We start from the raw sequence: 57,671 nt of genomic DNA, 5'->3' as shown, positions 1-57,671 counted from the left end.
TGCAGGTCTAAGAGTATTATCAAGTGTTGATCGTTTCATTTCTTCTGATGAATTAACTACAAACGCTATAATTATTCAAGAAGGAGATTTAGCACAAGAATTGTTTTACCAACAAACTATTTTAGATATTACTGTAGATGGTGCTAACAGAAAATGGGTTTCTATCGCGGATGGAGGTGTTTTTTTGGTGTCTTCTGATGGTCAAGAAACAATTTATCGCTTTACTAAAAACAACTCTCCATTGCCAAGCGACAATGTGAATGATATTGAGGTAGACGGTGTTTCAGGAGAAGTGTTTTTTGTCACGGATAAAGGAATGGTGTCATTTTTAGGAACTTCAACAAAACCTAGTAATAGTTTAAGTGATGTTTTCGTTTATCCAAATCCAGTGCGACCAAATTTCGTGGGAACAGTTAAAATTAGTGGTTTGACAGACAAAGCTAATGTTAAAATCACTGATATAGAAGGAAACTTAGTATACGAAACCACATCTGCAGGAGGAACAATAGAATGGGATACCAAAGCATTCGGAAAACATAAAGTAGCATCAGGAGTATATATGATTTTTGTAGCTTCAGAAGATGCTACCGATTCTACTGTTAAAAAAGTGATGATTATCAGATAACTCAATGCTAGTCAAAACTAAAGCCATCGTAATTTCGGCATTAAAATATCAAGAAAAAAGCTTGATTGTTAAGTGTTTCACGCAATCCGATGGTTTGAAAAGTTACTTCGTGCCAAATGCATATTCCAATAAAAAAACCAATCAAAAAATTGCCTATTTTCAGCCCTTAACGATTATTGAAATTGAAGCGAATCACAAAAATAAAGGTACGCTCGAACACTTCAAAGAAATTAAATTAGCTCATAATTTTCATTCGATAAATACAGATATTGTTAAAAGTACCATAGTAATTTTTCTGTCCGAAATTCTGCATCATAGCATTCACGAAGAAGAGAAAAATGAAAATCTTTTTTCGTTTTTAGAAACCGCTTTACTTTGGTTAGACGCACATGAAGAAGCGGCAAATTTCCACCTAATTTTAATGATGGAAATGACCAAATTCCTAGGTTTTTATCCTGATATTTCCGAAATAGATTTCGACTTTTTCGATGTGAAAGAAGGTTTTTTTACCTCGTTTCAATCGGTAAATACGCTTTCAGCTCATGAAACACAATTGTTCAAACGATTGCTGGAGCTAAAATTTGATTCCAATCAAAAAATATTTGCTGGAATAGAACGTCAAATTTTACTAAAAATCCTCTTAGATTTCTACACTTTACATCTTGAAGGCTTCAAAAAACCTAAATCCTTGGAAGTTTTAAAGGAAGTATTTTCATAAAATAATAAAAAATCATCTTTCTTTCTAAATTTTCGATAAAAGTCTATTCTCTTTTATCTATTTTCTATTCTCTTTTATTAAAATTCATTACTTTCGCAAATTGATTTAAGAAAGCGACAAAATGAGTACAAAATTTACTGAATACAAAGGACTTGACTTGCCAACAGTAGCATCAGAAGTTCTTGATTTTTGGAAAAAAAACAACATCTTTGAACAATCGGTAACTTCTCGCGAAGGAGCTACACCTTACGTGTTTTTTGAAGGGCCGCCATCTGCAAATGGTTTGCCTGGTATTCACCACGTAATGGCGCGTACGATTAAAGATATTTTTTGTCGTTACAAAACTCAAAAAGGCTACCAAGTTAAGCGTAAAGCAGGTTGGGATACACACGGTTTGCCTGTAGAATTAGGTACCGAAAAAGAATTAGGCATCACTAAAGAAGACATCGGAAAAACAATTTCGGTAACAGAATACAACGAAGCGTGTAAAAGAACAGTTATGCGTTACACCGACGTATGGAACGACCTAACTGAAAAAATGGGATATTGGGTTGATATGGAAGACCCTTATGTGACGTACAAATCCAAATACATGGAAACGGTTTGGTGGTTACTAAAACAAATTTACAATAAAGATTTACTATACAAAGGTTACACAATCCAACCCTATTCTCCAAAAGCGGGAACAGGTTTGTCTTCGCACGAAGTGAACCAACCAGGTTCATATCGTGATGTTACGGATACAACGATTGTAGCGCAGTTTAAAGCAAAAGACGAAACGTTACCAAGTTTTTTACAAGGTTTTGGAACGGTTCATTTCTTGGCTTGGACAACAACGCCTTGGACGCTACCATCAAATACAGCGCTAACTGTTGGTCCAAAAATCGATTATGTTTTAGTAAAAACGTTCAATCAGTATACTTTTGAACCAATCAATGTTGTTTTAGCTAAACCTTTAGTTGGAAAACAATTCGGTGGAAAGTATTTTGTTGCGGAATCTGATGCAGATTTTGCCAATTATAAATCAGAAGATAAAAAGATTCCATATCAAATTTTAACCGAAGCAAAAGGCGCTGATTTAGTTGGAATTCGTTACGAACAATTATTACCATTAGCTTTACCATATCAAAATCCAGAAAATGCATTTAGAGTAATTTCTGGAGATTTCGTAACTACGGAAGATGGTACTGGAATTGTTCACACTGCACCTACATTCGGAGCAGATGATGCTAAAGTTGCCAAAGAAGCTACTCCAGAAGTACCACCAATGTTGGTTTTAGATGAAAATGGAAATCCTGTACCATTGGTTGATTTGCAAGGAAAATTTGTTGCTGGATTAGGTGATTTGTCAGGAAAATACGTTAAAAACGAATATTATAATGAAGGCGAAGCGCCTGAAAAATCAGTAGATGTTGAAATCGCTATTCGTTTAAAAGAAGAAAATAAAGCCTTCAAGGTTGAAAAATATGTACACAGTTATCCACATTGTTGGAGAACCGACAAACCAATTTTATATTATCCATTAGATTCTTGGTTTATCAAAGTAACCGAAATCAAAGATAGAATGTTCGACTTAAACGAAACCATCAACTGGAAACCAAAAGCTACAGGAGAAGGTCGTTTCGGAAATTGGTTGAAAAATGCGAATGACTGGAACTTATCACGTTCAAGATATTGGGGAATCCCTTTACCAATTTGGAGAAGTGAAGATAAAACCGAAGAAATCTGCGTTGGTTCAGTAGAGGAATTGTACAAAGAAATTGAAAAAGCGGTTGCAGCTTGTTTCATGACGGAAAATCCATACAATGGGTTCCAAATTGGAAATATGGACGAAACGAATTACGATTTAGTGGATTTACACAAAAATATCGTAGATAATATCGTTTTAGTTTCGGCTTCTGGAAAACCAATGAAACGCGAAACGGATTTAATTGACGTTTGGTTTGATTCAGGTGCGATGCCTTACGCACAATGGCATTATCCATTTGAAAATAAAGACTTAATCGATGAAAATAAAGCTTTCCCAGCAGATTTTATTGCGGAAGGTGTTGACCAAACTCGTGGTTGGTTCTATACGTTACACGCTATCGGAACCTTAGTTTTTGATAAAGTTGCTTATAAAAACGTAGTTTCAAACGGATTAGTTTTAGACAAAAACGGACAAAAAATGTCGAAGCGTTTAGGAAATGCTGTTGACCCTTTCACCACTTTGGCAGAATATGGTCCAGATGCTACACGTTGGTACATGATTTCCAATGCAAATCCTTGGGACAACTTAAAATTTGATATCGAAGGTGTGGCTGAGGTAAGAAGAAAATTCTTTGGCACACTTTATAATACGTACTCGTTCTTTGCTTTATATGCGAATATTGATGGTTTCAAATATAACGAAGTCGAAGTGCCACTAAACGAAAGACCAGAAATCGACCGTTGGATTTTATCGGAATTACATACGTTAATTCAATTGGTAGATGAAGCGTACGCGGATTACGAACCAACAAAAGCTGCTCGTGCTATTTCTGATTTTGTTCAAGAAAACTTGAGTAACTGGTACGTTCGTTTGTGCAGAAGAAGATTCTGGAAAGGCGATTATGCGCAAGATAAAATTGCAGCTTATCAAACACTTTATACATGTTTGGTGACGGTGGCGAAACTTTCTGCCCCAATTGCACCATTCTTTATGGACAAACTTTACAGAGATTTAACACAAGCTACAGGTTCTGAGTCGTTTGAAAGCGTACATTTGGCCGAGTTTCCAAAAATGGTTGAAAACTTTGTTGATAAATCACTAGAAAGTAAAATGATGAAAGCGCAAACGGTTTCTTCACTAGTTTTATCGCTTCGTAAGAAGGAGATGATTAAGGTGCGTCAACCGTTGCAAAAGGTAATGATTCCAGTACTTGACGACAATCAGCGTGCTGAAATTGAGGCAGTTTCTGACCTAATTAAAGCGGAAGTAAACGTGAAAGAAGTGGAGTTGTTAGACGATGCTTCGGGTGTTTTAGTGAAGCAAATTAAGCCTAATTTTAAAACATTGGGACCACGTTTCGGCAAGGATATGGGGCTGATTTCCAAAGAGATACAAAATTTTGGACAAGAACAAATTGCAAAATTAGAGCGTGATGGCGAATTAGTTATGGATATTGCGGGAAAAAGTATAACTTTATCACAAGATGATGTTGAAATTTCATCGCAAGATATCCCAGGTTGGTTAGTAGCCAATTCAAACGGAATTACAGTAGCATTAGACATTACGATTTCCGATGAATTAAGAAAAGAAGGGATTGCGAGAGAGTTAATCAACAGAATCCAAAATATCAGAAAAGATTCTGGTTTTGAAGTAACCGACAAGATTACCGTTAAAATGGAAAAAAATGCTCAAGTTGAGGAAGCCGTTTTAGCAAATGAATCGTATATTAAGTCAGAAACACTAACCGAATCATTAATTTTTGTAGAAAACCTTGAAAATGGTACGGAAATTGAGTTTGATGATATTAAAACTAGTATATTAATTTCAAAATAAAAGCGAACAGCTTTTAATCGACTTATTAACTATAAAAAACATTGAAATTATGGTAGAGGAGCAAATTAGATATTCAGACGCTGATTTGGCTGAATTCAAAGCGTTAATTCAAGCGAAATTAGAAAAAGCTAAAAATGATTTAGAGCTTATAAAAAGTGCCTATATGAATGACTTAAACAACGGAACTGACGATACATCACCAACGTTTAAAGCATTTGAAGAAGGTAGCGAAACTATGAGTAAAGAAGCCAATTCACAATTAGCTATTCGTCAAGAAAAATTCATTAGAGATTTAAAAAATGCCTTGATTCGTATCGAGAACAAAACCTATGGTATTTGTAAAGTTACAGGCAAATTAATAAGTAAAGAAAGATTAAAAATCGTTCCTCATGCAACTATGAGTATTGAAGCAAAAAACTTGCAACGTTAATCTTTTTACAAAATTACACTAACGCTCCGTTTGGAGCGTTTTTTATTTGATAAATTCCACTATTTTTGCAAAAAAATTGAACATGTCGTTAAAGAAAGCCTATTTATTAATCATTGCTATTTTATTAATCGATCAGATTTCAAAAATCTATATCAAAACGCATTTTTTTATTGGAGAATCCATAAAAGTAATGGGTTTAGATTGGTTTCAAATTCATTTTATAGAGAATGAAGGTATGGCTTGGGGAGCAGAAATTCCAGGCGAACATGGGAAATTAATCTTAACTTTATTCCGAATCGTAGCCGTAGGTGGAATTGCTTGGTGGTTATGGGATTCGGTAAAAAAGAAAGCTTCTAATTACTTAATTGTAGCAATTGCTTTGATTTTTACAGGTGCTTTAGGAAATATTATCGATTCTGTTTTTTACGGAGTCATTTTTAACGATAGTTATCATCAAGTAGCCACAGCTTTTTCGGACCAACCTTACGGTACTTGGTTTCACGGAGAAGTAGTAGATATGTTTTATTTTCCAATCTGGGAAGGAAATTTACCTTCTTGGTTGCCAATTTGGGGCGGCAAACACTTCACTTTCTTCAATGCCATTTTCAATGTAGCCGATGTGGCGATTTCAACGGGTGTTGGGATTTTGATTGTATTTAACAAAAGAGCTTTTGCTCATGCGGATAAGAAGGAAGTTTCGGCTGAAGAGTAATCTCAATATGAAAAACCCGATTTTTTATTGATATATATATATATAAAAGAAACATTTTTCGGCTTTTTTATTATTTCTTTTTTTGCCCAGGAGCATAAGGTTTTGCACTCTTAGATCCTGTAACTTTTTTCATTTGTCCCGGAGGTAAAGGTTTCGATTTTTTATGACCATGTCCGTGATGTACATGACAACTATCTAAACCAATTAAAACCAGTAATGAAAAAAGTCCTAAGACAAATTTCTTTAAAATGTGCTTTTTCATATCTTTTGAGGTAAAATTTAAGCTAATATAGTTCTAAAAATTAAAACTCAAAAATTTGTGAGTCAGTAACACAAAAATCCAATTTCACATCATTTTCTGAAACATCATCAATTTTTTCCTCTGGCGGAAAGAACGACAATCCAATTTTAATCGTTTCGGGTTTGCATTTGCTTAGAAAGTTATCGTAGAAACCTTTTCCGTAACCCACGCGATTTCCTTGCTTATCGTAAGCTAAAAGCGGTACAAAAACCACATCAATTTTAGCATCAGGTACTTCTAAACCATCAACTGGTTCTGGAACGTTGTAACTGTTCTTTTTGATTTTAGTATTATCCGTTAATAAAAAATGCGTCATTCCTAAAGTGGCAAACTCGCACTTCGAAATAACGATTTCTTTATCTTTTCCCGCTAAAATTTGCAGAATATATTCGGTATTGATTTCTTTTTGTTCTTCAATCGTTAAAAACAAATGATAATATAATTTGTCCCAAATATTCATTCGCAACAATTGGTTCGCAATCGCCAAACTTTTGTCTTCTATTTCTTCTTGAGAAAGCTGTTTTCTTGCTTCTTTACTCTTTTTTCTTGCTTCTTTCTTATCCATTAACAGACGCTTTCAATTCGTCTATAAATTTAGTCAAATGTTCTACTTCTACGTGATCCATTAACACAATTTTGTACCATTTATTGTTTTTGTTGTGTTGTTGGGGTACCAAATCATACTTTTCAGCAATTTCTTCTGGAATCGATTCCGAATGAATTGTTACAATATTCATAAACGGTTCACGGAAATATTTGATGTTTAATTTATCTAATTCGTGACATAAAAATTGCGTGCGCATTTGTAAAATACTCACTTTTTCAAACCAACCATAAGCGCCATAAGTAAATAAAATCATCCAAACCGCAACGGCATTCGCGCCAGAACGACTTCCGCAAAGCGTTAAATCCATTCCTTCTACGTATTCGGCTTCTTTGGTTAATACGTTTTCGATTAAGCCTTTTCGGCAAACAAAAATTCCAGTCCCGTATGGTGCTTGCAACATTTTATGAGCATCAATGGTAATCGAACTAATTTTTGGATTACTAAAATTGATATTCGATTTTTGATTGCTAAACGGATATACAAATCCACCATAAGCACCATCAATATGCAAACGATAAGTTACATTATGTTTTTCCAATGCCGAAGTATAAACATCTGGATTATCAACCGAACCAAACATGGTTGTTCCCATATTAGCAACGGAGATGAAGTATTTTTTACCTTTATTTTTCGCTTCTAAAATGATGTTATCTAAAGCAACTGCATCAATTTCACGGTTTTCAAACCCAACAGGAATTTTCAACCAATCGATTTGCAATAAATTAGAAGCTTTTGGAATGGAATAATGTGTGTCTTCCGAAGCTAAAATGGCGATTTCTTCTAATTTTGCATCGAATTTATGCATGAATTCATTTCTAAAAACCCAAATGGCTTGAATATTCGCTTCGGTTCCACCAGGAGCAATGTAACCGTCGAATTCGTTTTCTTTGGCTTTAAAAATATCAACAGCAATTACGTTTAAAACTTCGCGTTCAATTTCTTGTGTGCCATAAAACGCTTTTTCAGAAGTTCCAAAAGTATGACAACCAATGTTATTTGGATTGGCAACATAGGTTTGAAGCGTTGGGGCATCTTTCAAAAATGGCGCATCATCATAAAAAACGCGACTATCTAATTTAGATGCTGGATAACCTAAAGATGCATCTTTTGAGAAGTTAACATTATCGTGTAAAGCCTTTTCAATACGGGCTTTTCTTTCTTCGTGTGTTAGTTTTTTCCAGAAGTTCATACCTAAAAATTTTGGCGAATTTACAGGTACTAATCCAATAAAAACATGATAATTGTTAGCTTTCCGATTCTAAATGCGTTGAAACGTGAAAAATAGCATCACCTTGATATACAATCGGCGCATCGTTTACATTGATGACATAGCCATCATGAGGCGCTTTCATTTTGTGTTCGACTTTTCCGTATGGGTCGGAAATAGTAGCGATTAGTTCTCCTTTTTTTATAAAACTACCAATTTTCACCAAACCATGAAACATGCCTGAATATTTCGCCCTTACCCAATTCGATTTTTCAATATAAATAGGTTTTTTCGATTTAATATTGGCTTTTTTTCTAGGGTTTAGCATGTCTAAATGATCTAAAAAACGCTTAGTGCCTTCAATAGCATCTTTGGTAACTTCTTCATTGATATCCAATGATTTTCCGCCTTCAAAAAGTAACATTTTAACGCCTAATTTATCGCAAGAATTTCGAAACGAACCCGAAATATTCTTCGAATACAAGGTAAAAGGCGCATTGAAAACATCGGAAAGTTCTTTGAGTTCTGGATTTTCTGGTACTATTCTAATTTGAGGAGCATTAAATCGACTGGCACCACCTGCATGAAAATCAATCGCATAATCCACGTGTGGAATAATATCTTTTAAAATATAATACGCAAAACGACTAGCCAAAGAACCTGTTTTACTTCCAGGAAAAACCCGATTCAAATCGCGACCATCTGGAAATTCACGTGTTTTATTGATGAATCCAAAAATATTGATAATCGGAATGCATATTATTGTTCCGCGTTTTGGTTTGTTGATTTTTTGAACAATTAACTGGCGTACAATTTCAGTTCCGTTGATTTCATCGCCATGTAAACAAGCGGTAAATAAAACCGTTGGACCATCAAGTTTTGAACGTTCCACAATTATTGGAATTTTCAATTTATTCATGGTGTGCAACTTGGCAATTTCCATGTTAATGGTTTTGCTTTCGCCCGCTAAAATGGTTTCTTTAAGGATTACAAGTGGTTTTGAGGCTGTCATTTTTAAAATCTAAAGTGTTAAAAATACAAAAACAATTGTCATTTGAGAACACAGATTTAAGAAATTTGAGAAATTGAAAAAATCTTTGTGCTCTTGGTGGCTTCTTTGTGCCTTTGTGGTTAAAAACTTCAAGAATTCAAAAACAAATCTCTTATCTTTGTTCTATCATCTTTCAATAAAATGCAAACACCATTAGAACTTCAAATCCAAACCTTGCCCGATAATCCGGGTGTGTATCAGTATTATGATAAGGAAGGGAAAATTCTATATGTTGGGAAAGCGAAAAACTTAAAAAAACGCGTTCAGTCGTATTTTACTAAGAATCACGATAATTATAAAACATCGGTTTTAGTTAAGAAGATAGTTACGATAAAGCACATTGTTGTTCCAACGGAAACCGATGCGTTATTGTTGGAAAACAACTTAATAAAAAAGCTCCAACCTCGCTATAATGTTTTGCTTCGTGATGACAAAACCTATCCTTGGATTTGCATCAAAAACGAACGATTTCCTAGAATATTTTCCACTCGAAAAATGATAAAAGATGGTTCGGAATATTTTGGCCCTTATACGAGTTTTAAAACCGTTCACACCATTTTGGATTTGATTAAAGAATTGTATCCATTGCGAACTTGTAACTACGATTTGTCAAAAGCAAATATTGATTCAGGAAAATTCAAAGTATGTTTGGAATATCATATTGGCAATTGCAAAGGACCGTGTGAAAGCTATGAATCTTTGGAACATTATCAAAGTCAGATTGAAAAAATTCGTCAAATTTTAAAGGGAAATTTCAAAGAAAGTTTGAAAGATTTCAAAAAATTAATGACCGATTTAGCGATGGAAATGAAGTTTGAAGAAGCGCAAAAAATCAAAGAAAAAATCGAGATTTTAGAAAATTATCAATCGCGTTCAACGGTTTTAAATCCGAAAATCACCAATTTGGATGTGTTTTCGATTATTTCAGATGAAACCATGGCGTATGTGAATTTTTTACAAATTTCTCACGGAGCCATTGTGCGTTCGCATACGTTGGAATTAAAGAAAAAATTAGACGAAACTAATGAAGAATTATTAGAATTAGCGGTTGTAGAATTACGCGAACGTTTTCATTTGAATGCGCGAGAAATTGTAGTTCCTTTTCCAATTGATTTAGGCGAAAATATCAAAGTTACGGTGCCGCAATTGGGAGATAAAAAGCAAATTTTAGATTTATCAGAACGTAATGCTAAATATTATCGATTAGACCAATTAAAGCAAATCCAAATCGTTGATCCAGAACGCCACACCAATCGTATCATGGCACAAATGCAAAAAGATTTGCGTTTATCAGTTGAGCCACGACATATCGAGTGTTTTGATAATTCGAATATTCAAGGAACGAATCCGGTATCGGCTTGTGTGGTATTTAAAGATGGTAAACCGAGCAAGAAAGATTACCGTCATTTTAATATCAAAACGGTTGAAGGTCCAAATGATTTCGCTTCAATGGAAGAAGTTGTTTACCGAAGATACAAACGTATGTTAGATGAAAATCAATCCTTACCACAATTAATTATTATTGATGGTGGAAAAGGACAGTTGTCTTCGGCTTTAAAAAGTTTGGATGATTTAGGTTTACGAGGAAAAATAGCAATAATCGGAATTGCAAAACGCTTAGAAGAATTGTTTTATCCAGGCGATTCAGCTCCACTATATTTAGATAAAAAATCAGAAACACTAAAAGTTATACAACATTTGCGAAACGAAGCACACCGATTTGGAATTACCCATCATCGCGATAAAAGAAGTAAATCGGCTTTAACCAATAGCTTAGAAAGTATTCCAGGAATTGGCGAAAAAACGATGATTACATTAATGAAACATTTCAAAAGTGTTAAAAGATTGCAAAATGCCGACGAAAAAGCAATTTCTGAGGTTATAGGTGTTTCAAAAGCCAAAAAAATTTACGACTTTTACAAGAACAATACCCTTTAACAGAAATGAAAAAACTAATCTTGTTTGTAAGCCTACTATTTTTTACCCAAATCAGCTTAGGACAAGAAAATCCACGACCAAAAGTAGGACTTGTACTTAGTGGTGGTGGTGCTAAAGGATTGGCGCATATTGGTGTGCTTAAAGTAATCGATTCGCTTGGTATAAAAGTAGATTACATTGCTGGCACTAGTATGGGTGCAATCGTTGGCGGATTGTATGCTTCAGGTTATAATGCCGAGCAATTAGATTCTATCTTTTCTAATGTCGATGTTGATGCCTTGCTTCAAGATTACACTCCAAGAGAAGCGAAATCTTTTTACGAAAAACGAAATGATGAAATTTATGCTTTAACGCTTCCTTTCAATAAATTTAAATTAGGATTGCCCTCTGGATTGTCTAAAGGACTTTATAATTTTAATTTGATTTCTTCGTTAACACAACATGTGAGTTGTGTTAGAGATTTTAAAAATTTACCCATTCCGTTTTTATGTATTGCTACAGATGCAGAAACGGGAGAAAAAGTGGTTTTAGATTCAGGTGTTTTGGCTCATAGCATGATTGCAAGCGGTGCTTTGCCTACTCTTTATAGTCCTGTTGAAATAAATGGTAGGGTTTTAATTGATGGCGGCGTTGTAGACAATTATCCTATCGAAGAATTAAAAGCAAGAGGCATAGATGTTGTAATCGGAGTAGATGTTCAGGATGGATTAAAAAGTAGAGATGAACTTAAAGGAGTTACCTCGGTTTTAGCTCAAATTAATAATTTTTCCATGATTGAAAAAATGGAAGGAAAGCAAAAAGCCACCAATATCTATATTAAACCTGAAATCAAAGGATATAGTGTTGTAGCTTTTGATAAAGGACAAGAAATTATCAGTAAAGGAAAAGAGAAAGCTTTAGAGTTTGTAAAACAGTTAACACTTTATGGAAATCCGAATCATCCAAACACAAATAAAGTTGTGGTACAAGATTCCATTTTAATTAAAGATATTGTTTTTAATAAACTTGACAATTACACTCGAGCTTATATAATTGGAAAATTAAATTTTAAGAGAAACACTAAAATCTCAAATAAACAACTTCAAAAAGGGATTTTAAATTTAAACGCTACCCAAAACTTTAGTAGTATCTATTATTCTTTCGAACAAATACAAGATGGTCATAAATTGGAGCTTCATTTAAAAGAAAAAGAAACTAGTACTTTTTTAAAATTTGGATTGCATTATGATGATTTGTTCAAAAGTGGTATTTTGTTAAATTACACAAAGAAGAAATTATTGGTAAAAAACGATGTTGCTTCTATAGATGTGATTTTAGGAGATAACTTTCGCTATAATTTTGATTACTATATTGATAATGGTTTTTATTGGAGTTTTGGTTTTAATTCCAAGTTGACAGCCTTTAATAGAAATATAAACAGCAATATCACAGGAGATTTAACATCTAATACAGGTCTAAGTGCTATTAATGTAAATTTTACCGATTTAAGTAATCAGGCCTATTTACAAACGATTTTTGCCCAAAAATTTTCTATCGGTGGTGGTTTGGAGTTGAAATATCTACGATTAGTTTCAGAAACGCTACAAAATACAAGTCCGGTGTTTGAAAATAGCAATTATCTCTCTTTTTTTGGATTTGTAAAATATGATTCATTTGATAAGAAATATTTCCCTAAAACAGGATGGAACTTTAATTCTGAAATACGTTATTATGGATATTCATCTGATTATAAAAACAATTTTGAACGATTTTCCATTGCAAAAGGAGATTTTAGCTTTGCGCAACCTGTTTTTAAAAACATGACTTTCAAGTTGCAATCGGAAGGTGGTTTTGAGATTGGTGAAAGAAGCGTTCCTTATTTCGACTTTATTTTAGGAGGTTATGGTTTTCAACAAGTGAATAATATAAAGCCATTTTTTGGTTATGATTTTTTGAGTATTGCAGGAGATAGTTATGTAAAATTATCACTTACAGCAGATTATGAGTTTTTTAAGAAACATCATTTCAATTTTATTGCTAACTTTGCTAATGTAGGAAACAAAATTTTTGACACTATAGACACTTGGTTAGTAAAACCAAATTATTCAGGTTATTCAGTGGGTTACGGAATGGAAACAGTAATTGGTCCAGTAGAAATTAAACATTCATGGTCGCCAGAAACTAGAGATCATTACACTTGGTTCTCAGTAGGATTTTGGTTTTAAAAAAAAATTACGATATTTGTGATGATGAAAAATTGGACCGGCTTACTTTCGCATTTAAAGTTCCTCATTAAGAGAAATCCTGAGTGAGTACAACTTCTTTTTGATTTAATTAAAAAGTTTTAAAAACCTATTTAAAGCTTTTAAATTTATAACTTTTTAAACTTAAAGAAATGCCAATATATCACAAGTTAGGGAAAATCCCTCATAAACGTCATATACAATTCCGTAAGCCAAACGGAGATCTGTATTATGAGCAATTATTTGGAACAGTTGGTTTTGACGGTATGTCAACCAATTCATATCATGAGCAACGACCAACTCAGGTCAAAGAAATCAGAAGACAATACAGTGTTGCGCCAAAAATTGCGAAGTCAAATAATATTCAATCTTATAAATTAAGAGGATTTGATATTGCACCACAAGATGATTTTTTAGAAAGTAGAAAAATTGTTTTAACAAATTCGGATTGCCATATCGTTTTGGCTGCACCAAGAAAATCTACAACCGATTATTTTTATAAAAACACCGATTCAGATGAAGTAATTTTCATTCACAAAGGAACAGGAAAATTAAGAACCATGTTAGGAAATTTAGATTTCAAATATGGCGATTACTTAGTAATTCCTCGTGGTATGATTTACAAAATTGATTTTGATACAGAAGACAATCGCTTGTTTATTGTGGAATCACATTCACCAGTTTACACTCCAAAACAATACAGAAACTGGTTTGGACAGCTATTAGAACATTCTCCATTTTGCGAGAGAGATATTCGTCGCCCTGAGGAACTAGAAACCTATAACGAAAAAGGCGATTTCGTAATTAAAGTAAAGAAAAAAGACGAAATTTTCGAATTGGTATACGCTTCTCATCCGTTTGATGTAATTGGATACGATGGATTTAATTATCCATATGCTTTTTCAATTCATGATTTTGAACCTATTACAGGCAGAATTCATTTACCACCACCAATTCACCAAACTTTTGAAACAAATGCCTTCGTAATTTGTTCGTTTGTACCAAGGTTATACGATTATCATCCATTATCAATTCCTGCACCATACAATCATAGTAATATAGATGCCGATGAGGTATTGTATTATGTTGATGGCGATTTCATGAGCAGAAATGATGTAAAACCAGGAAACATTTCCTTGCATCCTGCTGGAATCCCTCATGGACCACACCCAGGAGCAGCAGAAAGAAGTATTGGTAAAAAAGAAACGTTAGAATTAGCTGTTATGGTAGATACTTTTAAACCTTTAATGGTAACAGAAGACGCTATGGGTATTGCTGATGATACGTATTATCAATCTTGGTTAGAGTAAATGAATTATAATAAATTATCGGCCGATCCTACTGCATTAATACTTGGAATAATTGCTTTTGTAATTATGATCTTAGGGTTTTGTTGTGGATTAGTTGTATTTGTTTCGTTGATTTTAGGAGTTGTAGGATTAGTCCTTTCAATAAAAAGTCTTAAAGAATATGAGGCAAATCCAACAGTTTATTCACATCAAAGTCAACAAAATGTATATGTTGGAAAAATTATTTGTTTGATTACAACTATTTTGTCTACGATATATTTTATTATTGTAGTGTTTGCGGTGGTTTTTTATCAATTAAGTCTTTCCGATCTTTTTAAAAATAAAATAGAACAAATAAGAAATCAAGAAATTAAAGATTCCATTTATTTGGATGAAGAAATTGAAGAAAATTATAGTAACGATTCCATTTATATAGATACCACATTTGTAGATTCTATAAAAAAGGAAAATTAAAATTTAAAGAATTATGGCACAAGAAATAAAATCAGTTGAATACGGATTAGAAAAAATCTTTGAAGGAGCACAAGACTTCTTACCTTTATTAGGAACAGATTATGTTGAGTTATATGTTGGAAATGCAAAACAAGCAGCTCATTTTTACAAAACCGCTTTTGGGTTCCAATCTTTAGCTTATGCAGGGTTAGAAACAGGAGTTAAAGACAGAGCTTCTTATGTTTTAAAACAAGACAAAATCCGTTTGGTATTAACAACAGCTTTAAATAGTAATTCACCAATTGGAGAGCACGTAAAAAAACACGGCGATGGTGTTAAAGTTATTGCGCTTTGGGTAGAAGATGCGCGTCATTCTTTTGCTGAAACAACTAAACGTGGAGCAAAACCATATTTTGAACCAGTAGTTGAAAAAGATGAAAATGGTGAAGTAGTTCGTGCAGGTATTTATGGAGCATATGGTGAAACCGTTTTTATTTTCGTAGAACGTAAAAATTATAACGGAATCTTTTTACCTGGATATAGCGAATGGAAATCAGATTATAACCCAACACCAGTGGGATTAAAATATATCGATCATATGGTGGGTAATACGGGTTGGAATAGAATGAATGAGGCTGTAAAATGGTTTGAAGATGTTATGGGATTCGTAAATTTCCTTTCTTTTGATGATAAACAAATTACTACAGAATATTCCGCTTTAATGTCTAAAGTAATGTCAAATGGTAACGGAAGAATTAAATTCCCTATCAACGAACCTGCTCACGGCAAAAAGCGTTCTCAAATTGAAGAATATTTAGATTTTTATGAAGATGAAGGAGTACAGCACATTGCAGTAGCAACAGACGATATTATTTCAACGGTTGCAGAAATGCGTGCAAGAGGAATTGAATTTTTAAGCACACCACCTCAAGCATATTATGATGCAATTCCTGAAAGATTAAAAGATCATATGTCTAAATTTAAAGAAGATATTAATGAACTTCAAAAATTAGGTATTATGATTGATGCTGATGATGAAGGTTACTTATTACAAATTTTTACGAAGCCAGTTGAAGATCGTCCAACGCTTTTCTTCGAAATTATTCAAAGAATGGGTGCTCGTGGATTCGGCGCAGGTAACTTTAAAGCCCTTTTTGAGTCAATTGAGCGCGAACAAGAATTGCGAGGTACGCTATAAAAACTTAAAAATATTAACAATTTACCAAATTACAACATTGTAGAGGTGTGATTTTTGATAAAAAAATGTTAAAGTTGAATTTTAATTGAGAATAATTCAAAAACATATATACCTTTGCACTCGCAAAACAAGGAGGTAGTTTGCCTTGAATTGTAATAAATTTTCATAATTTATAGTTTTTTGGTTGGTTAATAGCATAAAAACTCAGTCATATTTTTGACTGGGTTTTTTTGTTTTAGTATTTTTGGAACGAAAATTGCATTTTCATTTCTAAAAATGAATTTACCATGAAAAAAATAGTTCTTCTTATAGTTCTTTTTATTACTACAAACTCATTTGTAGTTCAAGAAGATGCATATACTACTGGTGAATGGTTCAAGCTTAGAATCCATTACGGAATTGTAAATGCAGGATACGCAACTTTAGAAATAAAAGAGGCAGTTAAAAACAATAAAAAAGTACATCATGTAGTAGGTAAAGGTTGGACCGTGGGTATGACCAAGTTCTTCTTTGGTGTAGATGATAATTACGAAAGTTATTTTGATAAACAAACAGGAAAACCATATCAATTTGTGAGAAAAATTGATGAAGGTGGATACACTAAAAATCAAGAAGGCTTTTTTAATCAAGACAAGAATACCGTTTTAGTTAAAGATTACAAGCATAAAACCGAAAAAACATTTTCTGTTCCAGAAGAAGTGCAAGATATTGTGTCTTCATTTTACTACTTACGAAATCATCCAAAAATTGATAAATTAAAAGTGGGTGAATTCATTGCAATTGATATGTTTTTTGATGATGAAACCACAAAGTTTAAGTTAAAATTTATTGGTAGAGAAGATATAAAAACTAAATTTGGAAAAGTTTCATGTATGGTTTTCAGACCCTATGTTCAGGCAGGTAGAGTATTCAAAGAAGAAGAAAGCTTAACCGTTTGGATATCAGATGATGACAATAAAATTCCAATCCGTTTAAAAGCAAGTTTAGCAGTAGGTTCGTTAAAGGCCGATTTAGATGCTTTTAAAGGATTAAAAAATTCATTCAAAGTTAAAGTAGATCAATAATGGAAATAACTCCTAAAATTCAGGAACAATTAAATCAACTTCATGATAAATTTGAAGCAATAAACCAAAACACATCCACTCATTTAGAAGGGTTACTTTGGGCTAAACCCATCACATATTGGGATTATATCCAAACCGATGCGCTTTTGAGTCTTCAAACACAACGCACTACTTTGCCAGACGAAATGGTGTTTGTGATGTATCATCAAGTAAATGAATTGTTGTTTAAAATGATTCTTTGGGAAATGAACCAATTGTGTCATAACGAAAAACCTTCAACGGCTTATTTTACTGAAAAATTAGGAAGAATTAGTCGTTATTTCGATATGCTAACTACTTCTTTTGATATTATGAAAGACGGAATGGAGCCTGAGCAATATCTAAAGTTCCGAAATACACTAACACCTGCCAGCGGATTTCAATCGGCACAGTATCGTTTAATTGAATTCAGTTCAACCGATTTAATCAATTTGATTGATAATCGTTTTAGAGCAACAATTGACAGAAATACACCATATGAACACGCATTCGAACATTTGTATTGGCAAGCAGCAGGAAAGGATTATCACACAGGAGAAAAATCGTATCTAATTTTAGAATTTGAAAGAAAATACAAAAAAATGTTCTTAGATTGGATGGAAGAATATAACACCATCAACTTGTGGAGAAAATTCAAACAATTACCAGAAGCAGATCAACAAAATCCAGAATTAGTAGCTGCAATGCGTCATTATGACAAAACGGTAAATATTACTTGGGTGATGGGACATTTTAATGCAGCAAAAAAATATATTGAAAGTGTTCCAGGAAATCACGAAGCAACCGGTGGAAGTGATTGGAAAAAATATATGTTACCAAAATACCAAAAAAGAATATTCTTCCCTGAATTATGGACGAAAGAAGAATTAGATAACTGGGGAGAATAACCGCCTTGCGCAAAAAACAAAAAACATTGAAATATCTAGTAGCAGCCCTTTTATTTGTTACTTTTTTTACGGCTTGTAATTCTAAAGAAGAAAAAGAAAATGCAAAAAAAGCAGTAGTAAAAAAAGAACCTATTATTAAAGAATACGGATTTACCTTTAACGACTATCAAGTGGTTAGAGACACCATTCGTTCTGGCGATACTTTTGGTAAAATTTTAGAAAAATATCCTCTAAAAGACAGTTTGCGAGTACATGATATTACCGAAAAAGTAAAAGACTCATTCAATGTTAAAAGAATTAAAGCAGGGAAACCTTATATTATGTTTCTCGATAAAAAAAAGCCTAACACGCTACAAGCTTTAGTTTATATCGAAGATAGAATAAGCTATACTGTGGTCGATTTTAGAGATTCTATTGCAGTTTTCAACAAAAAAAAGCCTACTACAATAAAAAGAAGAGTTGTGGCAGCCGAAATTCATGGTTCGTTATCCGAAACATTGAGTAATGCTGGAGTTAGTGCAGGTTTAGCTAACAATTTAGCTAATATTTATGCCTATACAGTCGATTTCTTTAAAATTCAAAAAGGAGATAAATTTGCGGTTACGATAAACGAACGCTATATAGAAGACTCTATTTATGTAGGAGTAGAAAGCATTGAAGCTTCATATTTTGAGCATAAGGGAAAAAAAATCTTTGCTTTTCCTTACAAATTATCTGAAAATCAAAAGCATGCGGATTATTATGATGAAAATGGAAAAGGATTAAAAAGTATGTTTTTGAAGGCTCCGTTAGATTATTTCAGAATTTCTTCTAAGTTTTCAGGACGTCGTTTTCATCCAGTTCAAATGACTTGGAAAGCTCATAACGGAACCGATTATGCTGCACCTCATGGAACACCAATTAAAACCACTGCTTCTGGTGTTGTAGAAAGAACAGGTTATACTGCTGGAAATGGAAATTTTGTAAAAGTTCGACACAGTTCAACTTATTCTACTCAATATTTACACATGTCTAAAATTTTGGTTCGAAATGGACAAAGTGTTTCACAAGGACAAGTTATTGGAAAAGTAGGAAGTACAGGTTTGGCAACCGGCCCTCATGTTTGCTATCGTTTCTGGAAAAATGGCGTTCAAGTAGATCCATTAAGATTAAAATTGCCCAATACAGAACCTATGAACGAATCGCATAAGAAAAAATATTTAGCTCATATTGCCCCTTTAAAGAAAGAATTGGATAGTATAACAGCAGTAAAATTTAAAGAATAATGGCATTACCAAAAATTAATCCATCACAAACTGCCGCTTGGCAAAAAATACAATCACACTTTGAAAAAATGCAAGCCATTTCTATGAAAGAAATGTTTGCTTCCGATACTAATAGAGCACAAAAATTTCACATTCAATGGAATGATTTTTTAGTGGATTATTCTAAAAATATCATCAATCAAGAAACGCTCGATTTATTATTAAATTTAGCAAAGGAAGTTGAATTAAAAGAAGCGATTTCAAGGTATTTTCAAGGTGATGTAATCAATCAAACCGAAAACAGAGCCGTTTTACACACCGCTTTACGTGCTAAAGAATCAGCCAATGTTTTGGTCGATGGCGTTAATGTAATGCCAGAAGTGTATTCGGTAAAAAATAAAATCAAAAACTTCTCAAACGAAGTTATTTCGGGCAACAAAAAAGGATTCACAGGAAAACCATTTACCGATATCGTAAATATTGGAATTGGTGGTTCTGATTTGGGTCCAGCAATGATTGTAGAAGCGTTGCAATTCTACAAAAATCATTTAAACGTTCATTTTGTTTCCAATGTAGATGGCGATCACGTTAATGAAGTAATCAAGAAATTAAATCCAGAAACAACTTTATTTGTAGTAGTTTCTAAAACCTTTACTACACAAGAAACCTTATCTAATGCTGAAACTATCAGAAGTTGGTTTTTACAATCGGCTTCAAAAGACGATGTAGCGAAGCATTTTGTAGCAGTGTCAACCAATATTCAAAAAGTAACCGAATTCGGAATTAATCCTGATAACGTTTTTCCAATGTGGGATTGGGTTGGAGGCCGTTTTTCTTTATGGAGCGCTGTTGGTTTATCTATAAGTTTAGCTGTTGGATTTGATAACTTCGATAAATTATTGAAAGGTGCCAACGAAATGGACGACCATTTCAAAAACGAATCTTTCGATAAAAATATTCCAGTAATTTTAGCTTTACTGAGCATTTGGTACAATAACTTTTTTGGTGCGGAAAGCGAAGCTTTAATTCCGTACACGCAATATTTACAAAAGTTAGCGCCATACTTGCAGCAAGGTATCATGGAAAGTAACGGTAAAAGCATTGGCAGAGACGGAAAACCAGTAAATTATCAAACGGGAACCATCATTTGGGGCGAACCAGGAACGAATTCTCAACACGCTTTTTTCCAATTGATTCATCAAGGAACTAAATTAATTCCGACAGATTTCATTGGATTTAAAGAATCGCTTTACGGAAACAAAGACCATCACGATAAGTTAATGTCGAATTTCTTTGCTCAAACCGAGGCTTTACTAATGGGTAAAACCGAATTGCAAGTAAAAGCAGAGTTCGAGAAACAAGGAATTACAGGTGAAAAAGCCGATTTTCTATTGCCTTTTAAAGTGTTTTCGGGTAATAAACCAACGAATACGATTTTAATCAATAAATTAACTCCAGAAGCTTTGGGGGCTTTAGTGGCCATGTACGAACACAAGATTTTTGTGCAAGGTATCATTTGGAATATCTTTAGTTATGATCAATGGGGTGTAGAATTAGGGAAACAATTAGCGAATTCTATCTTAGATGAAATTGAATCAAAAGAAGTAAAAAATCACGATAGTTCTACCTCGTTTTTATTAAAAGCCTATTTAAGATAAGTTTTTTAAAATACCTTATATAAAAACCTCTTATTCATTTTTTTGAGTAAGAGGTTTTTTAATTTCCTATATTTGTAATTCACTTTTAAAAAATTAGGTATGTACGAAACTATTCAATCCGTTCACTCTATCTTAGCTTATGCAGCTTTAGGGCTTTTAGTATTAGCTTCAATTAATGCCATTTTTGGATTAACTTCTAAAAAATTATTCACTGATAAAGATTTACGTTTGTCTTTATTCACATTAATCATCTGCCACATTCAATTGTTAGTAGGTTTGATTTTGTATTTTGTTTCTCCAATGGGTCTAGCTCAATTAGGTAATATGAGCGATAAAGCCATTCGTTTAACATCTTTAGAACATCCATTAATTAATATTATCGCTTTAGTGTTAATCACAATCGGATGGTCAAAACATAAAAAAGAAGAAAGCAACAACGGAAAATTCAAAAAGATTGCCGTTTTCTATACCTTAGGTTTAGTATTAATTTTATCGAGACTTCCATGGGCTAATTGGTTCAACTAGTCATTGGTACAATCTTTGGTAATAAGTCACAAAATCAAATAAATTATGAAGAAAAATATCCTAATAATATCTCTTGTAGTACTTATTGCCGCATTAGTAAGCTTTTCTAATGGAACAAATTCAGGTTTCGTTAGAAAAGCTTCTTTATATGATACCGTTAAGAAAAAAGATTCCCTTCAAGTTTTAGATTCGATAAAAAAATCAGACTCAATTCGAGTAGCCGATTCTATAGCCAATTTAAAAACCAAATTATACAAGAAAAACGTTGAAGCTTCGCATTATTCTGATAAGTTAAACGGAAGAAGAACTGCAAGTGGTCAGGTTTTTAGCAATAAAAAATATACTGCAGCTCACAAAACACTAAAATTTGGTACTAAAGTAAAAGTGACCAATTTGGCAAACAACAAAAGTGTTATTGTAACCATAAACGATAGAGGTCCGCATACTAGAAAAAGAGAAATTGACATGGCAAAACGACCATTTTTAGACATTTCCCACAACAACGGACGTTCACCTTTACGAGTAAGTTTAGAAATTGTAGAATAATTATTTCAGTTTACTACCTTTAGAAGCCCACCAAGGTACCGTTTCTACAATCAATCTACCTGCTTTTACCGCTGGATCAAGATTCGCTAAGCTATCCGCTTCTTTCAAAGTTTCGGTATTGAAAAGTAAAAATCCTGAAATAGTTTCATGTTTATCAGACGGACCTGCGATACTAATTTTATTTATTTTCGCTAACCAATTGATATGTTCCATGTGTTTCTTCTGAATTTCGGCCGCTTCTTCTTTAGAATGTTCGCGATTCGGTCCTTTTTTTAACATGACTAAGAAATATTTCTGCATCACATAAGTCGTGTCTCCTTCTTTATAACTAAAAGTTTCGTGATTTGTTTTCGGTTTGTCAGGATAAATTACAGTGTTTGAACCACAAGCAAACAATACAATTAGTATTAGTATTCCAAAAAGTGTTTTCATTTTACCAAGATTTATAAGGTTTGATACTTAAATAAGCATTGTAGTAACGTTCGTCAGCAGTAACTTCTTCACCTAGCCAATTGGGTTTTTCAAAAGAATCGTTTTCCGATTGTAATTCGATTTCGGCAACAATTAAACCATCATTTTCGCCAGAAAAAACATCTACTTCATAGGTGTGATACCCCATAGGAACTTCGTAGCGAATTTTATCAATAACACCTTTTTCACAAAGGGATAACAATGCTTCCGCTTCAAAAAGAGCAATTTCTTTTTCCCATTCAAAACGACTCAGGCCTGATTCGTTTCCTTTTCCTTTTATTGTTAAAAAACCTTTATTTCCTTTGATTCTTACTCTAACTGTTCGCTCTGGGTTTGAATTCAAATAACCTTGTACAATTCTAAACTGAGCTGTACTTTCGGAAATAAAATCAGTTGCCGTAACTAAAAATTTGCGCTCTATTTCTGTCAAAATTTAATATTTATTTAGGCTTCTAAATTACGAAAAAATCCATTCAATTCGTATCTTTACCCATATTAGACCATAATCTATAATATGCTACGAAGAAAAAACAGTGTTACGCCAAGCAGTATCATTAGAAAATATTTTAATGAATTGCAACTTTGGAAAAACGAAGAGAACGATATTGATATATTGGTTCAGTTGGTAAATGCTATTCGTCCAAATCAGCCAAAAAAAATTACTCGTTTGAGCATTCTTCCTTTAATCGAATTTTTTACGAATAACGAAGTTGAAAGAATAAATTTTGTAGCCTATTTGCACACTGTTTTAGAAAATAAAAATTTTGATACTATATTAACCGATGCTGGAATTTTACAAGACATCGATTTTTTCTACGAAATTAAAAAACGCATTTTTGCCAAAATTCTTCCTTATCAAGCACCAAAAGACACGTTACAGTATGTGTTAAACCAGATTTTTTATTTGGATTCTGATCCTATTTGGATTAATAAGATTCCGAAGGCAGAATTAGAAACACTTTTCGATTTATTTCAATTCAACACTATTTATGAATCAGTTTCTGAAAATACGCCTTTGTATGAAGTAATGCAAGCGATTAATATGTTATCGCAACGTACTAGTGGAAAAGCATTAGAAACAGAGGTTATAAAAATGGTGCCCGAATATTCAGGTTTAGAAAGTCCGTTTGCGGCATTTGAAAAAGAATTGTTCACAATAGAAAATACAATTCGTACAAAAGAAGCGGAATTTTATACAACTTCATCTGACATCAATTACAAGCAATTATTGTTATTGCATAAACAATGTAATGATTTTGTGGAGAAAGCTTTTCAAAACACCTCTAAATACGGAATTTCGTTGCGTGTAAACCAAAACCTATTGTGTATAAAACAACAATTGTATCGCATAGGTGTTTTAATTCCACTTTTAGTAGTTGATAAACCAGAAGAAAAGAAATCAAAATCAATTGAGTTAGCTATTAAACTAATTAAATACAATTGTTTAAAAACGAATGTAAGAAAATTGTTTGCCGAAAGTACGCAATTGCTTTCCTATGAAATTACACAGCATACTGCAAAAACAGGAGAACATTACATAACGGAATCTAAAACCGAATATTTCAAAATGTTGTATGCAGCACTTGGCGGCGGTTTAATTGTAGGAATGTTATGTATTATCAAATTGTTATTGTCTAAAGTAGAAACTTCTCATTTTGGTCATGCTTTTTATTACAGTATGAATTATTCGTTTGGATTTATTGCGATTTATCTTTTAGGATTTACGTTAGCAACCAAACAACCTGCCATGACCGCTGCGGCTTTAATAAGCGCTCTAGAAGATGGTTTAAAAAAGCAAGCCAATGGGGATGGAGAAAAACACAAAAGTTTCGCTATTTTATTTGCTCGATTGTTTCGCTCTCAATTTATTGCCTTTGTTGGAAATGTAGTGATGGCGTTCCCTATAGCTTTGTTAGGAATTTGGCTTATCGATATAGGTTTTAATTACAACATTGCCGAAACAAAATGGGAAAAATTAATAACTGATTTAAGTCCGATACATTCTATGGCGATTTTTCATGCCGCTATTGCTGGATTTTTCTTGTTCTTGTCAGGAATTATTTCTGGAAGTATTGCGAATCGTGATAAGCATTTTGATGTGTATTATCGAATTAAAGAACATCCATTGTTAAAGTTAAATTTTGGAAAAGTAAAAGCCGAAAAAATTTCGAAGTGGTACGAACGCTATTGGGCCGGAATTATTTCCAATTTTTGGTTCGGAGTTTTCTTAGGAAGTACGGCTTCGGTTGGATTATTTTTAGGATTGAATTTAGACATTAGACACATCACTTTTGCCAGTGGAAACTTAGCCTTAGCTATTTACGGTGCCGATTATATGGTGAATAATGTGATGTTGTTTTGGGGCGTTTTAGGTATCGGAATTATTGGTTTTGTGAATTTTATTGTAAGTTTTAGTTTATCGCTTGGATTGGCGTTTCGTTCGCGCAATATTCCGTTGGCAGAGTTACGCCCAATTATTACTTCGATAAAACAACATTTCTTTAGAAAACCAATGAGTTTCTTTTTTCCTACTGAATAAGTTATGAGTGAGCACTACCGAAAAATAATTCACGTAGACATGGATGCGTTTTATGCATCGGTAGAGCAAATGGATAATCCAGAGCTGAAAGGAAAGCCTTTGGCTGTTGGCGGAAGTGAAGTTCGTGGTGTGGTTTCAGCAGCAAGTTATGAAGCTAGAAAATTTGGTGTTCGAAGTGCGATTAGCGGCATTCAAGCGAAGAAATTGTGTCCCGATTTGATTTTTGTGCGACCAAGATTTGATCGGTACAAAGAAATTTCAAAGAAAATCAGAAAAATATTCCATGATTACACCGATTTAATCGAACCATTATCGCTCGATGAAGCCTATTTAGACGTTACCGAAAACAAAAAAGGCAATCCCAGTGCCACATTAATTGCACAAGAAATCAGAAAACGTATTTTTGAAGAAGTTGGACTCACCGCTTCCGCAGGAATTTCTGTAAATAAATTTGTAGCAAAAATCGCTTCCGATTACAACAAACCAAACGGACAAAAAACGGTAAATCCAGATGAAGTAGAAGCGTTTTTAGAAAAATTAGATATTAAAAAATTCTATGGTGTTGGAAAAGTTACTGCAGAAAAAATGTATCAACTGGGTATTTTCACGGGTTACGATTTAAAGCAAAAACCGTTAGAGTATTTAGAGAAGCACTTTGGCAACAGCGGTTTTCATTATTACCAAATTTGTCGTGGCATTCACAACAGCGCAGTAAAACCAAATCGTAAGATAAAATCCGTAGGAGCGGAACGTACTTTTGGAGAAAACTTATCTTCCGAAATTTTCATGGAAGAACGTTTACAAAGCATAGCCAAAGAACTAGAAAAACGCCTTCAAAAAAGCAAAATCTCCGGGAAAACCATCACCCTAAAAATAAAATACTCCGATTTCACCTTACAAACCAGAAGCAAAACTTTACCTTATTTCGTAAGCGACAAAAACATCATTTTAGATGTTGCCAAAGATTTACTCTACCAAGAACGCCTAAGAAACTCCGTAAGATTATTAGGAATTTCCATCCACAACCTAAACAACGAAGAAAAAACCAAAACCGATTTGCCACAAAAAAGTGTTTCAGTACAATTGAAGTTTGAGTTTTAAGCGAAGATTTTTTTATATTGCGAGGTAAATTACATTCAGAATAATGACAAAATATATATTTATCCTATACTTTTTAATATTTGATTATCAATCTGTTTTCGCATGTAAATGTGAATCAAATGAAGATATTAAGAAGGAATTTAATTCAACAGATATTGTTGTTCATGGCAAAGTAATTTCAAAAAAAAATGTCACTTTTATAAGTACTTTAAATAAAAAAGGACTAAAAAAAATTAATTCTAAAAATGTATTAGATAGAGATATAAAAGAACACTTAAAAAATGAAGATATTTTAAAAATTGAGATGGAAATTCTCTATTCTTATAAAGGAAAAAGATTAAAGAAAAACATTTTTATTTACACGAGCAGAAATTCTGCAACATGTGGATATAAAGATTTTAAAGTTGGTCAAGAATATCAAGTTTATTTATTTAAAAATTGTTATTTTGGGTTTAACTATAAAAAAGCAAATTTAGACGATTCAAGCTATAATGGTTATTGGACAAATACTTGCACTAGAACAAAGCAATTTTCGATGGAAGAAGATAAGGAGCTTAAAAGATTGAATTATTAATTTTAAAACCCTTGAGCAAATCCTTTCAGACTCATTAAAAAATTCCGTTCTGAAATTCAAAACGGAGTTTTTTATTTCAATTTCCCCACTTAAACAATCGTTAAAATTGTTTTTTCTAATTTGTTGCTTCATTTTTCTTTTTAGTTTTAACGCAAATTACAAGGATATGGAGTTTAAAGTTTATGATGCTGCGTTTGCAAAACAGTATGAAAATGGGGCTATAAAAACAATGCCGTTAGTGTCTTGGGATATTTATTCTCAGTTTTTATTGCAAACCAATGTGTTGCTTCATGATGTTAATTCGTTACATCAAATTGCCAATAAAAATCAATGGAAATCGGTTTGGGATTTTAAAGAAAGTTTACAGGAAGAAACGGTTATCGTGGTTACCGATGCACAATTAAAAATTGTTTTTGCTAGTAAAAACATCAAAAAAATGAACGGTTACGAAGCACAAGAAGTTATTGGAAACTCACCAAAAATGTTTCAGGGTCCAAAAACAGATTCCAACATAAGTTTCGAAATCAGACAAGCCATTTTAAATAAAGTTCCGTTTGAGAAAAACGTAATCAATTATTGCAAAGATGGTTCGTTATACAAATGTCACATCAAAGGATTTCCTGTTTTCAATGATAAAGGAGTAGTAACTAATTTTATCGCATTTGAGAAAATAGCGGCTTAAAACGGAAATATATAATAAACAAAAACGAGTGCTAGTAATGTAGCACTCGTTTTTTTATAACTGTAAAGCAAAGCTTATTCTATTTCAGAAACTCGCATCGTGTTTACCATTCCTTTTGCTACGATAGGCATTGCAGCTAAGTTGACCACCATATCGCCTTTTTTCACGTATTTCTTTTCTTTACAAATCGTGTTGATATCGTCGATGGTATCGTCTGTACTTACTAACTTGTCATAGAAATACGCTCTAACTCCCCATAATAGGTTCAATTGCGTTAAAATACGTTTGTTAGACGTAAATACCAAAATATGCGATTTTGGTCGCCATGCCGAAATTTGGAATGCCGTGTAACCTGAATTAGTTAACGTTGTAATCGCTTTGGCATTAATCGTATCCGCCATTTGTGATGCGTGGTAACAAATCGATTTGGTAATATAACGTTGATTTTTTACTTGTGGTTGCGATAACGGCACTTTAATTAATGGCGAATCTTCCACACTTTCAATAATACGTGTCATGGTTTCAATAACCTCCACAGGATAATTTCCTACCGAAGTTTCTCCAGATAACATTACTGCATCAGCTCCGTCCATTACTGAGTTTGCTACGTCGTTTACTTCGGCACGTGTTGGGGTTAATGAGGTAATCATCGTTTCCATCATTTGTGTTGCCACGATTACTGGAATACGAGCCGTTTTTGCTCTGTGAATCAATTTTTTCTGAATCAAAGGTACTTCTTCAGCTGGAACTTCTACACCTAAATCACCACGAGCTACCATCAAACCATCACAAAACGCAACGATTTTATCAATGTTCTCAACTGCTTCTGGTTTTTCAATTTTAGCAATAATCGGAATTTTATGATCCGAATGTTCTGCAATTAAATCTTGTAAATCTTCTAAATCTTTTGGAGTTCTGACAAACGATAATGCTATCCAATCTACTTTGTTTTCGATAGCAAATTTAGCATCGCGAATGTCTTTTTCTGTTAAAGCAGGAAGCGAAACTTTTGTATTTGGTAAATTCACTCCTTTTTTCGATTTCAAAGGGCCACCTTGAACAACTACCGCTTCAACTTCAGTGTTTTTATCGGTTTTAGTTACTTCGAAAATTAATTTTCCGTCGTCTAATAAGATTCTTTCTCCTGGATTTACGTCTTTTGGAAATTCTTTGTAGTTCATGTAAACACGCTCTGCCGTTCCTAAGATATCTTCTGCAGTAGTAAAGGTAATTTTGTCGCCTTTGCTTACTACTACGTCTTCTTTCATAACGCCTACACGTAATTTCGGACCCTGTAAATCGGCTAAGATGGAAGTAGTGTAACCAAACTCATCGTTTAGTTCTCTAATCATATCAATTCTGGCACTAACATCGGTATAATCAGCGTGCGAAAAGTTAATTCGGAAGACATTAACTCCAGCATCCACCATATTTTTAAGCACTTCTTTTGTACTACAGGCAGGACCTAGCGTAGCTACAATTTTAGTTTTTTTGTTTGTCGGCATTTTAATTAAAAAATTAAATTATTTTTTGATTTTAAGTTTGTTGTATCAACGGAATAAGCAGTGGTTACATTTTTGATTTTCAATATGTTATCGATGATTTCATCAGCATCAAAGCCATAATCGATATTTTCAATTTTAATCAAATAATCTGCTTTTTTATATTCTGGAAGTAAAAAAACGGTGATGTCAACTTGTTCAAAAAGCGAACTCGTTTGTTTGTTCGAATTAATAATCGTGGTTTTATTTTCGATTAGGGTCCAAATTACATCGTTCTTTTCATCATCAAAAGCGAAATTCTCAAAAGCGCTTTTTCCTTCCGGAATAGCGATTTCTATGTAGTTATCATTTTTTTGTAACTGCAATCCCAATTCCTTGTTTAAGCAATACGCTAATTTGTAATCTTCTAAAGATGAATGAATGGCGATTAACTCATAATCATCTGAAATAAAATCGTTTATTTGAATTTTATGAATGGCCATTTTCCAAAATTAAGTCGTAAATATAAGGCTAAAAATCGTTAAAAACTACCTGTTTGGCAGTTCTTAACGATAATTTATAAACTCAAACGTTTGAGTAGTGGAATTATTTTTTCGAAATTTTTTCTTGAAAGACAAAATAGGCTCTTTGGGCTGCTTTTTCTTCCGCTTTTTTCTTTGAAGTAGCTCTAGCTTTAGCGATAATTTTGTTGTTAATCGACAATTTTACGCTGAAGTATTTTTGTCCTTCTTGTCCGTTATCTTCGATAAAATCAAAGGCGAAAGGTACTTTTTCTTTTTGACACCATTCGATAATTAAACTTTTGTAACTGATGACTTTACCTTCTAATTTAGCAATGTCAACATACTGTTTAATGATTTTATTCTGGATGAATTTTTCGCAATAAGTAAAACCTTTATCCAAATAAATGGCGCCAATAAATGCTTCAAACAAATTACCATGAATGTTTTCTCCAAATTGACTCGAATTGACTTTGCTTTCTACAAATTGGACTAAGTTGAAATCACGACCTAGTTCATTCAAATGTTCTCTACTTACAATTTTAGAGCGCATTTTTGTCAAATATCCTTCATCTCCCGAAGGAACTTCACTATATAAATGAGCTGCTATAACACTTCCTAACATAGCATCGCCAAGGAATTCTAAGCGCTCATAATTAAAAGGATTTCCTTTTTCGTCTACTTTATTAGCTGAGCGATGAGTAAATGCTTTTTTGTAATATTTTAATTCATTGGGCTGAAAACCAAGAATTTTGGTAATTTTTTCAAAAAAAATCCCGTCTTCTTGAGAACGGGAATTTTTTCGTATTTTATTAAATAAACGACGCATGTTTAGTTCTCAAATTTTTTGAATAAAACACAAGCGTTATGTCCACCAAAACCAAAAGTATTACTCATAGCCACTTTAATATCGCGTTTTTGTGCTTTATTTAAAGTTAAGTTCAACGATGGATCAATGTTTTCGTCTACAGTTGTATGATTAATCGTTGGAGGCACAATACCATTTTGCATTGCTAAGATAGAAGCAATTGCTTCAATAGCACCAGCAGCACCAAGTAAATGACCCGTCATCGATTTAGTCGAGTTAATGTTGATGTTTTTAGCATGATCACCAAAAACTGCTTTAATTGCTTTTAACTCAGCAACGTCTCCAAGAGGTGTTGAAGTTCCATGTGTGTTGATGTGGTCTACATCTTCTGGTTTTAAGCCAGCATCACGTAAACAGTTTTCCATTACAGCAATAACTCCAATTCCTTCAGGATGTGGAGCTGTTAAGTGATACGCATCAGAAGATAAACCACCGCCACCTACTTCACAGTAGATTTTAGCACCACGCGCAATCGCATGTTCGTACTCTTCTAATACTAAAGCACCAGCGCCTTCACCTAAAACAAATCCATCACGAGTAGCATCAAATGGTCTTGAAGCTGTTTCTGGACTATCGTTTCTGGTTGATAAAGCTTGCATTGAGTTAAATCCGCCCATACCTGCAATTGTTACAGCTGCTTCAGAACCACCTGAAACAATTACATCACACATTCCTAAACGGATGTAGTTGAATGCATCTACTAAGGCATTTGCCGAAGAAGCACAAGCGGAAACCGTAGTATAGTTTGGTCCCATGAAGCCATTTCGCATAGAAATGTGTCCAGGAGCAATATCAGCAATCATTTTAGGAATAAAGAATGGATTAAAACGCGGTGTTCCATCACCAGCGGCATAATTCATTACTTCGTCTTGGAAAGTTTGTAAACCTCCAATCCCAGCTCCCCAAATAACTCCAACTCTATATTTATTTACATTTTCTAATGTAATTCCTGCATCTTTGATGGCTTCGTCACTGGCAACAATTGCGTATTGAGCAAATTTATCCAATCTACGAACCTCTTTTTTGTCGATAAAATCCTCAACATTGAAGTTTTTAACCTCACAAGCAAATTTGGTTTTATGCTTTTCGGTATCGTAATAAGTAATAGGGGCAGCGCCACTTTTTCCGTTCACAAGACCGTCCCAATATTCTTGAAGAGTATTTCCAATAGGAGTTAATGCTCCAAGACCTGTTACAACAACACGCTTTAATTGCATATTCTAATTTTTAAAATATCGTTTAAACAAATAATACCCGTGTATTCTTTAATTATTAGGAGTAAAGAGACAAGGGTATTTCAATATATTGTGATTGAATTTCAATCAAAAATAGTCTAATTTTCTTTAAAATAATAAAAACCCGTATGCCAAAATAAGCACACGGGTAATTTATTTATTATTTTTTAGCTTCCTCGATGTAAGAAATAGCTTGACCTACAGTAGCAATGTTTTCAGCTTGGTCGTCTGGAATTTGGATATCAAATTCTTTTTCGAACTCCATAATTAGCTCAACAGTGTCTAATGAATCAGCTCCTAAATCGTTTGTGAAGCTAGCTTCTGCTACAACTTCGTTTTCGTCAACTCCTAATTTGTCTACGATAATCGCTTTTACTCTTGATGCAATGTCTGACATAATCTTTAATTTTTAATTTAATTTGTTGGCAAAAATAAAAAACTTTATTTTAAAACCACCTTTTTGTTACTAAATGTGACTACGAAAATAAAAAAAAATATTCACAAAGGCTGCTTTTTTTTATTTTTTACCAATAATTATTCTTTTTTTTGTGGGAAGAAATCCACACTAAAATGAAGAATATTGTGCTTTTTGCTTCCGGAAATGGTTCCAATGCAGAAGAAATAATTAAGTTTTTTAAAAATAGCGAATTTGGAAAAGTAGTTGCCGTTTTTTCTAATAAGGCTGATGCCAAAGTGTTAGATCGAGCAAAAAATCATAACATTCCTTCAGTCGTTTTCAATAAAACTCAGTTAAATGAAGGTTTTGTGTTGGAACAACTACATCAATTTCAACCTGATTTAATCGTTTTAGCTGGATTTCTACTAAAATTTCCCGAGTCTATATTAAAGGAATATCCAAAAGTAATCAATATTCACCCAGCTTTATTGCCAAAATACGGTGGAAAAGGCATGTATGGCATGAATGTACATCAAGCTGTTTTGGATAATAAAGAGAAAGAAACTGGAATCACTATTCATTATGTAAACGAACATTACGATGAAGGTGAATTCATTTTTCAAAAAGCTGTAAATATTGAAGATTGCAAAACAGCGGAAGAAATTGCGCAAAAAGTACACGAATTAGAACATCAATATTTTCCAACAGTTATTTCTGAAATTCTAAATTCTAAATTCTAAATTTAAATTTTGTTACACGAAGTCCACATATACACAGACGGCGCTGCCAAGGGAAATCCTGGGCCAGCTGGCTATGGCGTGGTGATGGAAATGGTGGGGACTCCGTATAAAAAAGAATTTTATGAAGGTTTCCGATTATCGACTAATAATCGAATGGAATTATTAGCGGTAATTGTAGGTTTAGAAAAATTAAAAAACCCAAAAACCAAGGTTTTAGTCGTTTCGGATTCCAAATATGTGGTGGATGCTGTGGAAAAGCGTTGGGTGTTTCAGTGGGAAAAAATCAACTTCAAAGCCAAGAAAAATCCCGATTTATGGATGCGTTTCCTAAAAGTGTACCGAAAACACCAAGTCGATTTTCAATGGATTAAAGGTCACAATAATCATCCGCAAAACGAACGCTGCGATCAATTAGCGGTTATGGCTTCGCAACAAGAAAAATTGTCTATTGATGAGTTTTACGAAAGAGAAGAAGGGAAGTTGTTGTAGTGTATTAACTTTTAAACATATAAACTTTTAAACTTCTAAACAAAAACTTATCTTTGCACCTTATTTCAAATTCATATTGATGAACAAATTATTGATAGTAGGAACAGTAGCTTTTGATGCTATTGAAACACCTTTCGGGAAAACGGATAAAATTTTAGGAGGAGCCGCAACTTACATTGGTTTGGCGTCTAACTTTTTTAATGTAGATGCGGCAGTAGTTTCTGTGGTTGGGGAAGATTTTCCAAAGGAATATTTAGATTTATTAGAAAACAAAGGAGTAAATATCGAAGGAATCGAAATCGTAAAAGGTGGAAAAACCTTCTTTTGGAGTGGCAAATACCACAACGACTTAAATTCTCGTGATACTTTAGTGACAGAATTAAATGTTTTGGCAGATTTTAATCCAGTGGTGCCACAAGCATATAAAAACTCGGATGTAGTTTTATTAGGTAACTTACACCCAATTGTACAATCAGGTGTTTTAAACCAAATGTCTGAAAGACCAAAATTAGTCGTTTTAGATACGATGAACTTTTGGATGGATTGTGCTTTACCAGAATTATTAGACGTTATCAAACGTGTAGATGTAATCACTATTAATGATGAAGAAGCGCGTCAATTATCAGGAGAATATTCTTTGGTAAAAGCGGCAGCTAAAATTCATACAATGGGACCAAAGTATGTGGTAATCAAAAAAGGAGAACACGGTGCTTTATTGTTCCATAACAAAGAGGTTTTCTTTGCTCCAGCGTTACCATTAGAAGAAGTGTTTGATCCAACAGGAGCTGGCGATACTTTCGCAGGAGGTTTTGCGGGTTACATTGCGCAATCAGAAAATATTTCATTCGATAACATGAAGAATGCGATTATTTATGGTTCTAACTTAGCGTCTTTCTGTGTGGAGAAATTTGGAACAGAGAGAATGGAAGCTTTAGATAAAAAAGAAGTAAACTCGCGTTTGCAACAGTTTAAAGCTTTAACACAATTTGAAATCGAATTAGAAGAATAAAAACGTGCCTCGAAATTTCGGGGCATTTTTTGTTTTAGAATAAAATAAGAATTACAACAACCTACAACAACACAACAACTTATGAGTGACGCAATCAAACACGAATGTGGAATTGCACTACTGCGATTAAAAAAACCGTTAGAATTCTATAAAGAAAAATACGGAACCGCTTTCTATGGAGTACAAAAAATGTACTTGTTAATGGAAAAGCAACATAACCGCGGTCAAGACGGAGCCGGATTAGCAAGTATTAAATTAGATGTAAATCCGGGTGAACGATACATCAGCCGAATTCGCTCCAATGATCCGCAACCTATTAAAGATATTTTTGCTCAAATCAACGAGCGTATCAATGGCGAACTAGAAGCACATCCTGAATATCATAATAATGTGGCGCTTCAAAAACAAAACATTCCTTATGTAGGCGAAGTATTTTTAGGTCACGTTAGATATGGAACTTTTGGTAAAAACAGCATCGAAAGCGTTCATCCTTTTTTGCGTCAAAATAACTGGATGCATCGCAATCTAATCGTAGCTGGAAACTTCAATATGACGAATGTTAAGGAGTTGTTCCAAAATCTTATCGACTTAGGACAACATCCGAAACAAATGGCGGATACTGTTACCGTAATGGAGAAAATCGGTCATTTCTTAGATGATGAGGTGACCCATTTATACAAAGAATGTAAACACGAAGGCTATTCTAAAAAAGACGCTTCTCCAATTATTGGGGAACGATTGAATATCCAACGCATTTTAGAGCGCGCTTCTCGTAATTGGGATGGAGGATATGCTATGGCAGGTTTATTAGGTCACGGCGATTCATTTGTAATGAGAGATCCAGCAGGAATTCGACCAGCATTCTTTTATGAAGATGATGAAATTGTTGTAGTAGCTTCTGAACGTCCTGTTATTCAAACCGTTTTCAATGTTGGTTTTGATAAAGTCCAAGAATTAAACCCTGGAAGTGCTATTATCATCAAGAAAAACGGAAAAGTTTCCATTGAAGAAGTTAGAACACCTTTGGTAAAAAAAGCATGTTCATTTGAAAGAATTTATTTTTCTCGTGGAAGTGATGCCGAAATTTACCAAGAACGTAAAGAATTAGGAAAATTAATTTTCCCAAGTGTTTTAAAATCTATCGATAACGACACAGATAACACCGTTTTCTCTTATATTCCAAACACAGCTGAAACTTCTTTTTACGGAATGTGTGAAGCGGCTCAAGATTTCTTAAATCAGCGAAAAGCAAAAATGATTATCGAGCAAAAAGATACGTTGACGGAAGACACCTTGAAAGAATTACTTTCAGTAAAAATCAGAACGGAGAAAATTGCGATTAAAGATGCTAAATTAAGAACGTTTATTACCGAAGATAGCAGTCGAGACGATTTAGTGGCTCATGTTTACGATGTAACGTATGGTGTGGTAAAACCAACCGATAATTTGGTAATTATTGACGATAGTATAGTGCGAGGAACAACTTTAAAACAAAGTATCATCAAAATGATGGATCGTTTACATCCAAAGAAAATCGTGGTCGTTTCATCAGCGCCACAAATTCGTTATCCAGATTGCTATGGAATTGACATGGCGAAATTAGAAGGTTTAGTCGCTTTCAGAGCAGCTCTAGAATTATTGAAAGAACGTAATTTATATCACATTGTAGAGGAAGTATATAAGAAATCGAAAGCTCAAGAAGATTTTAAAGATGCAGATGTAGTGAATTATGTAAAAGAAATTTATGCGCCATTTACCGATCAAGAAATTTCAGATAAAATAGCCGAAATGCTAACACCAGATAATACAAAAGCAGAAGTAAAAATCATTTACCAAACAGTTGAAGATTTACACAAAGCTTGTCCAAAAAATTTAGGTGATTGGTATTTCACAGGTGATTACCCGACGGATGGAGGTAACAGAGTGGTAAACAGAGCTTTTATGAATTTCTATGAAGGGAAAGATGCTCGAGCATATTAAAAAAAGCATTTCATCGAATTTTTATTTCGTTTAACAATTTTTTTATAGGAATACAAAATCTCGTCATACTTTAGCTCTACCAGAAAATTAGTAGGTTAAATTTATGGTAGATTTGGGGCAAAAAGGGTACGCTTGCGTACCTTTTTTTTGTTTTAAGGTTAACTTTATTTAGAGATACTACCTTAATTTATTAAAAATACGCATTTCATCGATTTTTTATTTCGTTTAACAATTTTTTTATGCTTGCATACTATCTTGTACTACTTTAGTTCTACCAAAAAATTAGTAGGTTAAGTTTTATGGTAGATTTGGGGCAAAAAGGGTACGCATTGCGTGCCTTTTTTTTGATTAAAAAGGTCTTTTTTTGTTAGTAAAAATATAAATAAACGCATTTTATTTTTGTGAAAATGCATTTCATCGACTTTTTGAGCTGTTCAACAATTTTTTTAGAGATATTTATATGACTATATCTACTTTAGCTCTACCAGAAAATTAGTAGGTTAAGTTTTATGGTAGATTTGGGGCAAAAAGGGTGAAAGCAATTTCACCTTTTTTATTTTTAATAAACTTGGTAACAAAAAAGGCGAGGATTGTAAAATCTTCGCCTTTTTTAATTTTGTTTATTTTAATTATTTTGCTGCAGCAAAGCGTTTTGCTACTTCAGCCCAATTGATTACATTAAAGAAAGCTTCAATATAATCAGGACGACGGTTTTGGTAGTGTAAGTAATAAGCATGTTCCCAAACATCCATTCCTAATATTGGTTGTCCACCACATGCAACACCTGGCATTAATGGATTGTCTTGATTTGGAGTTGAACAAACTTCTAATTTTCCTTCTTTCACACATAACCAAGCCCATCCTGAACCAAAACGAGTAGCTCCCGCTTTAGCAAATTCTGCTTTGAAAGCATCAAATGAACCAAAAGCGGCATCAATTGCAGATGCTAATTCACCTGTTGGTAAACCACCACCGTTTGGCGACATAATTTCCCAAAACATTGTATGATTGTAATGTCCACCACCATTGTTACGAACTGCCATGTTGTTCATGTCTAAATTTTTTATCAAATCTTCAATAGATTTTCCTTCTAAATCTGTTCCAGCAATAGCTGCGTTTAAGTTGGTAACGTATGCATTGTGGTGCTTAGAATGGTGAATTTCCATTGTTCTAGCATCAATATGTGGTTCTAATGCATCGTATGCATAAGGTAATTGTGGTAATTCAAAAGCCATAATATTTAATTTTTAGATTAATAATATTTTCACCAAATTTACAAATTAAACTTCGGATTCAAAAATAGATAGTTTTTATACCACTATTATTAAGATAAATATAACATTTGAATACAACGACTTTTACCATTTATGATGCTTCGGCTGGTTCCGGAAAAACTTATACGTTAACGAAAGAATATTTGAAAATTCTTTTTTTAGCACCAAATGACGATGCGTATCGAAAAATTTTAGCCATAACTTTTACTAACAAAGCAGTAGAAGAAATGAAAACCCGAATCGTATCGAGTTTGTATCAATTTTCATTGGATAATACTTCCGATAAAGCGATGGAATTGTTAAAAGATGTTTCTGCCGAAACCAAATTGAGTATCGCTACTTTAAAAGATAAATCGAAAGCCATCATAAAAAATATCATTCATAATTATGCAGCGTTTGATATTGCTACGATTGATAAGTTCACGCACCAAGTCATCCGAACGTTTGCTCAAGATTTGAATTTGCCGCCGAATTTTGAAGTGTCTTTGGAAACGGATTCATTGTTGCAAGAAGCCATCGATTTGGTAATTTCCAAAGCAGGTGATGATCCAAATCTAACCAAATTACTAATCGAATTTTCAAAAGAAAAAACCGACGATGATAAAAACTGGGATATTTCGGGCGAATTATTAAAGGTTGCCCAATTGATTACTAATGAAAACAATTCGGAAGAAATTAAAGAATTGTCTGAAAAAAGCATTGATGATTTCGGGATTGTAAAAAAGAAATTACAGGAAGAAATCAAACAACTGAAATCGGAATGTAAGGCAATTGCTCAAAGTGTTTTGGATTTAATTGATGCAAATGGCGTTTCTCGAAAATCGTTTTACAGAAGTTTGGTTCCTAATTTTTTAGAGAAAATTGTTGATGATAAAATTGCGATTAATGAAACCATAATCAAATATTTAGATGGTTCAGAAAGTGGTTATTCTAAAACTGTTCCACAATCCGATAAAGATTTTATTGATGAAAACGCTTCCGAAATTTTAGCTTCGGTACTAACAATCAATGAAAAAGTTGGAAAAATTTCAATGTACGAAGCTTTTCTGCAGAATTTGAATCCATTGTCGTTGTTAAACACGATTTATCAAGAATTCAAACAAATTCAGGAAGAACAAAATTTAGTTTCGATTTCCGATTTTAATAAAATCATTCACAACGAAATTCAAAATCAGCCAGCGCCTTTTATTTATGAGCGTTTGGGTGAAAAATACCGTCATTATTTTATCGATGAATTTCAAGACACTTCGGTAATGCAATGGCAAAATTTGATTCCGTTAATCGATAATGCGCTTTCTGGTCAAGACGATTTTGGTCAGCAAGGAACTTTGATGTTGGTTGGTGATCCAAAACAAGCCATTTACCGTTGGCGCGGCGGAAAAGCCGAACAATTTATCGATTTGGCGAAAGAAGATAAAAAACACAATCCGTTTTCCAATAAAGACAAAGAGACGCTTCGTTTGGGCACGAATTACCGCAGTTTTTCCGAAGTCATTCATTTCAACAATGCGTTTTTCAAGCAATTATCTGATAAATTTGATAATCCAGATTATAAAAATTTATACGAAAATCTTTCGCATCAAGAAATCAATTCCAAAATTGGCGGTTATGTGAATTTATCGTTCATCGAAGTGCCAGAAGACGAAACCGAAGTGGAAGGTTTTGATTCGGACAACGACTCGATTTCGGTAAAAGATAAATTTTACTTGAATCAAACGTTGCGAACCATTGAAAAATGTATCGCTAACGGATTTGAATACAAAGACATCGTCTTACTTACGCGTACGAAAGCACCCGGAATCAAATTAGCTAATTTCTTAACCGAAAACAGCGTCCCAATTTTGTCTTCGGAAACCTTATTGATTCAAAATGCGACCGAAGTAAAGTTGTTGATTGCGTTGCTTCGCTATTTGAAAAATCCAAAAGATGACGAATCGAAAGTCTATTTCTTGTATTTCATTGCGAAATATCTGCAATCGGAAGTAGAAATTCATGATTTCATTTTGGCTACCAAAGATAAAAATTCGGAGGAATTAGAAGCGTTTTTAAAAACTATTGGAATTGAAATTTCATTCAAAAATTGCAAGAAGAAATCCCTTTATGAAGCAGTTGAAATTTTAATTGCGACTTTTTTAAATAACAAAGTGAATACTTCGTATTTGCAATATTTCTTGGATTTGGTTTTAGAGAAAGATGTCAAAGCACAATCGAGTATTGCGGATTTCTTGGAGTATTGGGACAAAATTGGCTACCAAAAAAGTATTCCATCACCAGAAGGAACAAACGCGGTTCGTATCATGACGATTCACAAATCAAAAGGCTTGGAATTTCCGGTTGTGATTTTTCCTTTTGCTGAAGAAAATTTTTCAAGCAAACCAAAAGATAAATTGTGGATTCCGTTAGAAGATGCGAATGTGAATTTTCCAAAAGCGTTAATCAATAATCGAAAAGAAGTGGAAACGTATGGAAGTGAAGCCAAAACCATTTTCCAAACCAAAAATCAAGAAGAAGTTTTAGATACAATTAACGTTTTGTACGTGGCTTTAACGCGAGCCGAAGAACAATTGTATGTGATTTCAAATAAACTAAAAACAAAAAAAGGTGATTTAGTTACGAATAATTTATCTTACTATTTTCTAGAGTTTCTGCAAAATATCGGTAAATATGAAGAAACTAAATCAGAATACGAATTTGGAAATCCAAATAGAATTTCAAAAAACAAATCCCACGAAGGAAATCACAATCAAATTGGCATTGTTTCACATAAATTAAATCCAAAAAACATCAAAATCGCACAACGCGAAGCTTTGATGTGGGGAACGGTGCAACAAGATGCGATTACTTTTGGTAATATTCTCCACGAAATTATGGCATTTATTCATACCAAAGACGATGTGGATTTAGCTATTCAAAAAGCAACGGAATTGGGATTGATTACGTTTTCTCAAAATGCAATTTTTAAAGAAACAATTGAAAAAATTGTAAATCATGAAGAATTGATTTCGTTTTTTGATGTCGTTGCAAAAGTTTATAACGAACAAAATATCATCAAAAAAGCCACAAAAAACAACAAACCCGATAGAGTTGTAATCAAAGATAACGTAGCTTATTTATTAGATTATAAAACAGGAGAAAAGCACAACAAACACAAAATACAATTGGAAGAATACGAAATGGCTTTACAAGAAATGAACTATACCGTTGCAAAAAAAGCACTAATATATATAGGAGAAAACATAGAAATAGTAACTTTGTAACTCTAAACAACAAACTAGTAACAATAAACATATCATGTACGGAAAAATTCAACAACACCTACAAAATGAATTGGCCACTATTAAAGAAAGTGGATTATACAAAAAAGAGCGCATTATCACTTCACCTCAAGGAGCAGAAATCACCATTTCGACAGGGGAAACCGTTTTAAATTTTTGCGCGAATAATTATTTAGGACTTTCTTCCCATCCAGAGGTAGTTCAAGCCGCTAAAGACGCTTTAGACACACATGGTTTCGGAATGTCATCAGTACGTTTTATTTGTGGAACTCAAGATATTCATAAAGAACTAGAACAGAAAATTGCTAATTTCTACGGAACAGAAGATACAATTTTATACGCAGCCGCTTTTGATGCAAATGGTGGTGTTTTCGAGCCTTTATTAGGAGAAGAAGATTGTATTATTTCCGATTCATTAAATCATGCTTCTATTATTGATGGTGTTCGTTTGTGTAAAGCAGCTCGTTACCGTTACGAAAATAACAATATGGAAGACTTAGAGCAACAGCTAATTAAAGCAACTGAAGCTGGTCATCGTTTTAAATTAATTGTAACCGACGGCGTTTTCTCAATGGACGGATTGGTAGCACCATTAGATAAAATTTGTGACTTGGCTGATAAATATGATGCTTTGGTTATGGTTGACGAATGTCACGCTGCTGGTTTCATCGGAGCAACAGGAAAAGGAACACTAGAAGCTAAAGGTGTAATGGGAAGAGTAGACATTATCACCGGAACTCTTGGAAAAGCTTTAGGTGGAGCAATGGGAGGTTATACAACAGCTAAAAAAGAAATTATAGAAATCTTACGTCAACGTTCGCGTCCATATTTGTTTTCTAATTCATTAGCGCCATCGATTGTTGGGGCTTCATTAAAAGTTTTCGAATTATTAGAAAAAGATACCACACTTAGAGATAAATTAGAGTGGAACACGAATTACTTCAAAGCAGGATTAAGAAAAGCAGGTATTGATTTCATAGATGGTGATTCAGCAATTGTACCTGTAATGTTGTATGATGCTAAATTATCGCAGACAATGGCAGAAGAATTATTAAAGAAAGGAATTTATGTGATAGGATTTTTCTTTCCAGTAGTTCCTAAAGACAAAGCGCGTATTAGAGTACAATTGTCAGCTGCACATACACAAGAGCATTTGGATAAAGCAATTGAAGCTTTCACAGAAGTTGGTAAAAAATTAGGTATAATTAAGTAAAAATCCGACAAATAAGTAATTTTTTTTAACAAAACTTTTTGTAGTTAAAAAAAACGTCTTACTTTTGTTCTAATTATAACGCATTGTAATTAAATAAAACAAGTATGAAACATCTTAACAAATTATTTGCTGCAGCTTTATTGTTTGCTGGTTTAACATCGCAAGCACAAGATAGCAACAACCCATGGGCAGTGTCTTTTGGGGTAAATGGAGTTGACACTAAAGTTAGTGCTGTTGGTAATGACAGTCCAAAATTCATCCAATTATTAAACGCTAAAGAAAACTGGAATATTTTACCTTCAGTTTCTTATTTAACAGTATCTAAACACGTAGGTGATGGATTCTCATTTGGTGTAACAGGTTCTGTGAATAGAATTGATAAATGGGTTTCAAGAGTTCCTGGAACACAATCAACAGACGTTGTTACTAATCCTGGAAACTTATCTTATTATGCTTTTGACGCTGTAATTAAATACAGCTTCATGGAAATGTTAAAATCTAAATGGTTAGATCCATCTATCAACATTGGTGGAGGTTATAACTTTATTGGAGATGCTTCTGCAGGTACTGTAAATGGAGGTTTAGGTTTAACTTTTTGGTTAACTGAAGGAGTTGGTTTACAATTCCAATCTACTTACAAACATTCATTTGACGATAATAGAGTAGCTGGTCAAGATGTTCCTTCTCATATTCAACACTTTGCTGGTTTAACTTTCAAATTTGGAGGTAAAGATACAGATGGTGACGGAATCTATGACAAAGATGATGCATGTCCTGAAGTTGCTGGTTTAAAAGAATTCAAAGGATGTCCTGATACAGATAAAGACGGAATTCAAGATTCAGAAGATGCTTGTCCAGAAGAGGCAGGTTCTAAAGAATTAAACGGATGTCCTGATAATGATGGTGACGGAATCATCAATTCTGAAGATGCTTGTCCAGATGACAAAGGAACTAAAATGATGAAAGGTTGTCCAGATGCTGACGGTGACGGTGTTGCTGATAAAGATGACAAATGTCCTACAGTAGCTGGTGCTAAAGATAATGCTGGTTGTCCTTGGCCTGATACAGATGGTGACGGTGTTGCTGATAAAGACGACAAATGTCCTACTGTAAAAGGAACAGTTGCTAACAACGGTTGTCCAGAAGTATCTGACGATACAATGAAAAAATTAAATGATTACGGAAAAACTATTTTGTTTAACTCTGGTAAAGCTTCTTTCCAAAAACAAACAATCCCAGTTTTAAAAGCAATGGCTGCTATCTTAAAAGAGTACCCAACTGCTAAATTCTCTTTAGAAGGTCACACAGATGCTGATGGATCAGAGGCTATGAACCAAAAATTATCTGAAGATAGAGCTGCTGCAGTTAAAAACTTCTTAATTGAAAATGGTATCGATGCTTCTAGATTATCTTCTAAAGGTTTTGGTGAGTCTATGCCAGTAGATTCTAACAAAACTGCTAAAGGTAAAGCTAATAACAGAAGAGTTGAAGTGAAATTAGTAAAATAATTTCTTTCTAAAATATACTAGGAAACGTCCCGAAATATCGGGACGTTTTTTTATTTTTATAAAATGAAACAAGATACTTTTTTAGATAAGTTAAGCGCAACTATTTTATCACAATCCGATATTCAATTATCAAATTGTTTAATTGTTTTACCTAATAAAAGAGCAAAAGTTTTTCTTTTAGAAAGTTTAAAAAATCAATTAGGTAATACTTCGTTTGCCCCAACTATTATTAGTATTGAAGATTTTATTCAAGAAATTTCTGGTCTTCGTACCATCGACCCAATTGAATTATTATTTGAATTTTACGAAGTCTATCTTTCCATTACTGAAAAGTCTAAACAACAAACCTTCGAAGAGTTTGCCGCTTGGGCAAAAATCGCTATTCAAGATTTTAATGAAATCGATCGATATTTATTAGATCCAAATCATGTATTCTCTTATCTTAAAGATATTGAAGCCTTGAAACGTTGGAATTTAGAACCATCTAACACTACCAAATTAATTGACACACATTTAGAATTTTGGGCTAAATTGCCACTGTATTACGAATCTTTCTACAACCATTTATTGAAAAAAGGAATCGGTTATCAGGGACTATTGTATAGAGAAGCAGTTAAAAATTTAGTTTCCTTTACCAAAACCATTACTAATCAAATATATTTCGCGGGTTTCAATGCTTTAAATCAAGCAGAGGAACGAATATTTAAACATCTAGCCAACGAAAATAAAGCCAAAATTTATTGGGATATCGATGAGGTTTTCTTGAATGATTCCTATCATGATGCTGGTCTATTTATCAGAAAGTTTAAAAAAGAATGGAAACCGTTTGTAAACCAAGATTTCGAGTGGGTGGTGAATCATTTTAGCGAAGAAAAAAATATCGAAATTATTGGTACACCAAAAAGCATTGGTCAAGCTAAAATCGTAGGAACTATCATCGAAAAAATTCAATCAGTAAACCCAAATTTAGAAAAAACCGCAGTTGTTCTTGGTGATGAAAACCTGTTGCTTCCCGTTTTGTATGGTTTGCCCGCATCTGTTGATGCGTTGAATATTACAATGGGTTATCCGAGTAAAAATAATCCTGCGCAATTGTTAATTAATAAGTTGTTCAAGTTACATACTAACGCCAAGCAACGAAATGAAAAAAGCTATACATTTTATTACAAAGAAGTTTTAGATATTCTAAATCATCCTTTGGTCGAGCCTTATTGCAAAGTGGAAGAAGTAGTAAAAGTGATTAATAACAACAATTTCACCTTCTTTTCTAATCAAAAATTATTCAGTTTATACGAAGAGAAATATCCTAATACCGAAAATAAATTCTTCCAATTATTATTTACACGTTGGGAGGATTCTATTTCCGACATTTTAGCGAATTTGAATGCGATTTTACTCACCATAAAATCCTATTTAAGTAATGATGATGCCGAAGAAAAAGTCACTAAAGCTTTTGTGTATTCGGTGTTTAAAACCATTAATAAATTAACTAATTACCACGAAACCTATAATCAAATTCAAAGTTTACAATCGTTACAAGCGATTTACAAGCAAATTATCGATTTAGCGGAAGTATCTTTTGAAGGCGAGCCATTGAGTGGTCTTCAGGTAATGGGTGTTTTAGAAAGTCGTGTATTGGATTTTGAAAATGTGATTATCACTTCGGTAAATGAAGGAAAATTTCCAGCTGGTAAATCGCAAAATTCTTTTATTCCTTATGATGTAAAGAAAGAATTAGGTTTACCCACATACAAAGAAAAAGATGCGATTTATTGTTATCACTTCTACCATTTGTTATTACGTGCGAAAAACGTTTGGTTGCTTTACAACACCGATAATGAAGGAATTGATGCTGGTGAAAAAAGCCGTTTTATTACCCAATTAGAAATTGAAAAACAACGAAAACACAATATTACAAGTACCATTTACAACGCCGTTTTACCCGAAAAAGCATACGAACCCGTTACGATTCCAAAAACAGATAAAATTCTAACACGCTTGCACGAAATCGCAACAGAAAAAGGATTTTCACCATCTTCTTTAACGAATTATGTTCGAAATCCGCTACAGTTTTACATGCAACGTATTTTACGCATTAACGAAGCGGATGAAGTAGAGGAAAACATTGCAGTAAATACGTTGGGAACCATCATTCACAATGCTTTGGAAGAATTATATACGCCCTATTTGAATCAGTTTTTGGCATTGCATCATATTGAAGCGATGGAAGCGAAAATTGATGAAGTTATTCTGAAACATTTCAAAGAAATTTACAAAGAAGGCGAAATCACTAAAGGAAAAAATCTGTTAGCTTTTGAAGTAGCGAAACGAAATGTCTACAATTTTCTACAATTAGAAAAAAAAGATATCGAAGCCGACCAAGCTATAAAAGTTTTGCTGTTGGAAGCCGAATTGTCTTGCGAAATCGTAGTGAAATCTTTGCCCTTTCCAATAAAAATCGCAGGTAAAGTTGACCGAATTGAAGAGAGAAACGGTGCCATCCGTATCATCGATTACAAAACTGGAAAAGTAGATGGGAACAGTCTAAAAATTCAAGATTTTACAGATTTGACTTCGGATATAAAAAATGAAAAAATCATTCAGTTGTTGTGTTATGCTTTGATGTTTGAAAATCACGAATTAAAACAAAATCGAGAAGTTTCCGCCGGAATTGTTTCATTCAAAAACATGAAAAACGGCTTTTTGCCTTTTGGATTAGGGAAAGGGAAAGATGCTGAGCTTGTTATTTCAACTGAAATTTTAGAAGATTTTAAATCAGAATTAGAAAAATTGATTGTAGAAATTTTCAATCCAGAAATTCCGTTTAAAGAAAAAGTATAATTGCACCACAAGGCTCACAAAGTAATTACACGAAGTTCACAAAGCTTGGTGTTCATTGTGCCTTCTTTGTGCTCTTAGTGGTTAAACCCTTTTCAAAAACCCACTAAAAACCGCCAACAATTCCGTCTGATTTTCAAAATGACTCATGTGACCGTCTTCAAAAGTGGTGAGTTGTACTTGCGTACCATCAATTTGTTCTAAGTTTTCATTGTAATTTAAAACAGGATCTTTTTTGCCTAAAATAAGTTGAATCGGATAAGGCGCAAAATGCAAAATAACTTCGCGGTCTTTTCGGATTTTCATGCCTTCTAATGCGGCAACAATTCCCTGAAGAGGTGTTTTTAAAGCTTCTAATTTTACTTCTTCGATAATGTCTGCTAAACGTTCGCGATTGTCTTCGCTAAACAAATTGGCAATGCTCATGCGAATAAAAGCCGAATAATTTTGCTTCACCGCAATAATAGCGCGGTCGCGATTTGCTTTTCGTTCGTCGCTATCGGCTCTTGAAGTGGAGTTTTGTAATACAATTCCTTTGACATTATCAGGATATAATTCGGCGAAAGCCAGAGCCACATAACCGCCCATCGAATGTCCAATCAAAACTGCTTTTCTGATTTTTAATTCGTGTAATACATGATGCACCATATCGGCTTGGTCTTCCATCGTGTGGACATAACCTAGACATTCTGTTTCACCATGGCCTAACAAATCGATAGTAATGATGCGGTGTTTCTTCACCAATTCAGGAATAAACGCCTTCCACATCGATTGATTTTCCAAAAAACCATGTAATAAAACCACAGCCGTTCCTTTTCCTTGGTCGGTGTAACTGATTTTGGTGTTTTTGAAGTTGGTGGTTTTCATAAAGGCAAAATTATGTTTTTAGTTACGAATTCACGAATTAATTTATAAGCTTTATTAAAAAATTTGGGAGACGGATTTTAGAAATTATGTAAATTTTAAAAATTTCTCCAATCTGTGTTTCAAAAAAAACGGCTCACATTTCTGCAAGCCGTCTATTTTCTATATTCTATACTCTATATTCTCAATTAAGCATTCATTATCGCTTCAATTTCCTCAATTTCAATCGGAATATTACGCATTAAATTAAACGCAGCGCCTTTTTCTTGTATCACAACATCATCTTCTAAACGAATACCAAAACCTTCTTTCGGAATGTAAATTCCAGGTTCAACTGTGAATACCATGTTGGCTTGCATAGGTTCGTGTAATAATCCGTAATCATGCGTGTCTAATCCCATGTGGTGACTGGTTCCGTGCATAAAATATTTTTTATATGCTGGCCAATCTGGATTTTCGTTTTGTACATCGGCTTTATCGATTAATCCTAAACCTAACAATTCTGACGTCATGATTTTTCCCACTTCTACATGATATTGTTTCCACAATGTTCCTGGCACCAACATTTTGGTAGCTTCGTTTTTCACATTTAAAACCGCTTGATAAACCGCTTTTTGTCTATCTGTAAAACGACCTGAAACCGGAACCATACGCGTCATATCACTTGAATAATTCGCATATTCTGCTCCAACGTCAAGTAAAATCAAATCGCCCGCTTTACATTGTTGGTTGTTTTCGATATAGTGCAACACATTTGCATTGTTTCCAGAAGCAATAATTGGTGTGTAAGCAAAACCTTTCGAACGATTTCTTAAAAATTCATGTGCAAATTCGGCTTCGATTTCGTATTCCATAACACCAGGTTTTACGAAATTCAAAACGCGTCTGAATCCTTTTTCGGTGATATCACACGCTTTTTGGATTAAATCCAATTCTTCACTTTCTTTTACCGAACGCAATCTTTGTAAAATAGGATTCGATTTTTCTACTTTATGCGCTGGATAATTTTCTTTCCACCATTTTATAAAACGGGCTTCACGAGTTTCGGTTTCTATAACCGCGCGATAATGTTCGTTTGTGTTGATATAAATGGTATCGGCATACGCCATGATTTCTTTCAATGTTTTGTGGAAATCTTGTAACCAAATCACCGATTTAATTCCAGAAACTTCAAACGCTCTTTCTTTAGTCAATTTTTCCCCTTCCCAAATCGCAATGTGCTCATTCGTTTCTTTTAAGAATAAAATTTCTTTCAAATGTTCGTAAGGCGCATCAGGGAAAAGCAATAAAATACTTTCTTCTTGATCCACACCTGATAAATAGAAGATATCGCGATGTTGTGCAAATGGTAAAGTAGAATCGGCAGAAACTGGATAAATATCGTTTGAATTGAATACCGCAACGCTGTTAGGTTTCATTTGAGCTGTGAATTTTGCTCTATTTTTAACGTATAAGTTACGGTCTATTTGATGGTATTTCATGATGTAAATATTTTTTAATGTTTAAATTTTAACCACATAGATACATAGGTTTACCTAAAAAGTTTTAGAAAAATATAGCATTTCATTTTAAGATAGTTTGAACTATGTTAACTAAAATGAATAAAATGCCTTTTCTAAAGAATTAAAATTCTATGTTTCTATGTGGTAGAAAAAAATGTTCTCCAAAAATAAAAAGATAAAAACGAAAAGTTGTTAAAAGCAATAGAAATTTTGTAGAAGTGCAATGTTTTGGCTAATTTTCAACAAAATTTTTCAAGATGAAGCAAATTACTATCCTGTTTTTATTGATTGTGCAATCGGCAATTGCTCAAAATTCTTTGTTTAATCAAGTAGAAGCTAAGAATATCGGACCAACAATTATGAGTGGTCGTGTGGTAGATTTAGCCGTAAATCCGAAAAATCCAACCGAATTTTATGTTGCGTATGCTACAGGCGGACTTTGGTATACCAACAACAACGGAACTTCTTTCACTCCGGTGATGGATTCTGCTGAAACCGTAAATTGTGGTTCGGTTACCGTAGATTGGAATTCAGGAACTATTTGGGTAGGAACAGGTGAAGTAAATGCTTCGCGATCGTCTTATGCTGGAGTCGGCGTTTTGAAATCTTCGGATAAAGGCAAAACGTGGGAAAATTTAGGGCTAAGAGATTCGCATCATATCAGCAGAATTTGGGTTAACCCAAGCAATTTAAATGAAATTGTCGTGGCTGCTGTAGGACATTTATATACGACTAATAAAGAACGCGGGATTTATAAGTCAACTGATGGCGGAAAATCGTGGAAACAAACTTTGTTTGTAGCAGAAGATGCTGGAATTATTGATTTAGCTGTTTCAAAAAGTAATCCAAAAATTATGTTTGCGGCGTCATGGCAAAAAGATAGAAAAGCGTGGCATTTTGATGGTGATGGAGAAAAATCGGGCATTTATAAAAGTGAAGATAGTGGAACTTCTTGGAAATTGGTTACTACAAAAGAAAGCGGATTTCCTGCTAATGAAGGTGTGGGAAGAATTGGTTTAGCCCTGTTCAGTGAAAATCTGATTTTTGCGGTAGTGGATAATCAGAATAAACGACCAAATACCAAAGTGGATAAGCCTAAAGATGCCAATGAAGCTTTGTTTCAAACTGAAGTAATTGGTTGTGAATTATACAAATCAGAAGATGGTGGAAAATCTTGGAAACGAACACATGAAAAGTACATTGATGATATGTTTTATACCTACGGATACTATTTTGCGAACATTTCGGTAGATGAGAAAAATCCAAATCGTATCTATATGGGCGGTGTTCCATTGCTATTTTCAGAAGATGGAGGAAGATCATTTGCTTCAATTTCTAAAGAAAACGTGCATGCTGACCATCATGTAACTTGGATAAATCCACAAAATCCCAATCATATTATCAACGGGAATGATGGCGGTGTTAATATTTCTTATGATAACGGAGTACATTGGATAAAATGTAACAATGAAGCATTAGGTCAATTGTATGCAGTAAATGTGGATTATCAAGAAAATTACAATGTATATGGTGGATTGCAAGATAACGGTGTTTGGTTTGGAAATAGTAATTATGAGAAGAGTGTAGCTTGGCATCAGGAAGGAAAATATCCGTATCAAGAATTAATTGGTGGCGATGGGATGCAAATTCAAATCGATAGCCGTAATCCTAATGTTGTATTTACAGGTTTTCAATTTGGGAATTATTACCGTATAAACCAAAAAGAAGGAAAGTTTGATTACATTTCTCCAAAAGCTCCCAAAGGTGAAAAACCATATCGCTTCAACTGGCAAACGCCAATTTTGTTGTCATCGCACAATCAAGATATTTTGTACATGGGTTCAAATTTCTTACATCGTTCTATGAATCAAGGTGAAACTTGGGAAAGAATTTCGGGTGATTTAACCAATGGCGCTAAAGAAGGAAATGTAGCTTTTGGAACGTTAACGACTATTTCAGAAAGTAAATTTCAATTTGGGTTGCTCTATGTAGGTTCTGATGATGGAAAAATTCATGTTTCTAAAGATGGTGGTGTTTCATGGCAATTGATTTCTAGTCCCGAAACTTCGGGATTACCTCAAAATTTATGGGTTTCAAGAATTGCTGCTTCAACTCATAAAAAAGAAAGAGTTTATGCAACTTTAAATGGATACAGAAATGATAATTTCGAAAGTTATGTGTTTGTTTCAGAAGATTTTGGAGCCAATTGGAACTCTATATCTAGCGGTTTAACTCAAGCGGTAAATGTAATTGTTGAAGATTCAGCTAACGAGAATATTTTGTATGTTGGAACTGATAATGGTTTATTTATTTCATTAGATAAAGGTGCCACTTGGCAAGATTTTTCTAACGGAATACCTAATGTAGCAGTTCATGATGCGGTAATTCAAACTAAAGCTAAAGAGTTAATTGTGGCAACTCACGGTCGTTCAATTTATAAAATTGATATTTCGAAAGTACAAGAATTAACAAAAGAAGTTTTAGCTAAAAATCTGCATTTGTTTAAAATTAATGATAGAACAAAATCCGATCGATGGGGAAGTCAAAATTATGCTTGGGGCAAGCCAATTGAGCCTTCACAAACAATTTGGTTTTATTCCAATACAGAAGGAACAGTAAATATTTCGATTGCAAATGAATCTGGAGTTTTGGTTCATACTCAAAAAGTGGAAGCTAAAAAAGGTTTGAATTCGTTTGTTTATGATTATTCAATTACGAAAAATGTGGTGGATAATTGGAATAAGAAAGATAAGAATGTAAAATTGAAATCAGCTGATAATCAAAAGTTTTATCTGCCAGTTGGGAAGTATAAACTTGTGATTTCAAAAGAAAAAGCATCTGAAAGCAAATCATTTGAAATTTTAAATCCAAAAAAATAGTTAAAAAGGCATACTATTTGCTGTTAATTTTCCGTTAAACATAAAACAATTTGGATTGGTGATTAATTAAATAAGGAATATGAAAAAAATAATAGGAATATTTATAGTACTTTTTTCCATCATCTCTTTTTTTTCTTGTGATGATAAAGATGATAATGTGCAAGAGCCATATTTAATTATAAAATTTCAGTTTGATCCAAATCAGGTGCGTTTGAATAATTTGGGTCAACCAGCTGCAATTCCTTCTGGTCATGCTGCTCAATCTCCAGATTTTAGTAAAATTAGCGCTCATTATTTTGAATTGGCTCCCACCGCTTATACGCAATTAGGGAATGGTACTATTTTGTATCATGCCGATGAAACAACACAAGGTGGTTCGGTTGCCATAGATTTTAGTAAAGCGGTCATTGTAGGAGAAGGGGAAGCTTTTTTAAGAATTCCATTAAGTCAAGTAGCTCAAGGTAGCTATGAATATGTTCGTGTTTCTTTGGCGTATCAAGAGTACACGATTTCGGTTAGAAATGCTGGAAATGATTATTTAGGTAAATTAGCCAGTTTTGTTGGATATAATACTTATATCACAACCCATTCTATAGGGAATAATTCATTTCCTGTTAATGGTAATCGATTACAAGGATATTGGGCATTTGCGTTAAATGATTTTCCTTACGCAACTTCAGGTCAATCCCCTGCGGGCGCTACTACGGTTCCCAATCCAATTGCTGCAACTTCGCCAATTCCGACAGGATCATGTGTAGTTACTGGAAAATTTGCTCAAAATTTAATAATTAACAGTAATGAAACACGTGATGTGGTAATTACATTGTCACTTTCTTGTAATAATAGTTTTGAATGGGAAGAAGTAGTTGCTGATGGTAAATATGAGCCATCAATTGGAGAAAATGTAGTGGATATGGGCTTGAGAGGACTAATTCCATCATATGTAAAGTAATATATTTGCTAAGATGCTATATATTGAGGTTGTTTTTTCGCTTTAAACCCTTGATATTCAACGATAGTTAAATTCATTTTAAAATCATTATAAATTAGCTCAAAAAGGTTGTAGTTAATTTCAATTAGCCTTATTTTTGTTTGATTTTTTATTAAACTAGTACAATCAAATAAAAATTATGGCAAAATCGGCACTATTAAAGTCATCTATCGTAAAAAAATACTGGATGGCTCTTACAGGTTTATTTCTATGCTTGTTTTTGGCGGGGCATTTGGCAGGAAATCTTCAATTGATTTTTGGAACCAGCTTGCAGTTCAATGAGTATGCTTTATTCATGACCACCAATCCTGCAGTTAAGTTACTTTCATATCTTACTTACATCTCAATTATTTTCCATGCTGTTGATGGAATTATGTTGACAATCCAAAACAGAAAAGCTAGACCAATTGGTTATGCTAAAACGGATGGATCTTCTAGTAGTTTTGCTTCAAGAAATATGGCAGTTTTAGGAACTTTGGTTTTAGTTTTCATTGCCACTCACATGGTGAATTTTTGGGCTAAAATGCATTTTGATAAAAACATGCCTTTGATGGTTAAAGAAATTGAAGTACAAGGCAACAAGCAAAAATTTTATGTAGGAACTCAAACAGGTCAATACTTTCCAGTGGAACAAGTTGGGAAAGAAGGTGAAAAACCAGACCCAATGACCATGATGCAAAAACAATTTGTTATTAAAAACAGAACCGAATTGCATTACAGTCAAGCAGATGTTAAAACAGCTGATTTATATAAAGATTTATACAAAATAACCGTTGATTTCTTTAAAGATCCTAAGTATGGTTTAGCGTTTACAATTTTCTATGTTTTGTCAATGGTAGCTTTAGCTTTTCACTTATGGCATGGTTTTCAAAGTGCTTTTCAATCTTTAGGCGTTAACAGTTCTAAAATTACTCCAGTTATCAAATTTGTAGGAAAAGTATTTTCGATAATAGTTCCATTATTATTTGCTATTATTCCAATCTTTTTACACTTTAAAAAATAATCAACATCAGTATATATTATGAAGTTAGATTCTAAAATACCAGCTGGTCCTTTAAAAGATAAATGGACTAATCATAAAAATCACTTGAAATTAGTTGCTCCAAACAATAGACCAAAAATTGATATTATTGTTGTTGGAACTGGTTTAGCAGGTGCTTCTGCTGCCGCTTCTTTAGGAGAAATGGGATACAATGTAAAAGCATTCTGTTTTCAAGATTCACCTCGTCGTGCGCACTCAATTGCGGCTCAAGGAGGTATCAACGCAGCTAAGAATTATCAAAATGATGGTGATAGCGTTTACCGTCTTTTCTATGATACAATTAAAGGAGGTGACTACCGTGCACGTGAAGCAAACGTTCACCGTTTAGCAGAAGTTTCTGGTAATATCATCGACCAATGTGTGGCACAAGGTGTTCCTTTTGCTCGTGAATATGGTGGAATGTTAGACAACCGTTCGTTTGGTGGAACTCAAGTACAACGTACTTTCTACGCAGCTGGACAAACAGGACAACAATTATTATTAGGAGCCTATTCAGCTTTATCAAGACAAATCGGGTTAGGTCGTGTAAAAATGTACAACCGTCACGAAATGTTAGATTTAGTAAAAGTGGATGGAAAAGCTCGTGGAATCATTGCTCGTAATTTAGTTACAGGTGAAATTGAAAGACATTCAGCTCATGCAGTTGTTATTGCTTCTGGAGGTTACGGAAACGTATATTTCCTTTCTACTAATGCTATGGGAAGTAACGTAACTGCAGCTTGGAAAATTCACAAGCAAGGAGCTTTATTTGCAAATCCTTGTTTTGTACAAATTCACCCAACATGTATTCCAGTTCATGGAACCAATCAGTCAAAATTAACGTTGATGTCTGAGTCGTTACGTAACTCAGGACGTATTTGGGTTCCAAAGAAAAAAGAAGATGCAGAAGCAATTCGTGCGGGTAAATTAAAACCAACTCAAATTGCAGAAGAAGATAGAGATTATTTCTTAGAAAGAAGATATCCAGCTTTCGGTAACTTAGTACCTCGTGACGTGGCATCAAGAGCTGCCAAAGAGCGTTGTGATGCAGGTTATGGAATTGAAGCTAATGATACTAATGAAGGAGTTTATTTAGATTTCTCTACTGAAATCCAAAATAAAGGGAGACAAGCGGCTTATGCTAAAGGGAATCATAATCCTACACCAGAAGAAATTACTAAATTAGGTAAAGCTTGGCTAGAAGAGAAATACGGTAACTTATTTACAATGTATCAAAAAATTACCGATGAAAATCCGTATGAAACGCCAATGAAAATTTATCCAGCGGTTCACTATACTATGGGAGGTGTTTGGGTAGATTACAACTTACAATCTACAATCCCTGGATGTTTCGTAGCTGGTGAAGCTAATTTCTCTGATCACGGAGCTAACCGTTTAGGAGCTTCTGCTCTAATGCAAGGTTTAGCAGATGGATATTTCGTATTACCATATACAATTTCAAACTACTTAGCAGACGAAATTAGAACTGGTAAAATCTCTACAGATTCTCCTGAATTCGCTGAAGCAGAATCAAGAGTTAAAGATGCAATCAGCAAGTTTTTAAATAATAATGGTTCTAAGTCTGTAGATCATTTCCACAAACGTTTAGGTTTAATTATGTGGAATAAAGTAGGAATGGCTCGTAACGAAGAAGGTTTAAAACAAGCTATTCAAGAAATCGCTCAGTTAAAAGAGGAGTTTTACAATGAGGTTTACGTTCCTGGAAGTGCTGATGAATTGAACCCTGAATTAGATAAAGCAATGCGTGTAGCAGACTTTATAGAATTAGGCCAATTAATGGCAATGGATGCGTTACAACGTAAAGAATCTTGTGGAGGTCACTTCCGTGAAGAATATCAAGATGCCGAAGGTGAAACTTTACGTGACGATGTAAACTTTAAGTTCGTTGGAGCTTGGGAATACAAAGGAAGCGACATCAGCAAAGCAGAACTTCATAAAGAAGAATTAGTATACGAAGAAATCAAAATTGCAGCTAGAAATTACAAATAATAGATTATGAGCGCAGCAAAAAATATCAATATAACCCTTAAAATTTGGCGTCAGAAGAACGCTAATGCTAAAGGAAGCATGGAAACTTATAAATTAGATAATGTTTCTACTGCAAGTTCGTTTTTGGAAATGTTAGACCAATTAAACGAGCAATTAATTAACGAAAAGAAAGAACCAGTAGCATTTGACCACGATTGTCGTGAAGGAATTTGCGGAATGTGTTCTTTATACATCAACGGACGTGCTCACGGACCAGATACGGGAATTACGACGTGTCAGTTACATATGAGAATGTTCAAAGATGGTGATACAATTTATATTGAACCATGGAGAAGTAAAGCTTTCCCAGTGGTGAAAGATTTAGTAGTGGATAGAAGTGCTTTCGATAGAATTCAACAAGCAGGAGGTTTCGTATCTGTAAATACTTCAGGTAATACTATTGATGCTAACGCAACACCAGTTCCTAAAGACGATGCAGATAAAGCTTTTATGGCTGCAGCTTGTATTGGATGTGGAGCATGTGTAGCAACATGTAAAAATGGTTCTGCAATGCTATTTGTTGGGGCTAAAGTATCACAATATGCTTTATTACCACAAGGTAAGGTAGAAGCTACACAACGTGTGTTAAACATGGTACGTCAAATGGACGAAGAAGGATTCGGAAATTGTACCAATACAGGAGCATGTGAAATCGAATGTCCAAAAGGAATTTCTTTAGAAAACATTGCTCGTATGAACAGAGAATACTTAAAAGCTTCTTTGAAATAATTCATTGAAACTTCAAAATAATAAAACGCATTCATTCATTTGGATGCGTTTTTTTGTATTTTTAAACCAAATTCAAATCTGATGAAAGTAGCACTTTTTCAAACCAAATTAGCTTGGGAAAATCCACAAGTAAATCGAAAATTCATTGAAGAATATTTCTTAAATGAGGATGAATCTTTTGATTTATTCGTTTTGCCTGAAATGTTTACTTCAGGTTTTACAATGAACCCTTTTTCTGTAGCGGAAACTATGGAAGGAGAAACGATGAATTGGTTAAAAGAATTAGCAAAAAAGAAAACATGCGCTATTACAGGAAGTTTAGTAATTAAAGAAAACGATAATTTCTATAATCGAATGGTTTTTGTTTTTCCATCTGGAGAAGTGCAGTTTTACAACAAGCGTCATTTGTTCACTTTAGCAGGAGAAGAAAAAGTTTATACTAAAGGAGAAGAAAAAGTAATTGTAAATTATAACAATTGGAATATTTGTTTGCAAATTTGTTACGATTTGCGTTTTCCCGTTTTTGCAAGAAATGTAGAAAATTACGATTTGTTAATTTATGTTGCCAATTGGCCAAAACCTCGTATTAATGCTTGGGACTCACTTTTAAAAGCTCGAGCTATAGAAAACATGAGCTATACCATCGGTGTCAACAGAATTGGAGAAGATGCCAATCATTTAGAATATCCTGGACATTCTCAAGCGTTTGATTATTTAGGAAAAACTATTGTAGATTGCGAAAATGAATTGGGTGTGTTTATCGTTGAATTAGATAAAAATATCCAACAAGAAACACGTGAAAAATTAAATTTTCTAAATGATAGAGATGATTTTGAAATTCGCTAATCTAAAATGAAATCTTGTTCTACATCCCAATTCGCCCTTACGTCAATGAGTTTTGGAAAATAAATAATTTCTTCTGCTTGCTTTTTTGCTAAGTAATTACCGGTTGTCCATTCATTGTCTGAATTATCATCGTATATAATTCGTATTGTATATAATCTTGGCTCAATAGTTTCAAAATAGATACTCGTTTCTTTTGTTGATGTAGCTTTGTATAAAACTTCATTTTTATCCAACAACTCAACTATGAAAGGGAAACGCTTTACGTTTGTTAAATTAATTTTTAAGTTACCATAATCGGAAATTTCCTTTGTACCAAAGTTAAATTTTAATGTGTCATTTGCTTTGTCATAAAAATCTT

Annotated in this window: 49 protein-coding genes (2 of these 49 cut by a window edge); 34 read left to right on the top strand and 15 right to left on the bottom strand. The window is 33.6% G+C overall.

The annotated features are described in order from the left end of the window. The 5 genes from porZ to V7P59_RS00425 form a co-directional block, all read left to right on the top strand. A protein-coding gene (gene porZ / locus V7P59_RS00445) for a type IX secretion system anionic LPS delivery protein PorZ (RefSeq protein WP_333807597.1) crosses the window boundary here: on the top strand, positions 1-625 show its final stretch. The gene continues 1,664 nt to the left of window position 1, outside the view; the window shows 625 of its 2,289 coding nt (coding positions 1,665-2,289); its start codon lies beyond the left edge, outside the window; it ends in the stop codon at positions 623-625. Positions 626-629: 4 nt separating this feature from the next. Next, positions 630-1,343 carry a DNA repair protein RecO gene (gene recO, locus V7P59_RS00440; protein WP_333807595.1) on the top strand — a complete coding sequence of 238 codons (714 nt, stop codon included), beginning with the start codon at positions 630-632 and terminating at the stop codon, positions 1,341-1,343. Positions 1,344-1,464: 121 nt separating this feature from the next. Then, positions 1,465-4,866 (top strand): isoleucine--tRNA ligase, encoded by a 3,402-nt coding sequence (gene ileS / locus V7P59_RS00435; RefSeq protein ID WP_333807594.1) that lies wholly within the window; start codon positions 1,465-1,467, stop codon positions 4,864-4,866. Between the two features lie 49 nt (positions 4,867-4,915). Next, the gene (locus tag V7P59_RS00430) at positions 4,916-5,296 is read left to right on the top strand and encodes a TraR/DksA family transcriptional regulator (RefSeq protein ID WP_026725150.1); all 381 of its coding nucleotides are present in this window, start codon (positions 4,916-4,918) and stop codon (positions 5,294-5,296) included. A gap of 82 nt (positions 5,297-5,378) precedes the next feature. Next, the gene (locus V7P59_RS00425; protein ID WP_333807590.1) at positions 5,379-6,008 is read left to right on the top strand and encodes a lipoprotein signal peptidase; all 630 of its coding nucleotides are present in this window, start codon (positions 5,379-5,381) and stop codon (positions 6,006-6,008) included. A 70-nt stretch (positions 6,009-6,078) separates the two neighbouring features. Here the strand turns inward: V7P59_RS00425 and V7P59_RS00420 are convergent, their stop codons facing one another. The 4 genes from V7P59_RS00420 to V7P59_RS00405 are packed head-to-tail and all read right to left on the bottom strand — an operon-like array spanning position 6,079 to position 9,135. Further along, a complete protein-coding gene (locus V7P59_RS00420; protein ID WP_333807589.1) occupies positions 6,079-6,270 on the bottom strand; it encodes a hypothetical protein in 192 nt (63 codons plus the stop codon). A gap of 40 nt (positions 6,271-6,310) precedes the next feature. Next, positions 6,311-6,874 carry a 5-formyltetrahydrofolate cyclo-ligase gene (locus V7P59_RS00415; protein ID WP_333807588.1) on the bottom strand — a complete coding sequence of 188 codons (564 nt, stop codon included), beginning with the start codon at positions 6,872-6,874 and terminating at the stop codon, positions 6,311-6,313. Then, on the bottom strand, positions 6,867-8,105 hold the full coding sequence (locus tag V7P59_RS00410; RefSeq protein WP_333807587.1) for a pyridoxal-dependent decarboxylase: 1,239 nt from the start codon (positions 8,103-8,105) through the stop codon (positions 6,867-6,869). The genes V7P59_RS00415 and V7P59_RS00410 overlap by 8 nt, the downstream gene beginning before the upstream one ends. 55 nt (positions 8,106-8,160) lie before the next feature. After that, on the bottom strand, positions 8,161-9,135 hold the full coding sequence (locus V7P59_RS00405; protein WP_333807585.1) for a succinylglutamate desuccinylase/aspartoacylase family protein: 975 nt from the start codon (positions 9,133-9,135) through the stop codon (positions 8,161-8,163). A gap of 180 nt (positions 9,136-9,315) precedes the next feature. Here V7P59_RS00405 and uvrC point away from each other — a divergent pair, with 180 nt between their 5' ends. The 11 genes from uvrC to V7P59_RS00350 all read left to right on the top strand — a co-directional run bounded on the left by uvrC (position 9,316) and on the right by V7P59_RS00350 (position 22,237). Beyond that, the gene (uvrC, locus tag V7P59_RS00400; RefSeq protein WP_333807583.1) at positions 9,316-11,112 is read left to right on the top strand and encodes an excinuclease ABC subunit UvrC; all 1,797 of its coding nucleotides are present in this window, start codon (positions 9,316-9,318) and stop codon (positions 11,110-11,112) included. A gap of 5 nt (positions 11,113-11,117) precedes the next feature. Further along, the gene (locus tag V7P59_RS00395) at positions 11,118-13,316 is read left to right on the top strand and encodes a patatin-like phospholipase family protein (protein ID WP_333807582.1); all 2,199 of its coding nucleotides are present in this window, start codon (positions 11,118-11,120) and stop codon (positions 13,314-13,316) included. A 170-nt stretch (positions 13,317-13,486) separates the two neighbouring features. Further along, complete coding sequence (locus V7P59_RS00390) at positions 13,487-14,644, top strand: homogentisate 1,2-dioxygenase (RefSeq protein WP_333807579.1); 1,158 nt, start codon at positions 13,487-13,489, stop codon at positions 14,642-14,644. Continuing rightward, positions 14,645-15,097, top strand: a complete 453-nt coding sequence (locus V7P59_RS00385) for a CCC motif membrane protein (protein ID WP_333807577.1) — start codon at positions 14,645-14,647, stop codon at positions 15,095-15,097. Between the two features lie 13 nt (positions 15,098-15,110). Next, positions 15,111-16,274, top strand: a complete 1,164-nt coding sequence (gene hppD, locus V7P59_RS00380) for a 4-hydroxyphenylpyruvate dioxygenase (protein ID WP_333807575.1) — start codon at positions 15,111-15,113, stop codon at positions 16,272-16,274. Between the two features lie 287 nt (positions 16,275-16,561). Next, positions 16,562-17,338 carry a DUF3108 domain-containing protein gene (locus V7P59_RS00375; protein ID WP_333807574.1) on the top strand — a complete coding sequence of 259 codons (777 nt, stop codon included), beginning with the start codon at positions 16,562-16,564 and terminating at the stop codon, positions 17,336-17,338. Then, complete coding sequence (locus tag V7P59_RS00370) at positions 17,338-18,264, top strand: tryptophan 2,3-dioxygenase family protein (RefSeq protein WP_333807573.1); 927 nt, start codon at positions 17,338-17,340, stop codon at positions 18,262-18,264. The genes V7P59_RS00375 and V7P59_RS00370 overlap by 1 nt, the downstream gene beginning before the upstream one ends. A 26-nt stretch (positions 18,265-18,290) precedes the next feature. Next, positions 18,291-19,529 carry a M23 family metallopeptidase gene (locus V7P59_RS00365; RefSeq protein WP_333807572.1) on the top strand — a complete coding sequence of 413 codons (1,239 nt, stop codon included), beginning with the start codon at positions 18,291-18,293 and terminating at the stop codon, positions 19,527-19,529. Continuing rightward, on the top strand, positions 19,529-21,166 hold the full coding sequence (gene pgi / locus V7P59_RS00360) for a glucose-6-phosphate isomerase (protein WP_333807571.1): 1,638 nt from the start codon (positions 19,529-19,531) through the stop codon (positions 21,164-21,166). The genes V7P59_RS00365 and pgi overlap by 1 nt, the downstream gene beginning before the upstream one ends. Positions 21,167-21,265: 99 nt before the next feature. After that, entirely contained in the window at positions 21,266-21,691 is a 426-nt protein-coding gene (locus V7P59_RS00355) for a hypothetical protein (RefSeq protein ID WP_333807569.1), read from the top strand. Between the two features lie 45 nt (positions 21,692-21,736). Next, a complete protein-coding gene (locus V7P59_RS00350) occupies positions 21,737-22,237 on the top strand; it encodes a septal ring lytic transglycosylase RlpA family protein (RefSeq protein ID WP_333807568.1) in 501 nt (166 codons plus the stop codon). Here V7P59_RS00350 and V7P59_RS00345 read toward each other — a convergent pair whose 3' ends face one another. Both V7P59_RS00345 and V7P59_RS00340 read right to left on the bottom strand, forming a co-directional pair. Then, positions 22,238-22,669, bottom strand: a complete 432-nt coding sequence (locus tag V7P59_RS00345; RefSeq protein ID WP_333807567.1) for a YciI family protein — start codon at positions 22,667-22,669, stop codon at positions 22,238-22,240. Position 22,670: 1 nt separating this feature from the next. Next, positions 22,671-23,138, bottom strand: a complete 468-nt coding sequence (locus tag V7P59_RS00340) for a CYTH domain-containing protein (protein WP_333807565.1) — start codon at positions 23,136-23,138, stop codon at positions 22,671-22,673. Positions 23,139-23,222: 84 nt separating this feature from the next. Here V7P59_RS00340 and V7P59_RS00335 point away from each other — a divergent pair, with 84 nt between their 5' ends. The 4 genes from V7P59_RS00335 (at position 23,223) to V7P59_RS00320 (ending at position 27,604) form a co-directional block, all read left to right on the top strand. Further along, positions 23,223-25,247, top strand: coding sequence for a recombinase (locus tag V7P59_RS00335; RefSeq protein ID WP_333807564.1), 2,025 nt, complete (start codon positions 23,223-23,225; stop codon positions 25,245-25,247). Between the two features lie 3 nt (positions 25,248-25,250). Beyond that, positions 25,251-26,348 carry a DNA polymerase IV gene (gene dinB, locus V7P59_RS00330; RefSeq protein WP_333807562.1) on the top strand — a complete coding sequence of 366 codons (1,098 nt, stop codon included), beginning with the start codon at positions 25,251-25,253 and terminating at the stop codon, positions 26,346-26,348. Positions 26,349-26,391: 43 nt separating this feature from the next. Then, positions 26,392-26,922 (top strand): hypothetical protein, encoded by a 531-nt coding sequence (locus V7P59_RS00325; RefSeq protein WP_333807560.1) that lies wholly within the window; start codon positions 26,392-26,394, stop codon positions 26,920-26,922. A gap of 166 nt (positions 26,923-27,088) precedes the next feature. Beyond that, entirely contained in the window at positions 27,089-27,604 is a 516-nt protein-coding gene (locus tag V7P59_RS00320) for a PAS domain-containing protein (RefSeq protein ID WP_333807559.1), read from the top strand. Positions 27,605-27,678: 74 nt separating this feature from the next. On the opposite strand, the gene pyk is transcribed toward V7P59_RS00320, so the two are convergent. The 5 genes from pyk to V7P59_RS00295 all read right to left on the bottom strand — a co-directional run bounded on the left by pyk (position 27,679) and on the right by V7P59_RS00295 (position 32,106). Then, positions 27,679-29,109, bottom strand: a complete 1,431-nt coding sequence (gene pyk, locus V7P59_RS00315; RefSeq protein ID WP_333807556.1) for a pyruvate kinase — start codon at positions 29,107-29,109, stop codon at positions 27,679-27,681. Between the two features lie 5 nt (positions 29,110-29,114). Continuing rightward, positions 29,115-29,588, bottom strand: coding sequence for an IPExxxVDY family protein (locus V7P59_RS00310; protein ID WP_333807554.1), 474 nt, complete (start codon positions 29,586-29,588; stop codon positions 29,115-29,117). 103 nt (positions 29,589-29,691) lie between these two features. Then, a complete protein-coding gene (gene rnc / locus V7P59_RS00305; RefSeq protein ID WP_333807552.1) occupies positions 29,692-30,435 on the bottom strand; it encodes a ribonuclease III in 744 nt (247 codons plus the stop codon). Between the two features lie 2 nt (positions 30,436-30,437). Beyond that, positions 30,438-31,691: a beta-ketoacyl-ACP synthase II gene (gene fabF / locus V7P59_RS00300; RefSeq protein WP_333807549.1), complete on the bottom strand. Its 1,254-nt coding sequence runs from the start codon at positions 31,689-31,691 to the stop codon at positions 30,438-30,440. A 178-nt stretch (positions 31,692-31,869) separates the two neighbouring features. Continuing rightward, the gene (locus tag V7P59_RS00295; RefSeq protein ID WP_002988156.1) at positions 31,870-32,106 is read right to left on the bottom strand and encodes an acyl carrier protein; all 237 of its coding nucleotides are present in this window, start codon (positions 32,104-32,106) and stop codon (positions 31,870-31,872) included. 173 nt (positions 32,107-32,279) lie between these two features. On the opposite strand from V7P59_RS00295, the gene purN reads away from it, so the two are divergent. The 4 genes from purN to V7P59_RS00275 all read left to right on the top strand — a co-directional run bounded on the left by purN (position 32,280) and on the right by V7P59_RS00275 (position 36,324). Continuing rightward, the gene (purN, locus tag V7P59_RS00290; protein ID WP_333807523.1) at positions 32,280-32,846 is read left to right on the top strand and encodes a phosphoribosylglycinamide formyltransferase; all 567 of its coding nucleotides are present in this window, start codon (positions 32,280-32,282) and stop codon (positions 32,844-32,846) included. A gap of 9 nt (positions 32,847-32,855) precedes the next feature. Continuing rightward, positions 32,856-33,335, top strand: coding sequence for a ribonuclease HI (rnhA, locus tag V7P59_RS00285; protein WP_333807521.1), 480 nt, complete (start codon positions 32,856-32,858; stop codon positions 33,333-33,335). Positions 33,336-33,414: 79 nt separating this feature from the next. Further along, entirely contained in the window at positions 33,415-34,344 is a 930-nt protein-coding gene (locus V7P59_RS00280) for a PfkB family carbohydrate kinase (protein WP_250580067.1), read from the top strand. Between the two features lie 81 nt (positions 34,345-34,425). Then, on the top strand, positions 34,426-36,324 hold the full coding sequence (locus V7P59_RS00275) for an amidophosphoribosyltransferase (protein ID WP_333807518.1): 1,899 nt from the start codon (positions 34,426-34,428) through the stop codon (positions 36,322-36,324). A 629-nt stretch (positions 36,325-36,953) separates the two neighbouring features. Here the strand turns inward: V7P59_RS00275 and V7P59_RS00270 are convergent. Beyond that, positions 36,954-37,559 carry a superoxide dismutase gene (locus V7P59_RS00270; protein WP_333807517.1) on the bottom strand — a complete coding sequence of 202 codons (606 nt, stop codon included), beginning with the start codon at positions 37,557-37,559 and terminating at the stop codon, positions 36,954-36,956. Positions 37,560-37,666: 107 nt separating this feature from the next. Between V7P59_RS00270 and V7P59_RS00265 the strand changes: the two genes are divergently transcribed. The 4 genes from V7P59_RS00265 to V7P59_RS00250 all read left to right on the top strand — a co-directional run bounded on the left by V7P59_RS00265 (position 37,667) and on the right by V7P59_RS00250 (position 46,435). Beyond that, positions 37,667-40,855, top strand: a complete 3,189-nt coding sequence (locus V7P59_RS00265) for a UvrD-helicase domain-containing protein (RefSeq protein WP_333807515.1) — start codon at positions 37,667-37,669, stop codon at positions 40,853-40,855. A gap of 34 nt (positions 40,856-40,889) precedes the next feature. Further along, a complete protein-coding gene (kbl, locus tag V7P59_RS00260; protein ID WP_333807513.1) occupies positions 40,890-42,086 on the top strand; it encodes a glycine C-acetyltransferase in 1,197 nt (398 codons plus the stop codon). Between the two features lie 104 nt (positions 42,087-42,190). Further along, positions 42,191-43,594 (top strand): OmpA family protein, encoded by a 1,404-nt coding sequence (locus tag V7P59_RS00255; protein ID WP_333807511.1) that lies wholly within the window; start codon positions 42,191-42,193, stop codon positions 43,592-43,594. 63 nt (positions 43,595-43,657) lie between these two features. Then, the gene (locus V7P59_RS00250) at positions 43,658-46,435 is read left to right on the top strand and encodes a PD-(D/E)XK nuclease family protein (protein WP_333807510.1); all 2,778 of its coding nucleotides are present in this window, start codon (positions 43,658-43,660) and stop codon (positions 46,433-46,435) included. A gap of 81 nt (positions 46,436-46,516) precedes the next feature. On the opposite strand, the gene V7P59_RS00245 is transcribed toward V7P59_RS00250, so the two are convergent. After that, complete coding sequence (locus V7P59_RS00245) at positions 46,517-47,299, bottom strand: alpha/beta fold hydrolase (RefSeq protein ID WP_333807509.1); 783 nt, start codon at positions 47,297-47,299, stop codon at positions 46,517-46,519. Positions 47,300-47,484: 185 nt separating this feature from the next. Continuing rightward, positions 47,485-48,777, bottom strand: a complete 1,293-nt coding sequence (locus tag V7P59_RS00240; RefSeq protein WP_333807508.1) for an aminopeptidase P family protein — start codon at positions 48,775-48,777, stop codon at positions 47,485-47,487. Positions 48,778-49,055: 278 nt separating this feature from the next. Between V7P59_RS00240 and V7P59_RS00235 the strand changes: the two genes are divergently transcribed. The 6 genes from V7P59_RS00235 (at position 49,056) to V7P59_RS00210 (ending at position 57,313) form a co-directional block, all read left to right on the top strand. After that, positions 49,056-51,677 carry a VPS10 domain-containing protein gene (locus V7P59_RS00235; RefSeq protein WP_333807507.1) on the top strand — a complete coding sequence of 874 codons (2,622 nt, stop codon included), beginning with the start codon at positions 49,056-49,058 and terminating at the stop codon, positions 51,675-51,677. A gap of 79 nt (positions 51,678-51,756) precedes the next feature. Further along, the gene (locus V7P59_RS00230) at positions 51,757-52,629 is read left to right on the top strand and encodes a hypothetical protein (RefSeq protein WP_333807506.1); all 873 of its coding nucleotides are present in this window, start codon (positions 51,757-51,759) and stop codon (positions 52,627-52,629) included. A gap of 178 nt (positions 52,630-52,807) precedes the next feature. Then, positions 52,808-53,671: a succinate dehydrogenase cytochrome b subunit gene (locus tag V7P59_RS00225; RefSeq protein ID WP_333807504.1), complete on the top strand. Its 864-nt coding sequence runs from the start codon at positions 52,808-52,810 to the stop codon at positions 53,669-53,671. 18 nt (positions 53,672-53,689) lie between these two features. Further along, entirely contained in the window at positions 53,690-55,699 is a 2,010-nt protein-coding gene (locus tag V7P59_RS00220; RefSeq protein WP_333807502.1) for a fumarate reductase/succinate dehydrogenase flavoprotein subunit, read from the top strand. Between the two features lie 6 nt (positions 55,700-55,705). Then, the gene (locus V7P59_RS00215; protein WP_333807500.1) at positions 55,706-56,467 is read left to right on the top strand and encodes a succinate dehydrogenase/fumarate reductase iron-sulfur subunit; all 762 of its coding nucleotides are present in this window, start codon (positions 55,706-55,708) and stop codon (positions 56,465-56,467) included. Positions 56,468-56,548: 81 nt separating this feature from the next. Continuing rightward, entirely contained in the window at positions 56,549-57,313 is a 765-nt protein-coding gene (locus V7P59_RS00210) for a nitrilase family protein (protein ID WP_333807498.1), read from the top strand. Here the strand turns inward: V7P59_RS00210 and V7P59_RS00205 are convergent. After that, positions 57,310-57,671, bottom strand: the 3' portion of a protein-coding gene (locus V7P59_RS00205) for an Ig-like domain-containing protein (RefSeq protein WP_333807496.1). Its footprint extends 1,240 nt past the window's final position; the window shows 362 of its 1,602 coding nt (coding positions 1,241-1,602); the start codon falls outside the window, past its right edge; it ends in the stop codon at positions 57,310-57,312. The two genes, V7P59_RS00210 and V7P59_RS00205, sit on opposite strands and share 4 nt — an antisense overlap.

The sequence above is a fragment of the Flavobacterium sp. genome (assembly GCF_036782315.1).
Classification (GTDB): domain Bacteria; phylum Bacteroidota; class Bacteroidia; order Flavobacteriales; family Flavobacteriaceae; genus Flavobacterium.
Note: the sequence above shows the minus strand (reverse complement) of the source record. Positions and strands in the feature narration are given on the sequence as shown.

What these genes read in the sequence shown, in the direction of transcription:
- recO (WP_333807595.1), top strand. Translation starts at nt 630, where the DNA reads ATGCTAGTCAAAACTAAAGCCATCGTAATTTCGGCATTAAAATATCAA.
- ileS (WP_333807594.1), top strand. Translation starts at nt 1,465, where the DNA reads ATGAGTACAAAATTTACTGAATACAAAGGACTTGACTTGCCAACAGTA.
- V7P59_RS00430 (WP_026725150.1), top strand. Translation starts at nt 4,916, where the DNA reads ATGGTAGAGGAGCAAATTAGATATTCAGACGCTGATTTGGCTGAATTC.
- V7P59_RS00425 (WP_333807590.1), top strand. Translation starts at nt 5,379, where the DNA reads ATGTCGTTAAAGAAAGCCTATTTATTAATCATTGCTATTTTATTAATC.
- V7P59_RS00420 (WP_333807589.1), bottom strand. Translation starts at nt 6,270, where the DNA reads ATGAAAAAGCACATTTTAAAGAAATTTGTCTTAGGACTTTTTTCATTA.
- V7P59_RS00415 (WP_333807588.1), bottom strand. Translation starts at nt 6,874, where the DNA reads ATGGATAAGAAAGAAGCAAGAAAAAAGAGTAAAGAAGCAAGAAAACAG.
- V7P59_RS00410 (WP_333807587.1), bottom strand. Translation starts at nt 8,105, where the DNA reads ATGAACTTCTGGAAAAAACTAACACACGAAGAAAGAAAAGCCCGTATT.
- V7P59_RS00405 (WP_333807585.1), bottom strand. Translation starts at nt 9,135, where the DNA reads ATGACAGCCTCAAAACCACTTGTAATCCTTAAAGAAACCATTTTAGCG.
- uvrC (WP_333807583.1), top strand. Translation starts at nt 9,316, where the DNA reads ATGCAAACACCATTAGAACTTCAAATCCAAACCTTGCCCGATAATCCG.
- V7P59_RS00395 (WP_333807582.1), top strand. Translation starts at nt 11,118, where the DNA reads ATGAAAAAACTAATCTTGTTTGTAAGCCTACTATTTTTTACCCAAATC.
- V7P59_RS00390 (WP_333807579.1), top strand. Translation starts at nt 13,487, where the DNA reads ATGCCAATATATCACAAGTTAGGGAAAATCCCTCATAAACGTCATATA.
- V7P59_RS00385 (WP_333807577.1), top strand. Translation starts at nt 14,645, where the DNA reads ATGAATTATAATAAATTATCGGCCGATCCTACTGCATTAATACTTGGA.
- hppD (WP_333807575.1), top strand. Translation starts at nt 15,111, where the DNA reads ATGGCACAAGAAATAAAATCAGTTGAATACGGATTAGAAAAAATCTTT.
- V7P59_RS00375 (WP_333807574.1), top strand. Translation starts at nt 16,562, where the DNA reads ATGAAAAAAATAGTTCTTCTTATAGTTCTTTTTATTACTACAAACTCA.
- V7P59_RS00370 (WP_333807573.1), top strand. Translation starts at nt 17,338, where the DNA reads ATGGAAATAACTCCTAAAATTCAGGAACAATTAAATCAACTTCATGAT.
- pgi (WP_333807571.1), top strand. Translation starts at nt 19,529, where the DNA reads ATGGCATTACCAAAAATTAATCCATCACAAACTGCCGCTTGGCAAAAA.
- V7P59_RS00355 (WP_333807569.1), top strand. Translation starts at nt 21,266, where the DNA reads ATGTACGAAACTATTCAATCCGTTCACTCTATCTTAGCTTATGCAGCT.
- V7P59_RS00350 (WP_333807568.1), top strand. Translation starts at nt 21,737, where the DNA reads ATGAAGAAAAATATCCTAATAATATCTCTTGTAGTACTTATTGCCGCA.
- V7P59_RS00345 (WP_333807567.1), bottom strand. Translation starts at nt 22,669, where the DNA reads ATGAAAACACTTTTTGGAATACTAATACTAATTGTATTGTTTGCTTGT.
- V7P59_RS00335 (WP_333807564.1), top strand. Translation starts at nt 23,223, where the DNA reads ATGCTACGAAGAAAAAACAGTGTTACGCCAAGCAGTATCATTAGAAAA.
- dinB (WP_333807562.1), top strand. Translation starts at nt 25,251, where the DNA reads ATGAGTGAGCACTACCGAAAAATAATTCACGTAGACATGGATGCGTTT.
- V7P59_RS00325 (WP_333807560.1), top strand. Translation starts at nt 26,392, where the DNA reads ATGACAAAATATATATTTATCCTATACTTTTTAATATTTGATTATCAA.
- V7P59_RS00320 (WP_333807559.1), top strand. Translation starts at nt 27,089, where the DNA reads ATGGAGTTTAAAGTTTATGATGCTGCGTTTGCAAAACAGTATGAAAAT.
- pyk (WP_333807556.1), bottom strand. Translation starts at nt 29,109, where the DNA reads ATGCCGACAAACAAAAAAACTAAAATTGTAGCTACGCTAGGTCCTGCC.
- V7P59_RS00310 (WP_333807554.1), bottom strand. Translation starts at nt 29,588, where the DNA reads ATGGCCATTCATAAAATTCAAATAAACGATTTTATTTCAGATGATTAT.
- rnc (WP_333807552.1), bottom strand. Translation starts at nt 30,435, where the DNA reads ATGCGTCGTTTATTTAATAAAATACGAAAAAATTCCCGTTCTCAAGAA.
- fabF (WP_333807549.1), bottom strand. Translation starts at nt 31,691, where the DNA reads ATGCAATTAAAGCGTGTTGTTGTAACAGGTCTTGGAGCATTAACTCCT.
- V7P59_RS00295 (WP_002988156.1), bottom strand. Translation starts at nt 32,106, where the DNA reads ATGTCAGACATTGCATCAAGAGTAAAAGCGATTATCGTAGACAAATTA.
- purN (WP_333807523.1), top strand. Translation starts at nt 32,280, where the DNA reads ATGAAGAATATTGTGCTTTTTGCTTCCGGAAATGGTTCCAATGCAGAA.
- V7P59_RS00280 (WP_250580067.1), top strand. Translation starts at nt 33,415, where the DNA reads ATGAACAAATTATTGATAGTAGGAACAGTAGCTTTTGATGCTATTGAA.
- V7P59_RS00275 (WP_333807518.1), top strand. Translation starts at nt 34,426, where the DNA reads ATGAGTGACGCAATCAAACACGAATGTGGAATTGCACTACTGCGATTA.
- V7P59_RS00270 (WP_333807517.1), bottom strand. Translation starts at nt 37,559, where the DNA reads ATGGCTTTTGAATTACCACAATTACCTTATGCATACGATGCATTAGAA.
- kbl (WP_333807513.1), top strand. Translation starts at nt 40,890, where the DNA reads ATGTACGGAAAAATTCAACAACACCTACAAAATGAATTGGCCACTATT.
- V7P59_RS00255 (WP_333807511.1), top strand. Translation starts at nt 42,191, where the DNA reads ATGAAACATCTTAACAAATTATTTGCTGCAGCTTTATTGTTTGCTGGT.
- V7P59_RS00250 (WP_333807510.1), top strand. Translation starts at nt 43,658, where the DNA reads ATGAAACAAGATACTTTTTTAGATAAGTTAAGCGCAACTATTTTATCA.
- V7P59_RS00245 (WP_333807509.1), bottom strand. Translation starts at nt 47,299, where the DNA reads ATGAAAACCACCAACTTCAAAAACACCAAAATCAGTTACACCGACCAA.
- V7P59_RS00240 (WP_333807508.1), bottom strand. Translation starts at nt 48,777, where the DNA reads ATGAAATACCATCAAATAGACCGTAACTTATACGTTAAAAATAGAGCA.
- V7P59_RS00235 (WP_333807507.1), top strand. Translation starts at nt 49,056, where the DNA reads ATGAAGCAAATTACTATCCTGTTTTTATTGATTGTGCAATCGGCAATT.
- V7P59_RS00230 (WP_333807506.1), top strand. Translation starts at nt 51,757, where the DNA reads ATGAAAAAAATAATAGGAATATTTATAGTACTTTTTTCCATCATCTCT.
- V7P59_RS00225 (WP_333807504.1), top strand. Translation starts at nt 52,808, where the DNA reads ATGGCAAAATCGGCACTATTAAAGTCATCTATCGTAAAAAAATACTGG.
- V7P59_RS00220 (WP_333807502.1), top strand. Translation starts at nt 53,690, where the DNA reads ATGAAGTTAGATTCTAAAATACCAGCTGGTCCTTTAAAAGATAAATGG.
- V7P59_RS00215 (WP_333807500.1), top strand. Translation starts at nt 55,706, where the DNA reads ATGAGCGCAGCAAAAAATATCAATATAACCCTTAAAATTTGGCGTCAG.
- V7P59_RS00210 (WP_333807498.1), top strand. Translation starts at nt 56,549, where the DNA reads ATGAAAGTAGCACTTTTTCAAACCAAATTAGCTTGGGAAAATCCACAA.